Below are 57,671 nucleotides of genomic sequence, written 5' to 3'. Positions count from 1 at the left end.
TAGCTTGTTCTGCTTCTAAACGATCTATCACTTTATTTTTATTTTTCTTTTGACTTTCTAATGAATTTCGTAATGCTTTTAATTGATCGCGATTATTTTGTTGTTCAACAAGTTTTTGTTTGAGTTCTTTTTTTTGTTCTTCAAGTTTCTTTTTATCATTTTTTTGTTCATTTATAATATCACGATCAGCGGCTACTAATGTATTGACAGCTGATATTCTGTCTATAAAGTCAACAAAACTATCAGAACCTAGTAATACATCTACGTAACTAACAGAGCCACCATTTTCTTGAATAGAGCGAGCTCTATCCTTCAATAAAGCATCACGTTCTTTTATGTTTTTTTCTAATTTCGTAATTGATGCATTTAGTTTTTCTATGTAACTTGTTGTAGATTCAATTTCTGCGAGGACTTTATTGATTTTTTGGTCCATATTATTTATTTTTGAATTTAGCTTGTTAATCTGGTTCATGAATACATCAATTTTAGATTTCGTTTGATTTATTTTTGAAGATTTTCGTTTAATATTTGAAGATAAGTCCGATTTTTTTTGATTTAATTCTTGTTGTTGTGTTTTTAAATCATTCAACGATTCCGCGCTAGCGCTAACCGATGGAATTGCTACAGTTAATGCTAATGTTGCTGCAATGAATTTGTTTAAATTTTGTGATTGTGCTTTCAATTAGTAACCCACCTCTAGTTAAATTAAATAATATCTCTTTTAATAAATATCTATTTACCCACAGCAAAAATCCAAGATATAGTCTACTCTCGTTGGGTATTTCGAAATTTAACGCTTTATGTACAACGATCTCATCCTGTTATTCTTAAAATGTAATCCGTACTATCAATTTTCACCTCTATTTCTCTGATCCTCTTTTTTCAATAAATCCATTATATCTGTTATATTCCATTTCTTTCATTACAGTTTTTTTAAATATATGGTCAGATCACTCCTTAAATTGTATTATCTGTCATATAGGAAGTCGGAGTTAAATATGTTGTTCATCTATTTATGTTTTTATGTAGAAAGTGATAGAAGGTAAAGGAGAAATAAAGGAGCCTTAGTTTTGTTAAGAAACTGGGTAAACAAGTAAATCTAAAGGCTGAAAAAATTTTAGAAAGAGTAGAACTAAAGAGAGTACTTAAGAATCCTAAAGCAACAAATGTTTATATGGAGTATGTTGGAATCAGAGACGATTCATTCCGGTTATATGTATCAGACAATGGTTTTGTATGGATTGATGTGGATGGGAGATATTATAAATTTGTAAATATAAAAATTATTAACGATTTATTATGCGAAATAAAAAAGCAATGGCCTAACGAGCATTGTTTTTTAATTTACTTTAGTATGAATGAAAAAAAGACCAGCTTCTAAATGAAGCTGGTCTTTAGTATTTAGTTTTCTCTTTTTTGTTGTTGATTTGTATGGATTGCTAATAAACGCTGTTTTAAATCTTCTTCCATTCGGGCAATTTCAATTTCGGCCGTTTTCCGTTTTTGGCGTCCGTCCTGTTGGATTTGCAGCGTTTCTTCTATAGTGGAGATAAGATTTTCTTGTGTTTTCTTGAGTGTATCGATTTCAACTAATCCACGCTCGTTTTCTTTGGCTGTTTCGATAGTGTTTATTTTTAGCATTTCAGAATTTTTGAGAAGCAAATCGTTAGTTGTTTTCGTTACTTCTTTTTGTGCTTCCACAGCTTTGCGCTGGTTATTAAGCGTTAAAGCGATGGCTATTTGATTTTTCCAAAGCGGGATTGCTGTCATAATGGATGATTGTATTTTTTCAGCAAGCGTTTGGTTTGTTTGCTGAATCATTCTAATTTGAGGCGCAGTTTGAATAGTGATTTGGCGTGACAGTTGCAAATCATAAATTCTTTTTTCAAGACGATCTACAAATTGAGTGAGATCGTTGTATTCTTGTACATCCATTTGGTCTTGTGAATTTTCAGCTTTTTGTCTTAATTGTGGAAGAAGGTCAGTCATAATTTCTTCCTTTTTAAGTTCAGCAGCTGCAATATAAACATTCAGCGCTTTAAAATAGGTTTTGTTTTGCTCATATAATCCGTCAAGCATATGAACATCTTCCACTAAACCAGCCTTAGAATGTTCGAGTTGAATGCCTATGCGATCGATTTGAGTGCTCAGTTTTTGATATTTTGTCATGAGTTCTTGAATTGAGTGCGAAACGCGACTAAAGAATTTTCTAAGTCCTGTTTTCTTTTCTTGGTGCAAAGCTTCAGGCTCTAATTCATTTAGTTTATCCATTAAACTTTTCAAAACATCTCCGACAGGACCTATATCTTTTCCTTGGACATGATCAAGCATTTGATGAGAGAAACGTGACAATTCAGTTTGTGCGTTAGCCCCATAAGTTAAAATCGCTTCATAATTTCCAACTGGAATTTGTTCGGCTAGTTGCTTTGCTTTTTCTTGCTCTTCTTTTGGCAATGTATCGAGCATTGTCTTTTTAGTTTCATTTGAAATTGCCTTTGTTTGAGCGGGCTCCGGCTGCAAATCAAAGGGATTGCTAAGTAAATCATCTATTGAATGTGAAGTATTGGAAGGTGAATCCTTCATGCTAATTCTCCTCTCGATGCATCAATTTTTCTTTTGGCGTTGTGTTCAGTTTTGCAAAATCCAGCTCCATTTTGAGCTCTTCAATATCGGATGCCAGAACTGTCTGTAAATCCTCTTGCATCACGTTATTCAAGCTTTCTAATGTATCTCGTGTCTCTTGTAATGTTAAATGTACATCTGCACTTTTGATTGGCTGCGTGGAGAGAAGAGCATACTTTTCAGTTAATTCGCTTGCAGAGTGAATATGTGCATAAAAAAATTGTTCTGCCTGGTAAAACTTCCTTGGGTTTTTACGTACTATATTAATGATTCTTTTTGCCATCCGATTCATTTCTAACAATTGCTTAAATATAGAAATGGAACGAATCTTCGTATAACAGCGATTAATATTTCGAAGCTCAGTGTTCGCTTCACTCAATTGCATTTCGATATGTTTATATTCTGAATGGGTCAGACCCCATTTTTTTAAAAATCGAAACTGCTGTACATATTTTATTGCAATATTTGATATCCCATAACCAACGACACCTAACAACGTACTGATTCCAAAATTCACGTCAAACCATAAGCTAATTGACCATGTTGCAACCATCACGAGGATATTAAGTATATGTCGAATTGTTATTTGTTTAAGGTTAAGCATTATTTTATCTCCTCCTGCCATAATATTAAATACGAATGATTGATTAGAAAGTTTCATTATTCACCGAAGGATTTGTTTTATAATTTAGTTGTTTCTTTTATTTTAATCTATTCGTTGGATAAATGCGAAAGGGAATGCTTAGGCAAATATTTTGGCATCCAACGATTCACGTAATACAATGAAGTAAATTCCTAAGGAAGAGAATAAAGCTTTTAGACAACTGTTATGTATACGAATTGTTGAAAAGTAAAAATGAAGGATTGACAAGCATGTACAAGATAATTTATATGAAAGCAGACTATGAACCATGGTGGCAATTTGACGGTTGGGAGCAAACAATACAATCAGTAAAAGAGTTTGATGATTTAGCAGAGGCAAGGAAATATTTAGAAAATATATTAACAAATTTTGAGAACAAATTTCCATTTAAAGCGATGAAAAAAGAGCGTTTTTGGGCGTTTTGGTCTGAAGATGAAATTGAATTTTGCGAGGCCTGTGATGAAGATATCCAGACGTACCATGGGGTCGTGTGGGAAGAAATAGGGCAACACACTAAAAAGTTATAAACTTTTTGAAAAATCACCAAAATTGTTGACATTGGAAATTAACGTGTTATACTTAATTTAACAAATGAAATTGATTTACCGCAAACTTCCATTCACATATTACAAAAAGTGATCGGCTTGTCTCGGTACTTTCTGTAATATGTGAATTTTTGTTTTAGGTAATGATTTTTATTTGTTCACTTTATTTTTGGAGGTTTTCTCACATGAAACAAGGTACAGTAAAATGGTTTAACTCAGAAAAAGGCTTCGGTTTTATCGAAGTAGATGGCGAAAACGATGTTTTCGTACACTTCTCAGCTATCCAAGGTGATGGCTTCAAAACACTTGACGAAGGTCAAAAAGTAGAATTTGAAGTTGTTGAAGGTAACCGCGGACCACAAGCTGCAAACGTTGTAAAACTTTAATTCACAACTAACAGGGGTAACTTGTTTACCCCTTTCCTTTAAATAGATAGTTTTATATTTATATATTACAAAGAGTAGCTTATAAAAGATGCTTTTTGTAATATGTAAAATTTTAATTTCGATTGAAACTTGCGTATTAAATTTATTTTTGGAGGTTTTCTCACATGAAACAAGGTACAGTAAAATGGTTTAACTCAGAAAAAGGCTTTGGTTTCTTAGAAGTTCAAGGTGAAGATGACGTATTCGTACACTTCTCAGCAATTCAAGGCGAAGGCTTCAAAACTCTTGAAGAAGGCCAAAAAGTAGAATTCGAAGTTGTTGAAGGCAACCGCGGACCACAAGCTGCAAACGTTGTAAAACTTTAATTCTTTCAAAAGCATCCTTTATGGATGCTTTTTTTATTTAGTTTTTAATAGGAACAGAAGAGAGAGTAGGAAAGTGCAAAAACCACAATAAAAAGTGTGTTCATTTAAGAACACACTTTTTATTTAATCTAATTTATTTGTTTCTTTCCATTCAAGGAATTCATCATACGAAAGTTGTTTATCTAAAATAGAGCCATCTTGACGAATTTCAATAACACGATTTGCAATCGTTTGGATAAATTGATGGTCATGAGAAGTGAAAATCATAGCACCTTTAAAGTTGATTAATCCTTCATTTAGCGCTTGAATGGATTCAAGGTCCAAATGGTTAGTTGGTTCATCTAATAAAAGTACGTTGGAATGAGAAAGCATCATTTTAGACAGCATACAACGAACTTTCTCGCCACCTGAAAGAACAGCAGGGGATTTCTTTACTTCTTCTCCAGAGAAGAGCATGCGTCCTAAGAAGCCACGTAGAAATGTTTCTGTTTCGTCTTCTGGTGAAAATTGACGTAACCAATCAACCAATGTTTTTTCATTACCTTGGAAGAAATCTTCATTATCAAGCGGGAAGTAGCTTTGAGAAGTAGTTACACCCCATTTGAATGATCCTTCGTAGTTTTCGTCTTCTCCAGCAAGAATTTTAAGAAGTGCTGTTTTTGCAAGAGCATCGCCGATTAAGATAATTTTGTCTTCTTTATTCATTGAGAAACGTACATCTTTAAATTGTACTTCATCCTCAATTGATTTACCGAGGCCTTCAACAGTTAATACATCATTTCCAATTTCGCGTTCCACTTGGAAGTTGATATACGGATATTTTCGGCTAGATGGTTTGATATCATCCAGTTGAATTTTTTCAAGCATTTTCTTACGGGAAGTAGCTTGTTTTGATTTGGATGCATTCGCAGAGAAACGTGCAACGAATTCTTGCAGCTCTTTTATTTTTTCTTCTTTTTTCTTGTTTTGATCATTTAGCATTCTTTGAGCAAGTTGGCTTGATTCATACCAGAAATCATAGTTCCCAACATAAATTTGGATTTTGCTATAATCCAAATCAGCAATATGCGTACATACTTTATTCAAGAAATGACGGTCATGGGAAACAACGATTACTGTATTTTCAAAGTTGATAAGGAACTCCTCTAACCATTGAATAGCTTTTAAATCAAGATGGTTTGTCGGCTCATCCAATAGAAGAACATCGGGTTTACCAAATAGGGCTTGCGCTAACAAAACTTTTACTTTTTCGGATCCTGTTAAATCACGCATTGTCATATAATGCATCGATTCAGGAACACCTAATCCTTGTAAAAGAATAGCTGCATCAGATTCAGCTTCCCAGCCATTCATATCTGCAAATTCACCTTCTAATTCAGCGGCACGAATACCGTCTTCATCAGTAAAAGGATCTTTCATATAGATGGCATTCTTCTCTTGCATCACATCATATAATCGTTTGTGACCCATCATTACTGTTTCTAAAACTTGGTAGTCCTCATATTCAAAGTGGTTTTGTTTTAAAACAGCAAGACGTTCATCAGGATTCATGCTGACATGGCCATCTTGTGGTTCAATATCACCTGATAATATTTTTAAAAATGTTGATTTACCTGCACCATTGGCACCGATTAAACCGTAGCAATTTCCTGGTGTAAATTTAATATTTACATCCTCAAACAATTTACGGTCGCCATAGCGAAGTCCTACGTTACTTACTTGAATCATGTATGTAAGTACCTCCTTATTCACAATGTATCTATTATATCACGGAAAATAAGAAAGCCAAACCCTCAAGTAAAAACTGTGTTTCAGAATCTAATACATTCGGTTGAGATAGGGAAAAGCAGCTAAATATTAAAAACCAGCTTCTAAATTCGCTCCTTTATTAGTAATTCAAAAATATATTTCAAAAGAATAGAAAAATAATTAATTTGAAGAAGCTGCTAATTGTTACCTCTTTAATTTTCTCTTACGATCGCTTCTAAAACTACTCATCTTAAAATAAAAAAAGAAGAGAGTAGTCTACTCTCTTCAAAAAACTTATTTTTTCATTGAACCTGTTTTTTCTAGACGTTCATACATTTCAAATGCTCGACTTAAAATATGTGGTGTTTGTGCATTGCCAGTTGCTTCAACAGCTGCATTATAATATTCCCATAATTGTTCTTTAAAGTCAGGGTGTACGCAGTTATTAATGATTAGCGGCACACGTTCTTTTGGTGCTAATCCACGAAGATCCGCAACACCTTGTTCTGTAACAAGTACATCAACATCATGTTCTGTATGATCTACATGGGTAACCATTGGTACGATAGAAGAAATGCTTCCACCTTTAGCATAAGATTTTGTTATAAAGATACCTAGGCGCGCGTTACGAGCGAAATCGCCTGAACCGCCAATTCCGTTCATCATTTTGCTACCTGATACATGTGTAGAGTTAACGTTTCCATAAATATCAGCTTCCAGGGCAGTATTGATTGAAATAAGGCCTAAACGACGGATTAATTCAGGTTGGTTTGAAATTTCTTGTGGACGTAATACTAATTTATCTGCATATTTGTCAAGGTTACCGTACACTTCTTTTCCTTTTTCAGCGGAAAGAGTAATAGATGTTGCTGAAGCAAAATCTACTTTACCAGCATCAATCAGATTGAATACAGCATCTTGCAATACTTCTGAATAAACTTCTAAATGTTCAAATTCAGATTCTTTGAAGCCATCTAGAACAGCATTTGCGACAGATCCTATACCTGATTGGATTGGTGCTAAAGTGTTTGTTAAACGGCCAGCTTTAATCTCAGAACGTAAGAAATCTAAAATATGGTTAGCCATAATTTGAGTTTCTTCGTCTGGTGGAACAATTGTAGATGGTGCATCAAGGTTTTCAGAGATTACAATTGCTTTTACTTTAGAAGGATCGAGCTTAATGCCTTTTACACCTAGGCGGTCAGAAGTTTTTGTCAATGGGATTGGTTCACGGTTGCCTTGTTCTCCTGGTACATAAATATCATGCACACCAATTAAAGATTCGGGCTGTGCTACATTCAGTTCAATAATAATATTTTCAGCAACTTCCGCAAGAATAGGATTGTTACCGACAGAAGTAGTAGGGATTAAATAGCCATCTTCTGTGATTGCAGTAGCCTCAATAATAGCATATTTGAATGTACCAAAAATATTTTGACGATATTGCTCAGCGCCATGAGATAAGTGCATATCAGCAAAAAGAATTTCACCATTGTTGATTAAAGTTCGTATACCCTTATCCGCTTGGAATGGTCCGCGTTTGCGAATCCCACCAGCTATAGCTAAGTCGTGGTCAACTTCTGGTCCCAATGAAGCGCCAGTGTATACATCAATTTTGAATTTCTCATTTTTAGCGCGTTCAACTAAGGCAGCTGGCACTACTTTCGCATCGCCTGCACGAGTGAAACCGCTCATGCCTACTACATCGCCATCTGAAATGAGAGCAGCAGCTTCTTTTGCTGACATAAATTTGCCAGCTAATTCTTTCATTCCAATACGATTTTCAAATGTTGCTTCCATTTTTCATTACCTCCTAAGTGTATTGTTCTTCCAACTTGTTATGATAATATATTAATTCAAGTTGAGATTGAATGCTAATATGATATATATGAGTCTATGTAAATTGAAATGTAGGCTGAATCATTTATAACATTCTGAACAATAAATGAAATCGGTTTCTGTATATATTTTTACATATGCTAATCTTTTTATCCACTATTTTTTTCTAAAATTTTTTTAGACAATAAAAATTATTTATAAAATTCAGTTATTTAAATTCATTTAATCATCTTTTTTTCTTTTGAATTTGCATTTTAATTTCCAATTTTATAATCCCCAAAAAAGAATAAAACCTTTGTAAATAAAGAGATTAAACTAATAAATGATATTAGAATAATGGAATAATTTTATTTTTTATTTAAAAAAGGAATTTATTACAAAATGTGAATTTTAAAGTAATATATTTTATACTATATTAATTTGATTGAATTAGAAGATTAAAGTGCTTTTTAGAATTTTGTTGCAAAAAATAGAAAATCTATGGAAATTAGAAGCTTATATTTGTGTGTGTTATCGAAAGGCGTCTAAAATTAGCAAATGATAAGATTTGTATAAAATTATATTAAAATTATTTTTAAAAATATTTTCCTGGGTGACATGAAATTTTAGAAATAGATTATTTTGTTGAGTTTTTAATTTTTAAGTGCAAAAAAATTAAAGCCCTCCTTAAACATTCGAAATGCTAAAGAGGGCAGGATGATATAGGATTATTTATCGTTCTGAATTAGCTTTTAATACAGCTTGTAAAAAATCAATGCCTAATTCTGAAAGGTCACAGCCAGAGGCATTTGGATGACCACCGCCTTGATAAGCTTTGGCGATGTTTGAAAGATTGACTTTATTGCCGATTGAACGTAAAGATACCCGATTTTTAACAAGACTGATGATAAAAACAGCATCAATTTCTTCGCAATATTTTTCTGCCAAAAAGTTTCCTAATTCACTATAATAGGAATCCGTTTCCACAACCCCGATATTTAGTGTTCCTTCATGGCCTTTCAAATTATACTCTTTTACGATCACCATTTGTTTTGACTTTTTCTTCAAAACTTTTTGAAGCTCTTCCTTAGAAAATTCTAAATAAGCTGAGTCCTCAGGTGTAAACAATTCGCCGTGTATAATATAATCTAAACGGGCTTTAATAAATTCATGTCTCCGCCTTGCGTAAAAAATTGTATTTAAGTCTGCTGCTTCTTGTATTGATAAAATATGCCAGTCCCATGTATCATATAAACGGATTTTTTCAACTAATTGAACTAACCGGTTATAGTATGTTTCTTTTTCTTTAACGGTATATTCGTTAGTACTAATTGAACTTTCAAGAGATTCATCTTCTTCCATTTGAAGGAGAGGAGATACTTCATAATCAGCTTGGTGCAAAGCCTTGAAAATGAGAGTAGTAGCAGACATTTTTACATCATTTAATGTAGGAATTACCGAAGCCCATTCATAATCATTTAAAGCAATCGCTGATTGGTGATGATCAATTAACACAATATACCGTCCATCTGGATGTTTGTTTATTTGATCAATCATTTGCGCAGTTTCATCATTTACGCTGAGGTCTGTAATAATCAGTAATTCCTGATCATTCAGTTCATTTAATTTAACTTGTACAGTTTCATCAACTTTTCGGGTTTCTACATAATAAGGGGTATGTGGGATTCCATAGGCACGGAGGACAATGGATGGACCTACTCCATCTAAATCTGTATGAGTGATAAGATGAATATGTTCATAATTATGCAGTTTTTTAGGCAATTTTTTAAAATTCAATACTTTCCACGCCTTTCTTTCAAAACATAGCTCTCATTATAGCATTATTTGAAGCAGAAAAAAAAGTCGGTCATTCTCTAAAAGAATGACCGACCGTCTTTTACTTGAAAGCAGAAATTTCGGTGATTGTTTTTCCGTTTGCTACCTCTTTTATAAGACCAATATTAGGAGCATAGTAAGAATAATTCTTTCCTTTTCCGTTTTTCACCATCACGACGTGTTTGAAGCTGCCGTCTTTCGTTTTAACTGTTTGGTTGGTACCAAGAACTTTCATTACTTGGCCATCGGAACCTTGCCATGTTTGTTGTTTTTTTATAGGGTATTTAATAGCCAATGTTGCAATACCATCTTCTTTATAGCCTGTAAATAGCCCTTTTGTTGTTTCATATTCCATCATGCCATAGTTGTCCGGTTCAGCTTTATGTAGCCAAAAGTTTGTAACTGTACGATTGTCGGCATACACTTTTTGGAATGTTGATTTATGTGTTTCTTTGAATTCCGATCCTTTATTAAAAGGTGTTCTATATTCATATGTCTTGTTAATATTTCGTGCATAGTGCGTGTTTTTATGGGGAGCTAATGAATGGAGATCACTTGTTTTAACATAGCCTTTACCAAAATAAAGAGAAACCTTTGTCCATCCATTTTTGGTTCCTTGTAATACCGCAATACCTTGCCCTTTTTTTAATTTCTGAATGACAGAGCTTTTGGCTGAAGGCTTTTCGTAGATCTTTGTATTTGTTGTTGCTATTTTAAACGATTTGAGAGAAGCGGTTGTATATGGATCCTTAGTTGTTTTAGAGACCGCAGATGCTTTGGATTGTGCTGGCTGCGCTGCAATAGAATATGTCCCAAATGTAAATGTAGAGAATAGAGCCATCGATAATAGTATTTTTCTTTTCATGTTCATTCCTCCTCAATCATCTATATGTATTTATTCCACAAATCATGTCGTAAGATTTAGGTTAATACTTTTCTATAACCTATTGAGAAGTTTCTAAACGTAAAATTAAAGGATTTATCGGATTAAGAGAGAATAAATAGGGGAAGTCTTATAAAATGCTTACTATGTAACTAAAATAAAAAAGGCCTACATTAAAGTAGAACCTTTCCTTGTGTTTATTCGTTTATATAGGGGTATTACCAGTTGGATTTAATAAATTCATCTCGACCCGATTCTGCGCGATCTTGTTGATAATGATCTGGATTCTTTTTATAAAAATCTTGATGGTAATCTTCAGCAGGATAGAATGTCTCAGCTGCCCTTATTTCAGTAACAATCGGTTTTTGGAAGCGGCCGCTGTTTGCTAAATCCATTTTTGATTTTTCGGCTGATTGTTTATGTTCTGGCTTATGATAAAAGATTGCTGTACGGTAACTGCTTCCGCGATCTTGAAATTGGCCTCCATCGTCAGTGGGATCAATCTGTTGCCAATAAATTTCAAGTAATTTTTCATACGGGAAGATGCTTTCGTCAAATACAATTTGCACAACTTCTAGATGACCAGAAGTGCCTTTTTTTACGTCCTCGTATGTTGGATTTTCTAAATGGCCGCCCATATAGCCTGAAACAACACTTTCTATGCCATCCCATTCAACAAAAGGTTTTACCATACACCAGAAACAGCCCCCAGCAAAAGTTGCAGTGGAAAGTTTTGTAGTTGTCATAATTGTGGCCCCCTATAATTGATAGTATTCATACTTGATTGTTTTCTATCTTTAGTATGTAGTTAATATAATAACTTTTTGAAAAGTAAGTAGCAATGGAAGGAGAAGCATTATGAAAGAAACAAGACATAAGCACATACGCAAGAAACGGAAATTAAGAAAAGGTAGAGTCTTTTTCTTACTTATCGTTGTAGTACTCATAGCAATAGGAGCATTTGCGTTTACTCAATATAAAGCAGGATTGAATCTAGCGAAAACATCAGGGGATATACAGAAAATCGCTAAATTTAACGGAGATCCACAGACTAAAAAAAATGTAGAAAATATATTATTGCTTGGCGTCGACTCAAGAGGCGAGGCTAACTCAAGAACCGATTCAATGATATTGGTTTCAGTGAATAAAGATACAAACAAAATTAAAATGGTCTCATTTATGCGTGATATTTATGCAAACATTCCAGGATATCAATCGTACAAGTTAAATACAGCATACTATCTAGGAAAAGTAGATTTATTAAAAAAGACGATTCAAAATATGTTCGACGTAGAGATTAACCATTATGCATTAATTGACTTTAAGAGTTTTGAAAAGTTAGTGGATATCGTCGCTCCGAATGGTGTAAATGTATATGTTGATCATGATATGTCTGAAAACATTGGTGTTTCATTAAAGAAAGGTGAACAAACGCTAAATGGTAAGGAATTACTAGGGTTTTCTCGTTTCCGTCATGATAATAAAGGTGATTTCGGTCGTGTTGATCGCCAGCAAAAAGCATTAGAAGCACTAAAAAAAGAAGCTATGTCACCAAGAAACTTTAAAAATTACCCAAAATTACTAGGCGCTATTCAAGGATATGTGCAGTCAGATTTAACAGATCAGCAAGAACTTGCATTAATGCTTTCTATCATAAAAGGAGGCAATCCAGATATTACGCGATTAACTATTCCAGTACAGCATAGTTATGAGTATGGTTATTATCCTCAAGCAGGCTCAGTCCTCAATATTAATATTGAGCAAAACCAGCAAGCCTTAGATAAATTTCTTGATTCTTAGTAATTAGAAAGGGTTATAATGGTTGTAGACATTGTAAGCTCGCAAAGAGGGGGATCTTGATTGCAGACAGAGAAAAAATCATTTTTTACCACTCGCTTCATCCAATTTATGGGTGGTAAAAATTTGTTATTTGGTTTGATTACTTTATTATTAGCAGGTTGTATTATTTGGATTTATGATAGAATATCCTTCATCTTTTATCCGATCGTTGTTTTTCTAAGAACAGTCGTCCTGCCGGTTATATTAGCGGTGATTGCTTACTATTTATTGAGGCCGATTCTTAAAATTCTCGTAAAGTGGAAGGTTCCAAAAGTGGGCGGTATCTTCTTGATTTATATTGTAGGAATTGGATTAATCTCTCTCTTTGTAACACTCATCTTTCCATTTTTAAAAGAACAATTTATGAATTTGATTCAAGAATTCCCGAGCTACTTTATGCAGGTAGTACATTCTGTACAACACCTTTTGGAAGACTCAAGATTAAGTGAAACACTTGCAAAATATAATTTTGATTTAAATTCTGTGTTGAATAATATCTCGAATCAGCTCAATGAAATGGTAAAAGATGCGAGTAGCGAGATTGGGACAGGTCTAGCTAGCGGAGTCACCGGATTTATATCAACCTTAACAGGAATTATCTTGGCAATTGTTACTGTTCCATTTATTTTGTTCTATCTTTTAAAGGATGGCGAAAATTTACCGAATTATCTTTTGAAGCTTTTGCCTCCACGCATGAGAAAAGATACTGCTCATGTTTTGCATGAAGCTGACCATCAAATTAGTAGCTATATACAAGGACAAATCCTAGTGGCCATTTGCATCGGTATAATGGTGACTATTGGATTTCTAATCATTGGCTTACCGTATGCAGTTATATTAGGGGTATTAGCGATGATGACAAGCGTAGTGCCATATTTAGGTCCTGTTATTGCCATTACGCCTGCAGCAATCATTGCAGTCGTCAATGCTCCTATCATGTTACTGAAGTTGGCTGTTGTATGGACGATTGTCCAATTAGTGGAAGGGAAATTTATTTCACCACAAATAATGGGGAAATCCCTACATGTGCATCCAATAACAATTATCTTTGTATTACTGACATCTGGATCGCTATTTGGCGTTCCAGGAGTGGTTTTGGGAATCCCTGGGTATGCAGTCCTCAAGGTACTCGTATCGCATCTATTCTATCTATTCAAAAGACGTTACAATAAATATAACGATCAGCCTTCACTAAATTATGAACTGGATGATTGGGCAAAACATAGAGAAGAAGAGAAATGAAGTAAAAAATAAAAATATCCTGCTGATGAAAACGTATCATCTGCAGGATGTTTTTTTATGCGTGCACTTTATTGAGTGTTGCAAGCCGTCCAATTGCATCTTGAAGCAATGATTCATCTTGCACAAGTGCAATTCGAACATAATTCTTACCAGCTTCTCCAAAGACAGAGCCAGGTACTAGAACAACCCCAGTTTGCTCTATCGTATCAAATACAAAGTCAATATCATTTAGCTCTTGATTAGGATATTTAGCCCAAATAAACATCCCACCATTTGAAGGCGTAACATTCCATCCAAGCCCTTCTAGTCCTTCAACTAGGATTTGATGACGTTTTTTAAAGATACGGCGTAATCTTTCAGTAATCTCTTCAGCATGATCTAATGCTACACATGCTGCATCTTGTATTGGTTGGAAGGTGCCAAAATCGAGATTTGACTTTAACTCATGGAAAATAGAGATAATCTCAGCATTCCCTACGATATATGCAATTCGCGCACCTGCAAGGCTAAAGCTTTTGGATAGCGAGTTAATTTCAATACCTACTTCTTTTGCACCCTGCGTAGCCAAAAAGCTTATCGGACGATCTCCCTCAAAGTAAAACTCAGAGTAAGCAGCATCATGAATAACTATAATATTATACTTTTTGGCAAATTCAACCACTTCCAAGAAAAATTCTTTCGAAGGATTTGCTGGGACAGGATTACCTGGCAAGTTTAAAATAAGCAATTTGGCCTTAGATGCGATTTCCTCTGGTACTGCGGAGAAATCCGGCAGGAACTGATTTTCTTCTAAAAGAGGCATATAATAGGGGATTGCTCCAGCCAAATGTATACCTGCATCATATGCTACATATGCAGGGTTTGTTGTGAGTACATAATCTCCTGGGTTGCAAAATGCTATCGGTAGATGGATTAAGCCTTCTTGCGATCCCATTGTTTGAAGAATCTCCGTTTGAGGATTCAATTCCACATTTGATCTGCGTTTATAATAATCAGCAACAGATTGTGTAAACTTCGCTGTGCCGCTTAAAGTATAGCCATACGAATCAGATTTAGCTGCTTGTTTTGATAGCTCTTGGCGAATTCTTTCGTCAGGTGGCAGGTCAGGACTGCCGATGCTTAAATCGATTAAAGACGTTCCCATCGCTGCCTTTTTATTTGCGGCAGCTTTTAAATCTCCGAATATGGCTCTTTTAAACATAGCCATTTTTGATGAACGTTCGATTTTCATTGAATTCACTCCTAATCTTATTAACACTCTATGAGCTTACTATATTTACACTCATAAAGAGTATAGAACGAAGCTAAACTAGAGAGAAAAAATAGAACTCTCATTAGTTAAACTCCGTTTAATTTTTATATAATTTTATCACGATAAGCTGCTATAATACAGATGAAATTAGTATGATACAGATGAATGAAGTTTTATTATTTTTAGTAAATTTAATTTATTCGAAAAGTTTTAACAAATAACGAGATATATTTGCATAATTTTTGATATACTAATGGGGAAGTTAGTCTATGTGTCTAAATAACTATCATTTAGTTTTGTTAGTGAAGTTAAGGGTGTTTTTGATAGTGCAGCTTTTGTTTATTCGGCCCTATAAAAACTATATACTCTTAACGCATAGAGGTTAATTTCAAGCTTTATAAAAAGAAGCCTTTGCTCTAATTAATAAGTATGAAAGGAGTTAGTGTGATGGGAAAGACGATAAAGTGGAAAATTATTAGTGCAGTTATGGTATTGGTACTAATTAGTCTAGTGGTTTTAAATCTATTTAGTACATATATTGTTAATGAGAAAACTAACAACAATCTTATTTCACAAAGCAAAGCAATAGTAACAGAGATGTCGGCATCTATTGATTACTTTTTACAAGGATATGAAAAAGGTGTTGTTCAATTTTCAGCAAATCAAGAGCTTGAGGGAACTGCGAAACAAATCAACCTAAAACTTTCAGAATTTTTAGATAATTATGACGGAGCTACCTCTGTTTATTTCGCAAAACCTGATAAGCAACTTGAAATCCAGCCTTCTGTAGAATTAGGAGATGATTTTGATCCTACAACTAGAGAATGGTATACAAATGCTGTGAATGACCCCAAAAATGTTTTTTGGACAAAGCCTTATTTAGATGAAGCCACCAAAACATATACCATTACTGCAGCTAAAGCAATAGAGAAGAACGGTAAGTTAATTGGTGTTGTAGGTGCAGATATCCTACTCTCAGATTTATCGAAAGAATTGTCAAAAAGAAAACTTGGTTTTGACGGTTATCCAGTATTAATTGCAGAGGATGGGACAGCTATTGTTCACCCTTCAAAAGAAGGCAAAAGCTTAAGCCGATACAGCTATGTGAAAAAAATGATGGTAAACAAAGAAAAGGTTGGTGTGGTGGAAGCATCAAATCAAGGCAAAAAAATGATTACGGTGTATAACACATTACCTAACTTGAATTGGAAGGTAGCTGCTGTTTATGAAAAGAAAAAAGTAGAACAGGCAGCACACGATATAAGAAACTTCTTTCTTATTTTTTCTATTATATTATTAGCCCTTTTATTTATTGTCTTAATTCTTATTATTTCTTCTATTACTAGACCTATTGCTGTTTTAAGAAAGTTAATGGACAAGGCATCTGGCGGAGATTTAAATGTTGCCGCAACCTATAATGGTTCTAATGAAGTAGGACAGCTATCGAATGATTTTAACTCCATGATAAACAGCATGAAATCCATTGTTCAAGTGGTAAATGGAACATCGCAAGAAGTAGGCCACCACTCTCAGCAACTTAACAAGCTTGTCGAAGAAACAACAGCTTCGAGCGAAGAAGTGACGGCTGCAATCGGAGAGATTGCTAAAGGAGTGAGTAACTCAGCTGAAAAGTCAGATCTTGCGTTTGAACATGCTAATGCTTTAAGTAATCAAATTAACCAAATAAAGAATAAGACAATATCAATGCAAGACATTGCTGAACAAGCACAAGGAGTTAACAAAGAAGGTCAATCTCAAATGGAACAATTTCAGGCTGCCTTTTCTAGCTGGGAAAGTAATCTAATTAGTATGGCGGAAAAAATTGCATCTTTGGAAAAACAAATACTCTCTATTGATACAGTAATGGAAACCATACGAAATATTTCTAATCAAACGAATTTGTTGGCTTTAAATGCAAGCATCGAAGCAGCTCGAGCTGGTGATCAAGGGAAAGGGTTTGCAGTTGTAGCAGAAGAAGTAAGAAAATTAGCTGAGCAAACAGCTAAAGCCACAGAAGAAGTAAGAGAAACAGTACAGGCTCTGCAAAGAGAATCCAAAATAGTCACTGAACAAATGCATTCTACGAAAGACAAATTTCAAGATCAGTTGGTTGTGGTAGATTCTACTAGTGAATTGTTTAACAATATCTCTTCTTTAGTTTTACAGTTAGAAGAGGCCATTGATAATATTTCAAATGACACATTTAAGATCACAAGCTATAAAGATGAAGTAATAGACATGATTCAAGAGATGACAGCCACTTCTGAAGAATCAGCTGCAGCTTGTGAGGAAGTAAGTGCCTCTTCTTCCGAACAATTGGCAGCAATTGAAGCAGTTTTAAATTCGGCAGAGAAGCTTTCACACTTGAATAACAAACTTTCTGAATCAATCCAAAAGTTTAATTTATAGTTTTTAATTATTTGAATTTTTATAATAATCATGTTACGATCAATATAATTTTATATTTCTTATCAAGAGAAGCTGAGGGGAAGGCCCTATGACGCTTCAGCAACCTCTGTGTATGCAGAAAGGTGCTACATCCTGCAAGATTAAATCTTGGAAGATAAGAGTGCACGCATATCAATGCCCCTTTTCTTCTTGTAAGGAAAAGGGGTTTTTGTTTTATAAAGAAAAGGGGGTTATTTGATGCCAATTAATATTCCGAAAGATTTGCCGGCAACGGAATTATTAAAAAAAGAAAAGATTTTTGTCATGGATGAAAGTAGATCAAATCAACAGGATATCCGACCACTTAACATTGCTATTTTAAACCTAATGCCCGAGAAAGAAAAAACCGAACTGCAGCTTCTTCGACTTTTAGGCAATACACCATTACAGGTTACTGTTACATTTTTACATACCGCTACGCATATCTCTAAAAATGTTAGCAAATCTCATTTAGATACATTCTATAAAACATTTAATGAAGTAAAAGAGTTTCGTTTTGACGGATTAATTATTACAGGTGCTCCAGTTGAGACGTTGGCCTTTGAAGAGGTGGATTACTGGGAAGAGATGAAAGAAATTCTTGAGTGGTCCAAAACTAATGTCACGACAACACTTCATATATGCTGGGGAGCGCAAGCAGCGCTTTATTATCATTATGGAATTGATAAATACTCATTAGATCAAAAATGTTTTGGTGTTTTTCAGCATACTGTTCAGGAGTCAACAGCAAAACTAATACGAGGGTTTAATGATGTGTTTGTAGCACCACATTCACGCCATACTTCTGTTTCGGTACACGCAGTGGAGGAACATCCTAATTTATCTGTACTCTCTAAATCAGAAAAAGCAGGTTTGTTTATTGCTATATCAAACGACGAAAAAATGATTATGGTAACAGGTCATTTAGAATATGATGCTGAAACTTTAAGTGAAGAATTCAAACGCGATTTGGCTAGGGGTAATGACATAGCTATACCGAGTAATTACTATCCAGACGATAACCCTAATAATCAGCCGTTAAATACCTGGCGTTCGCATACACATCTTTTGTTCTCAAACTGGCTTAACTACTATGTTTATCAAGAAACACCTTATGAATGGGCATAGGTTAACTCTCATTCTCTATTGCTTATCTTTCTATTTGTTATAATAGACGAAAGAAGATACAAGAAAAGAGGATTATATGTGTTTGTGACTATTGGTATTTTAGCGCATGTGGATGCTGGAAAAACCACCTTATCCGAAAATTTATTATATCAATTTAATAGCATAAAAGAACGAGGTCGGGTGGACCACCAAAATGCTTTTCTAGACCATCATGCCATTGAAAGAGAACGGGGCATTACGATTTTTGCAGAACAAGGAAGGCTTGAAATGGGAGAAGATACATATACCATTATCGATACGCCAGGGCACGTCGATTTTTCTCCAGAAATGGAGAGAGCAATCGCTGTAATGGATTATGCCATACTTGTTGTTAGCGCTTTAGATGGTGTACAGGGACATACAGAAACAGTTTGGTCTTTACTTAGAAAACATGAAGTCCCCACCTTTATTTTTATTAATAAAATGGATGCAGATACAGCAAATGGTGAGGCAGTTTTACATGAGTTGCGGCAAAACTTGTCAAAGAACTTTGTTCCAATAACAAACGAATTTACAAATGGTAGAGTATCAGATCAACTGATTGAATGGGTAGCAGAGAGAGATGAAGAAATACTTGAAAAATATTTCAACCAATCTCTGCTTGAAGGGGATGTAAAGAAAGCTTTTCAAAAGATGATGATAGAAGGAAAGGCTTTTCCCTGTGCTTTTGGCTCTGCCTTAAAAGATGAAGGAATTACCGAATTCTTTGAGCAAATTATGCTTTTAGCGAGAACCAGCTATGATGAGGCACTGCCATTTTCAGCGAATGTGTTTAAAATCCGCCATGATGATAAAAAGCAAAGAATTACATTTATGAAAGCACAAGCAGGAAAGTTATCGGTTCGAGATGTACTTGAACTAGGTGGAACCCCTGAAAAAGTAACCGAAATTAGGCTTTACAATGGGAATGATTATAAGGTAGTTAAAGAAGTGCAAGCAGGAGAAATATTTGCAGTGACTGGCATTTCAAATGCAAATATTGGAGATGTCGTTGGAACAAAGAGCATTGCGCAAATGCCTTTTGAACTCATACCAACATTGCAATCTACTGTTGTGAATGATGGGACTGATCATATTAAGGACGTATTAGCATGCTTTAGATTATTAGAAGCAGAAGATCCTTCTTTAGAAGTCAGATGGATAGAGAGATTTCAAGAAATCCGTGTTCATGTCATGGGAGCTATTCAACTTGAAGTACTGAAAGAAGTAGCAAAACAGCGTTTTTCTCTCGATATCCATTTTGAAAGCCCCCAAGTTTTATACATGGAAACAATCAGTAATACTGTAACTGGGTACGGTCATTTTGAGCCGTTAAAACATTATGCAGAAGTACATCTTCTGATGGAGGCAGCCGAGAGAGGTGCAGGCATATTATTTGAAAATAGATGCCATGATGATGATTTATCTACCGGGCATCAGCGTTTAATCGAACACCATATTTTTGAGAGGCCGCATAATGGACTTTTAACAGGCTTCCCTCTAACAGATGTCAAATTTACATTACTGACGGGGCGTGCACATGAAAAACATACAGAGGGTGGGGATTTTCGTGAGGCCACTTTTCGTGCAATACGGCAAGGACTCGAAAAAGCGAGTATTCAATTATTAGAACCATACTATTTCTTTAAAATGAAGACAGACCAAGTTCATATCGGACGAATGATGACAGATGTTCAGCAGGCAAGCGGTACTTTTGAAGCGCCGATTATGAATGGTAATCAAGCTATTTTGGAAGGAAGGGTACCTGTCTCTACGTTTATGGATTATAGTACTGTATTTGCTGCATATACAAATGGCAAAGGTGCAATAACATTGAATTTTTACGGGTTTGATCAATGTCATAATCCTGAAGACACCATTGAAAGAATTAATTATCGAAAAGACGCTGATCCGGAATATTCATCATACAGCATATTTTGCGCGAGAGGCAAGGGGTATGCTGTTCCTTGGGAAGAAGCAGAGCAAAACATGCATTGCTTGAAAAAATGATCGATGAAATCGTCAAGCGTAGATTAAAGTAAAACACAAAGTTATAATTGAAAAGGAAACCTTAGCTAAGGTTTCCTTGTTTTTTCTCAAAATAGAAATACATAATACTTTTTATAATAGTATATGATAATATACAAATTATAATATTCAGTATATTTTAAAAACGTTTGTTGGAATTGTTTTTTGGAGGTGAAATATGACAACTACCTATGCAGAGTGGGGAGAAGCTAGAGTTAAATTAACTTGGAAAAAAAGACTGCTTACTTCCCTTAATTAATGAAATTACAAGTGTACATGGTTTTTGCTTTTACGATGATAATTTTTTGTTGGTTGATTTAAAACATAGAGGATGGGATATTCCTGGTGGACATATTGAAGCTGGTGAAACACCAGAGGAATGCTTTAAGCGGGAGGCGAGGGAAGAAGCTTATATTGATGGGGAGTGTACTTTGTTAGGATACATTATTGTTGACCATAGTGAAAATCCTGCATGGACAGATGACAGCCCATATCCCCAAATAGGATTTCAGGTATTTTACAAAATGGAAATAACAAGTCTACTTCCGTTTGAAGGAAAGTATGAATCTACACAACGAATATTTATAAATCCTGAGGAGGTTTCAGCGTATCATAGCGAATGGAATATTCTTTTTCAAGAAATATTAGATTATGCAACATCTATACAATAGAAGAATTTCTATAGGAAGCTAATAAGTAATAATTCATTCATAAAAAAGACTGCAGACAAACACAAACTAGTGTCTATCTACAGTTTAGATATCATGAAAATTTGTATGGGCGTAGTGGGAGTCGAACCCACAACCCCCTGATTAAGAGTCAGGTGCGCTGCCAATTGCGCCATACGCCCGTTTGCCTTAATGACATATATAGTGTAACGCCGAATCCCTATAAAGTCAAGAGGCAAACTTGGTTATATTGATACTGTACTAGTGATGCTCAATCTTATCTTTTTTAAATACCTCAACATCTACAAGGCGGGCACCAGCTTTATGCAATATCCCCTCAATTTCCTTGACTGTTTGATCTGTTGCTCCTTTGGCTAGTGTCACGATAACTCTCCTTAAGTACCAATCATCATCATCAATAGAGAACACGCAATGGACAGGCCATTTTTTGCGGATCACTGATAAGGTTTTTGCAAGGATACCTTCTTGATCTGGCAAAGCGATCGTTAACGCACAGCTTCCTGTCTTATACCCCCATGCTTCTTCTAATAGTTCAAAGACACGAGAATGTGTAAGAATACCAGCAAAATTATCGTTTTCATCTAGTACCGTTAAATATGGCAATCGCTTGATTGTAAAAAACACTTCATAAAATGAGCTTTCCATTCCGATAGTACCATCAGGATCTGCCGCTAAATCCCCGATAGGAATATCTTCATCATTACCATGTTCTAACTTATACTCTAAAATTGCGACCTTAAAGGCATTCCCAACAAACTTTTCTTCTTTATCATCTAAAATTGGAATGCAACGATAACCCGAGGAGTAAAGCTTTTTTAACACTGATGAAATTGAATCACTTTCCTTGCAAAAAATAACATCATGCTTATTTACATATTTTTGTTTGACAATCATTGTATGACCTCCAAATTCTGTTTAAACATTTTTATTTGCAAAAGAAGCATCACGGCTAATAAGCCGAGAGAGTATTTAACCCCTCTCAAAAGCATACTCGCTATCATATGCATGAGCTTTTTTAACTATTCCCTTATAATTGATTTTACAATCCTCATTATGATAATTAAATAGTTTTCTGTACAAAAATTCAGAATTGTGTAATATTATAGTAGAGTAAAATTGGATAAAGGAGGCTATTAAGTAAAATGTCGTATAAACATAATAGTGTAAAGGAACGCCTAAATTCTATGGAATTGCCTGTTATTGCTGCCCCTATGTTTTTAGTGTCTGGAATTGAGTTAGTTGTAGAAGGATGCAAATCGGGTATAGCGACCACTTTTCCTTTATTAAATGCAAGAACGAATGAAGAGCTAGAGAAGTGGATGAAAGAAATCACTTTACAGTTAGAGGATGCAACAAAGAAAGGAAGTACTGTTGCACCATGGGGAGTCAATTTGATTGTACATCATACAAATACACGTTATCACGAGGATGTGGAATTGGTAAAAAAATATCAGCCTCCTCTGGTTATAACATCTTTGGGAAAACCAACTGATATTGCAACCACCGTACATGAATATGGAGGACTTGTTTTTTCGGATGTCATCAGCATAGAACATGCGAAAAAGGCAATGGAAGCAGGGGTTGATGGACTTATATTAGTATGTGCTGGAGCAGGTGGTCACGGAGGTACCTTACATCCTATGGCCTTCGTGCATGAAGTGAAAAAATTCTTTAACGGGATTATTATTTTAGCGGGATCTATATCATGTGGGGAAGATATACTTGCTGCTCAAGTAATAGGTGCCGATTTTGCCTATATGGGGACAAGACTAATTGCTACTGCCGAATCGATGGCAAGCGGAAAATATAAAGAAATGACTGTTGAAGCAAGCGCCAGCGATATTATTTATACGGATAAAATTAGTGGGGTGAATGCAAACTTTATTGTACAGAGTATTGTCAATGCTGGGTTAGAGCCAACTGATTTACAAAAGCCTCAACAATTAGAAATTGTACACAAAGCTGATGAGGCAAAAGCCTGGAAGGATATTTGGAGCGCTGGTCAGGGAGTTGGCAGCATAAAAGAAATTTTGCCAGTTTCAGAGCTTGTTGCTCAATTATTAGATGAATATCAAACAAGTATAGAAAAAATAGTCAAAAAGCAACTGGTAAAGATAAACGAAGCTTAATAGTGAGGGAAGCTTTTATGTCAAAAAGACATAAAAAGCTTCTTTTTTTATTCTTTTTAAGAATTATTAGTTTACATAATTAAAGTTGTTTTAAAAAAACGAATTTACTATGTATTGAATATTTTTTATTATTTTTATAAACCTCGCTAGTCTATATAATAAAAACAAAACAAAGCACTAAAGAGCAAAATCCAACAAAACCGTATATAACCTAAAAAAATGATAAGAATAGACGTGGAAAAGTAAATGAAATTTTCACTAAACTTCCTATTTACATATAACATAAGAGTAAAAGGACACAGCTACTTCAATTTCAAAGGAGAGTCGATAAAATTGAAGGCATACCACTATGCACTTCTTATATTGCCTATTATGATTATTATTTGTTTGCTTATTTTAATTTTTTATCCCAAGCTTTTCACATCAATTCAACAGCGGGAAGAAAAATTATACACTTATTTAGGGAAGGATGCGCCCCCTCCAACGGAACTAAACCCAATTGTAGAAGAAAAGAAAAATACATTAATTAATCAGGCAGCAAAAAAGAAAATCGATATAGTTATCACAGAAGGAATTCGATCATTTGCAAAGCAAGATCAAATCTATCAACAAGGACGCTCTAGACCTGGGCGTATTGTTACTTATACGAAAGCTGGGGAGTCGTACCATAATTATGGACTTGCATTTGATTTTGCGTTGGTTGATCATTCTGGCAATATTATATGGAATACGCAATATGACGGTAACCAAAACAGCAAAGCAGATTGGTACGAGGTGGCTGATCTTGGCAAAAAATTAGGGTTGGAATGGGGCGGTGATTGGCCGAGCTTTAAAGATGATCCACATTTTCAGATGACATTTGGTTTAAGTATTGAACAGCTAAAAGAAGGGTACCGGGTAAAATCAGTAGAAAAATGAAAAAAACAAGCAACCTTTCTGGGGAAGAGGGCAATGAACATTTATAGCATATTTTTTATACATTCAACATATTGAATAGGAACAGTGCATAGGAATAATGTGTAGGCATTGGACAACCTCTGCTTAATATAATAAAAAAGGAGTCAGCATATGAAATTTATACTACTATTTCTAACCAGTATTGCTGCTTTTGTTTTCACTTTCATCGTTCCTACACTTGAAGCGAAATTTATATGTTTAATTGGTTCATTGTTATTATTTAGATTAGGAATTTATATGATAAATCAATCTGAAAAAAAAAGAACTGCCGAATTAGAACAGGAAGTAGATGATTTATTACAACATCTTCCTTTCACACATAAAACAATATCAGATGATTATCTTCAAGCATTATTTATAGATGAGGCTTCCCAAACCCTTTTCACTGCCATAAGAAAGGATACGGGGGAATCTTTTGATGTGAAAGAATATCTATTTCCTGAAGTGTATGAAGCGGCGATTGAAGAAGATGGGAACCAGCTTGCTTTTATAGCAAGAGGAGGAATACTTGGGGGTTCTTTATTGAAGAACGTAGACCATATCGAAGTTTTCGATACCCAGAAAGAAGACGATGATTTAAATGATGAAGATTTTAGTGAAGAAGAGCAAGATGACATAGAAGAGGGCATTTCGAAAGTAAGCCTAAAATTAGTATTGGACAACCTAGCACATCCTATTTTTGAATTTATCTTTTTTGAAAGTGAGGAACCTGTTGACCCTGATTCAGATGAATATAAAGATGCTTTTAAAGCATGTAATCAATGGTATCAAATGATAAGTATTCTAATAAAACGCCAAGATCATCAAAAGCAAGTACTTGTTACGAGATATGAAGAAGCCCAAAAGGTTATTTAATAATTTCAATAACCTTAATAATCCTATTTGAATAAATAATTTAATCAAAGATAAACTAAATTTTTTCGAAATAAAATTAAAAAAATGGTTTAAAAAAATGTACAGAAGGTATACTATTAATGATTTCACTTATAAATCCTTTTCTGGTAGGAGGGGTTAACCAATGGGTGAACCAAGTCCAGGTGAGTAGTAAAGCTCGACCGCAGATTAAAATGTACCATGCCAAAGAAAGGAAACGGAGTGAAGACCCGTGGAGTAGTCTTGGGCAACATAGCGATTCTTTAACCATTTAATCGTCATTTCGATGATGAGGAGGAAGAATTCCATGAGTATGCCGCCAAAAAAGCGCTAACAAACAAGAATTCAATGTCTCTAGACCAGATTAAATAGTAATGATCAAGTTGAAACGGAGTGAAGACTCGTGGTGTAGACTTGTCAGTTATTTTTAATCATCGTAAACCATATGATCTGGAGAGTGAAGTCCGATGAGCATGTAGAACGATTGTTCCACTGTTTGCGGAAGTTCAGCTACTGTGGGCTAGATTAAAAGGTCAAAAATGAAGCTTGCATAATTTAATCGCCGAAGAGGATAAGTGAAATCAAGCTCGGGGAATTTATTTCCCGGGCTTTTTTATGTGTTTTTTTTTGAATAAAATCATGAAAGTTATCAATACTATCTAGGATTCACAATTTTAAAACTACATGTCGGGAGGAAGAACATAATGAGTAAACAACAACAGCTTGATCCAAAATCTCAAAAAGTTCATCAGCTCTGGAGTAGGATTAAACATCAAAAATCTCAAGTTAACGGTCAGACAGAAGTAACCTTGTCTAATCGAATTTTGAGAAGCCTTGCAAAGGCAAGACATTTTTAATCCATGTAGATATTGTGCAATCACCACCAAAAAACATGATCAGTTTATACTGATCATGTTTTTTCTTTTTTAGGCTAGCGACACACTTTTTTAAATAGTGACATATCCTTTAAGTGAAGAGGTGGTGAAGGATGAGACCAGGAGAAAATATGAAAATTTCTCATAAAGCGGTTGAAGTTGAACAACAAGAATGGAAGAAGAGACGGTTAAAAGAACGCATGAAGCAGATGCTTACGATTGCTTCACCAATTATTCTCTTGTTGGTGTGGGAATGCCTTTCCCGAACCAATTTGATTGATGTTCGATTTTTTCCGCCTCCAACTAAGATTATTGGAACTCTTTTTTCTATGATTTATAGCGGTGAATTATTTCACCATATGTGGGTTTCTCTCTACAGGATATTCTGTGGATTCTTACTCGGGGCAATACCAGGTATTGTCATTGGCTTATTAATGGGCCTATACTCTCCCATTCGACATTTCATATCACCAATTGTCATGGCGTTGATGCCAATACCAACATTGGCGCTTTTGCCAATTATTATTATTCTTTTTGGAATTGGCGATTTCTCCAAAGTGGTGACGATTGCAGGTAGTGTATTCTTCCCAGTAGTAATCAACACGACTGCAGGAGTTATAAACATTGACTCCATTTACTTAGATGTTGCAAAAAATTATGGCGCGAGCTCTAAGGACTTCTTCTTTAAGATTGCGCTTCCTGGATCGCTCCCGGTTATGATGGAAGGTATTCAGATGGGGCAGGCAATTGCGTTATTAACAATCGTAGCAGCTGAAATGATGGGTGCCACATCTGGCATAGGCTATTTGATATGGACTTCTTACAAAGCATTTATGCTACAGGAAATGTTTGTAGGGCTTATTCTCATCTCATTTTTTGGCTATTTATTTTCTTTGCTGCTTCGTTTTATCCAAAAGAAAATATTACCTTGGAGGTGAGTAAGTGGACACCAAAATTTCAATCGAAAATTTGACTAAAGTATTTTATAAAAAAAATGCAAGTGTTACAGCTTTAGATGAGGTATCTATGGATATCGCAGAGGGAGAGTTTGTTTGTATTGTAGGGCCAAGCGGTTGTGGGAAAACAACTTTGCTTCGAATACTGGCAGATTTGGAAACATTAAGCGCAGGAAAAATTGAAATTAAACAAGATAAGAAAGATCGTCCTCTTCAATCAATGGTTTTTCAAGAAAGAGGTATTATCCCATGGCTGACAGTAGAAGAGAATGTTTCCTTTGGTTTAAAAATGCGGCATCTGCCCATACAGCAAGTTAGAGAAAGAACAGATTATTATTTACAAAAAGTGGGGCTGGATCAGTTTAAAAAGCTCTATCCAAAAGAACTGTCTGGTGGTATGAAGCAAAGAGTTAGTATTGCTCGAGCCTTTGCCAATGATCCGGAAATTTTACTAATGGATGAACCCTTCGCGGCTCTTGATGAACAGAATAAATTTATCTTACAGGAAGAGTTACTTTCGATTTGGGAAGAGACAAAGAAGACAGTTATTTTTATTACACATAGTATAGATGAAGCACTGCTGCTGAGTGACAGAATTCTATTAATGAGTGCACAACCCGGTAAGATTATAAAAGAAATAAAAAATGATAGCCCGAGACCGAGGAAGATGGAACAGATGCGCGCAAATCAAAAAACTGCAGAACATTTTATAGAGATATTAAACCATCTACATGAGGAAGTTCAAAAGTCTAGAAGCTAGGATGGAGGGAATATGATGAAGAAATGGCTTAAAAGAGGGCTGGTACTACCACTTCTACTTCTAGCAATATTGATTGCAGGTTGCACGGAAAAAGGAAGTGATACAAAAAAACCAGTGGATAATACTGTGAGTAAAGAAAATCCATCAGGCGATCTTGCACCTTTAAAGAAAAAGGTGAAAGTAAAAATAGCTGAAGATGGAGCGGCATCTGGTGCAGGTTTTTATATTGCCAATGAAAAAGGGTACTTCAAAGATTACAATATTGAGGTAGAATTTGCTCAATTTGCAAATAGTGATGATATGTTGCCAGCACTTGCTGCTGGAGAAGTTGAAATGGCAGGCGGCATTTCGACAGCATCATTCTTTAATGCTATTGCTCAAGGAATTGATGTAAAAATAGTAGGGGATAAGGGTCATAATATGCCAGGTAAATCCTATTTTACATTCGTTATAAGCGATAAAATGAAAAATGTAATTAAGGATTATACAGATATGAAAGGTAAAAAAATTGCCATTTCTTCTAGAAACTCAATTGATGGTTATATCTATGAATTAATGCTTCGCCATGCAGGACTTACCGAGAAAGATGTAGAAACAGTTGTTATGTCTGACTTTGGTAGTATGCTAGGAGCGTTACAAAACGGTTCTATTGATGCTGCGCTTAGCATAGAGCCCCTGATTGCACAAGGTGTTGAAAAAGGGATTATCCATCGTTTTAAGGATGCAACTGATTTTGCTCCAGATTCGCAAATTGCTTTAGTTTTGGCTTCACCGAAATTCGTGAGTAAAGACCGTGATGTGTCACTTCGCTTTATGCTTGCTTATCTAAAAGGTGTCCGAGATTATAATGATGCCTTTACGAAAGGAAAAGGAAAAGCGGAGATTGTCAGTATTATGACAAAATACACAGCTCTAAAAGATCCAGCCATATGGGATAAGGTAAATGTAACGGGATTAGATCCGAATGGTGAAATGCGTATGGAGGATATTCAGAATCAATATAATATGTATAAAGAAAATGGGGCAACAAAGGGAACATTTGAATTTGATAAGGCAATTGATACTTCACTAACAGAAGAAGCAGTAAAGATAATAGGGAGTTATAAGTAATAAAAAAAGGAGTAAGCAAATGCTTACTCCTTTTAAAATTTAGTTTCTTTTAAATCGGAAATTTTGAAGAAGCTGTTATTTTCATCGCCATCCACATAATCGTAATATACAGAATATGTTCTGTCATAGGCGTTAAGAGATTTATTTCCATTTTTCGTTTCGTTAATATATTCTTTGGTTTTCACAACAAAATCTGTATCACTTTTACGGTCAATTGAAACAATCTCTACTTTATTGACTTCTTCTAGATCGCCTTGCTTATGTTTTGTGGGAATTTGTTTTGATAAATTTTCATATAACTTTGTGTCATGCATGATTGCTTCGTTTGCAAGTGGTTCAAAGTTACCTGAGGTAATAGCTTCGGAACGCATAACAGGATAGTCAGAAATAAACTGAGTTAATTTTTCTTGTTCTGCTTTTGACATTTTTTGACCTGTTACTTTGGTTTCAATTATATCTTTAGTTTGGTGCTTATCAGCTTTCGATATAGCATCCTTCGATTTTTCTGTTAAGAAAGCATCTTCTTTTTGATCCTGATTTTTTTGATTTGCATCGTTACCACAAGCTGTAAGAACTGAAGCAGCTAAGAATAACGAACATAACACTGGCCATTTCTTCATTTTATTGGTCCTTCTTTCAACAATTATTTCTATTATCATACCCTATTTTATACTGCAATAACACTGTAGTATGAAATGGTCTAAAAGTGTTGAAGCTTTCATTTTTTCTTTCTTCCTTTATTAGGTACAATTCAGTCTAAATGATTAAAAAAGAATGAATAGGGGTACTATTGAAGGTCGTCCGACTATGCTTGCTAAATTGTTAATTCACTTTAATATATGCAAGGAGACGTGAGCAGGAAATTTGGTTTATGGTTAATTTAATATCTAACTTTTCCTATACATATTGCTTTGTACAACTAAAACATACAAATTATGAATTAAAAAAGAATCTTATTTATTACATTTAGATGTCAGTATAGCTAGATTTTTAAAATTCCTGTAATGCTAAATGCTTTTTTTTCTACGTAAGATGTATAGCAAACAAAAAAAGCATACTAGACTACAGATTTAGAAGTCTTCTTCATAGGTACATTATAAAAAAAGAAGGGTGATGTATGATGATTAGAAAATCTTTGAGTTACTTACGTTTAATGGGTATGTGTTTAGGGATTGCCATAGTAGGATCAATAGCAGCTGGATGTTCGAGCGCTAAATTGATAGAAGGGAAAAAAGTACAAGCGGGAGTTATGGTAGAAGAAAATGAGAACATCGTCGATAAAAATGTACAATCAATAAAGCATGTACTAAAAACAGAATTTACAAGCCCTAAGCAGGAGTATAATAAAATTCTTCATAATCCTGAAAACTTTACAATAATAGAAGGAAAGAAAATGCTGAAAGCTTCATACGGTAGTGAACTGCATAATTATGTTGAGGGATTATACAAGCCATACTTCACAAAAACTGGATTCTCTTCTTTTTTTGTTACATCAGCATTTAATTATACGCTGAAATCTAAAGATATAAAAATAAATGTGAAAGATATGGAGATAGAAAAAACGGATAAAAATCACAACTATCATTTTGTTGTGAGTGTTAACTATAAGAAGGGAGATCATGCAACAAAGAAGTATCAAATTAAAGGGATTGCTACTTTACCTGAAGAAGGTAAGATTGCTCAAATTACTTATAAGGATGATGGAGGATTGCTTAAAAATATAAAAAAGAATAGCTAAAAATTAGGGATTTGAATATAGAGGAAGTTTTTAACTTCCTCTATATTTTGATTTAAAATCATAAAGTAAATCGTCTAAGGTCTTTAGTCCCTAAACTAAGTAGGCGTAAGATTAAAATTTAGGTATAATAGCTATAGGGTTCATTAAAATATAGATATCTCTTGAGTAGATATAGAAAGTTTAGGTAAAATGTGGCTAGTATTAATTGGTTTTTTGACTTCTTTCTTCATATGAATGAAAAGATTTTAGAGGTTTAAATATTCTGATAAGTGCATTGGCAACATTAAGATTTTCTTATTATAATATATAAAGTACATATACATAGTACATATACAAAAAAGGGAAGAAGTGATTTTCATGTACATAGGCGGTCGGCAAGATTTAGCTGCGCTTGACCAATTTACAATAGAACAGGTCGGGCTTCCAGGTGCTGTATTAATGGAGAATGCAGGTTCTGCTATCGTGTCTGCAGTTTTGTCAACATACCATGATCTAGACGCGCGCATTCTTGTGTTAGCAGGTAACGGTAACAACGGCGGCGATGGATTTGTAGCTGCCAGAAAGTTATGTGATCATGGATATAATGTGGAATTGTGCCTTCTGCCTAAAGAGGAGACATTAAAGGGAGATGCACTTACCCACTTTTTAGTCTATAAAAATAGAGGTCTTCCCTATTTAACAATGGCAACAATGGATAAGGATAAGCTTCAGTCAAAAATAAACTGTGCTACTATTATTATAGATGCAATGATAGGTTCAGGGATGCAGGGCATAATTAAAGACCCATTTCGTTCAGTCATTGAAATGGTAAATGAGTCTACTGCTTATGTTTTAGCAGTAGATATTCCTTCAGGCTTGGAGGCTGATACCGGACTAGTTACAGAAATGGCCATCAAGGCTGATCGTACTGTTACTTTTGTGATGCCCAAAAAAGGATTCTTCTTGCAAGACGGACCAATGTATATTGGTGAATGGGAAATTGCAGATATCTCAGTACCTTATCAGCTTGCAGAAAAATCCACTCAATCTCTGCCAAGGCTAATTACAAACGGAGATGTCTATGCACAATTGCCAAAGAGACCATCAAACAGTCATAAAGGAACATTTGGCCATGGTATTGTTATAGGAGGCTCTAGTTCATATGTAGGAGCACCTATTTATTCCGCCAAAGCTGCATTTCACTCAGGAATTGGGCTTGTGACATTAGCTGTGCCGGAAGAAAATTATGCAATCTCAGCATCTCAGTTGCCAGAAGCATTATATATAAAGCTTTCAAATATAGAAGACCACATATCTCCAGCATCGCTTTCTGAAATTTCATTTTCTACATATAAGGCAATTGCCATAGGTCCTGGACTTAGTCGTTTTAAACATGGCGGAAAAATATTGGAGATCTTGTTTAGTAAATGCCACGATCAGCCTATTATTATAGACGCGGATGGCCTATTCTATCTTAAGGATTACCTCCATTTATTGAAGGAATACAAGGGCCCTGTTATTATTACACCCCATCCGGGTGAAATGGCAGCACTTTTAGATTGCAGTGTAGAAGAAATTGAAAGTAATCGATTAGAGGTAGCAAAGAAATTTGCAAAAGAGCATGGTGTATACGTATTATTGAAAGGTCATCGCTCTATTGTTGAAGTTCCAGATGGTAATACATGGGTAAATCCCCATGGACATGATGCGCTAGCACGGGGAGGTAGCGGTGATGTTTTAACCGGCCTTATTCTGTCCTTTATATGTCAACATGCAAGCCCTGAACAAGCGTTAGTATGCGCTACATTTTTACATGCTAGAGCTGCGGAAGTGAAAGCAGAGAAATTATCCCATTACAGTGTAACTCCAAATGCTATAATAGAAGGGATTCCTGAAATTCTAAATGAAATGCGATAAAAAATATAAAGAATAGAAAGGAAGATGGCAGTGCGCAATTTAGCCTGGTATATTTCACTGGCCATCTCGTTTTTTGGCTGTCTTGCCATCGAGTTTTTCTTCACAGGAAAGCCTACACAGTCAATCAACCATGCCAATACAGCAATCGTACCAATCGTATTATTAATTCCTTTTTTGTTTTTAAGTTTATTTATAACCTGGACAGTCGGAAGAAAGTACTTTGCTATTAGACCGTTGCGAAGACCAGGGATATTACTACTTGCTATAATCATTATTTTGGTTATTGCCATTACAGGTGAATATCAGACAATTCAAGAGACAATCAATGGATTTGAAAAAAAAGGGAAGACAATGATGTCTGTTTTGAAACATCAAAGCTATTTTAATTATTTTACTGTGAATTGGTATTTTAATGAAAATTCCTTTTTGCTAGTTCATCTTATCTCATTTTGTCTAGGTTTCGTTGGCCGCAATAGAGAATGGCAGCTAGAGCTAGAGGAAAAAGAATATAAAGTGAACAATGAGTAGCGTGGCAAACATAGCCACGCTATTTTTAATTCCTTATACGTCGTTTCAGAAGCTATCTGGTGAAATCGATAGAAATTCTATTAGGATATAGTCAAAAGTCCAGTTTAAAAATTATGCTATGATAGTGTATATAATCCTTGAAAGGAAGATGATTATGAAATCACCATTTACATTTATTTATTCTGCTCCAACAAATATTGTAGAAGGAAAGAAATATCCTGCAATATTTTTACTGCACGGAATGGGAAGCAATGAAGAAGACTTGCCACAGCTAGTGCAAGAATTAAAAGAAGATTACTTTATATTTAGCTTGCAGGGCCCCATCCTTCAAGAACCTGGATATGCTTTCTATCATGACAAAGAGTTCGGAAAACCGGATCGCCATGTATTTGATCAAGTTGTTATTCATATTGCAAAATTTATAGAAGAAGCAGCTACTGAGTTCCCGCTTAACTTAAAAGAGTTGTATATTTTGGGCTTTAGCCAAGGTGCCGTGCTGGCCAATTCTTTAGCATTTGTAATGGGAAATCAAAAACTAGCGGGAGTTGTAGCATTAAGCGGCTATATTCCAGACTTTGTTAAGACAGATTATAAAAAGAAATCCGTTGATAGCCTTCCTATTTATATTGCACATGGCACTATGGATTACGTTCTTCCTTATCAATGGGGGGAAGAAAGCAAAGGCTTCTTCTTAAGCTATGATGCAGAAGTAACTTTTAAGGGATTCGAAGATGGTCATGGAGTACCTCCATATATCCAAGAAGAAGTGATACAGTTTTTTAAAAAGAAATCTTCAAATCAATAACGTTTAAACACTATGATAATAGGGAATATTATTAAAATTTAAAACTTTTAAAAAAGAGGAAAAAAGAACCAAAGAAATTTTTTCTTCTTTTATAATGTCTATTTACCTTATGGTTAATAAAGGTTTTATATTCATAAGAACTATTAGAGGAAATGTAGTTCATACTTTTGATACAAATTAGTCGTAATAAAAATAACTTTTTACCTATGGAAGAAAATCAGAAAATACTTCTCAACGTCACCTCATGTTGATTTTTGTAATTTTTTAGGTTAAAGTTTGGTTAACGTTAAAAAACCAAAATGAGGTGAGGAATATGAAAAAGTTTAGATGCCCTGTATGTGGTTTTATGGGTTTAGCAAAGAAACCGTATGATAGTAACCTTAGTGGATCTGGTGAAATTTGCCAGTGCTGTGGATTTCAATTTGGTTATGATGATCAATCTAGCCAAGCAAGAAAAAGGATCCAGGAATTCCATGATAGTTATCGAATTAAATGGTTATTTGAAGGTGCAAAAGTATTTCATCCCTCAAGTTTTCCGGTTGAATATATCCAAAAAAACAGTACACGTATGACAGAGACGCAATTGATCAGACAGCTAAATACAATTGGCTTTAAACATAATGTACCGAATAAAAAGTTGATGAAGACCACCATGAATTGAAAAAGAAGGATTGTATAAATAAGATTTTTAATGATTTGCTTAAATTAAAATATTTCTAAGCGAGAGTATGAAGATCCGTTCAGTGAAAACACATTGGGCGGATGTTTTTTTTATTGGCTTTGGTTTTTAGGTCTAGCATATAGATAAATTAGGGGGTGTATTTTTATCAAAAAAGGATTGATATTGGTTTGTATTTTATTGAGCTGTATCCTTAGCAGCTGCACTACATCCAATAAGAAGGGATTACCAGGTGACCGTCCTCCGTCTGTTTTTGTAGAATTGAATGGGGAAAAGTATAGCACGACTCAAGGTTCATACTGCTGGACAAATATGTGTGTTGACAAGGTAGGACCTCCAGAATTATTACAAAATAAAAAGCCAATCAGGCTTACATCTAAGGCAATAGCCCAGATTAAGATGGATTATAAGCCACAGCCTACAGAAGTTCATTTATCTTTAATGGAAGGTAATGAGGAAAAGAAAATACAGTTAAAAGGTGACGGACAATTCAAAACCCCAACAAAAAAGGGTGTGTATTATTATGTATATAGTGTATGGTGGGATACCGATGAAAAAGGGAAACAATACCATGGAGATGCGGCTTATGTTTTTTCATTAGAGATAGAATAATGACTACGTAATAGAGAGAATAAAAAAGAGATCAGGAGAATCAACCCCCAATCTCTTTTTTATTAGCTAGCTATTTTTAAGTCCAGTATTCGCTTTCACAGTTACTTCTGCATACTTGCGAACATCTGATTTTTGACCTACTAGTGAACCAATCCAACCTGCTAAGAAACCACACGGAACTGAAATGATTGCTGGATTAGTAAGAGGGAACAATGCTGTCCCTTTTAGAATAGCCGTACCTTCTGGACTCCAAATATTAGGGCTTAATGCTACAAGAATCAATGCTACAACTAGTCCAGTTACCATTGCTGAAACAGCACCTGTTGTGTTAAATTTCTTATAATAGATAGTGTAAATAATAACTGGCAAGTTTGCACTTGCTGCAATACAAAATGCTAGCGATACTAAGAAAGCTACATTTAATGTTTGAGCACCTAATGCAAGAAGGATAGAAATTACCGCAACCCCTATAGAAGCATAACGTGCAGCTTTCATTTGTTCTTTTTCTGTTGCTTTGCCTTTACGAATAATTTGGCCATAAATATCATGAGCGAAAGCAGAAGCACCTGATAATACCAATCCGGCAACAACAGCTAAAATAGTCGCGAAAGCAACTGCACAAACAAATGACATTAACAAGTCTCCGCCTAATGCTTGAGCAAGAAGTGGTGCGGCCATATTTCCGGCTGCATTGGCTGAAACGATTTTTTCAGACCCTACAAATGCAGCGGCTCCAAAACCAAGGAAAATAGTGAGGACATAAAAGATACCAACAATCCATGTTGCGCTTACAACTGAGCTCCGGGCTGTTTTTGCATCTTTTACAGTAAAGAAGCGCATTAATATGTGAGGTAAACCCGCTGTACCTAAAACCAAAGCAATCATCACAGATAATGTATCAAAGCCGTTAGTATATTTTACGCCAGCATTGAGATAAGCTTCACCATGAGATGTTGATGTTTTAACAGTTTGGAACATTTCAAGAATATTAAAATTGAATTTTAAGAGTACAAGGAATGAGATAATAACAGTACCGATCATTAAAAGAACAGCTTTAATAATTTGTACCCAACTTGTAGCGGCCATCCCGCCCCATAGAACGTAAATTGTCATCATTACGCCCACTAACAATACAGCTATCCAATAGTCTATTCCTAGCAAAAGCTGTATTAGTGCACCAGCCCCAACTAATTGTGCAATCATGTAAAATAACACAATTACTATTGTACTTATAGCAGCAGTCCCACGAACTTTCTTTTGATTAAAACGTGCAGTAATCATATCTGCCAATGTGTAGCGTCCAAGATTTCGTAAAGGTTCAGCTACAATATACAAAACAACTAAATAGGCGACCAAATAGCCAATACTATAGAAGAAACCATCAAAACCAAATAAAGCAATAGCACCTGCTATTCCTAAAAATGAAGCAGCAGATAAATAGTCACCAGCAATCGCAATGCCGTTTTGCCAACCTGTTAGGCCACCGCCGGCAGTGTAGAACTCGCTAGCTGAATTTGTTCTTTTCGATGCAATATACGTAACAATCAAAGTGAGCACTACAATTGCCACGAAGAATAAGATCCCAATAGCTCCCATTAATAGCCACCATCCTTCGCTTTTTCAATAATTTTTTCGCTGTCTTGATCAAATACATTTGCTTTTTTGACATAAAGCATACAGAGTACCCACGTCATAATAAATAATCCTAAAGAATAAATCCATACCCAGGTAATATCACCAAAGGCTTTTCCATCCAATATTGTTGTGAAAGAGGTTAAGATAGGCAATAGAATGTAGAGACCTAAAAATAGAATTGAAATAGATCCAATAAAACTATTTTTCTTTTTTACAAGCGCTTTAAATTCAGAACTTTCTGAAATAGATACATACTTTTCTTCTGTCAGGCCATTCAAAACATTTGGTTCTTGCCCCAAATGATCGCTCACAACTTTTTTTTCTTCTAACGAGTGAGCTAAATTTTGACTCATACAAAATCCCCCTTTAAAAATATGAAGTTGGAAGTGCTTCCAATCCCTTGAAATAATCATATGCAAATTTGACAAAAATAGCAACATTTTTTAGAAAATTAATTATTTTTGGAAAATAAGTAAAAACCACTATTTCTAAAGAGGAAATAGTGGCTACCTATATAATAGAAGAAACTTATTCATGTACCGTTTAGCTTTGATTCTTTTTTAACTGATATAACAGTATACCAATAGCAGTCATTCCTTCTGCAATAGGAAAGGCTAACCAAAGTACTTTGCCCGAAAACGCTGCAGGCAATAAATAGAGCAATGGGAGGAATAGTACAAGGGAACGCATAAGAATGATAATCATCGATAAGCGTATTTTCTTAATCGATTGATAAAATTCTGCATATAGCAAGTTATAACTAAGAAACAAATAGCCAATAAAGAAAAGATGTATGCCTTGCTTTGTAAATTCAATGATAGCAGGGTCATGCACGCTAAATGCTTGGATCAACTGATCATCAAGGAGCCATCCCACAAGAATAATGAGTATACCTGCAATAATGCCAGCAAGAAGTCCCAATTTCAAGACAGCTTTGAGTCGCTCTGTTAATTTTGCTCCATAGCTAAAGCTTACAATTGGTTGTATGGCTGCACTAATACCAAAGAAAAGCATGATAAATACGGCATGTAAATAATTGATTACAGCATAAGAAGTAACGCCAATTTCACCGACGAAATGACTGAAGGCAATATTATAGCCTACGACAACAATAGCAGTAGAACCTTCTGTAATAAAGCTTGGTGAGCCAATTTTTAAAATTTCTTTCATATTACTTAAGTTAAAGTGGAATGTTTTCAAATTAAAACGTAAATGGCTATCGCTTCGTAAAAAATGCAAAAGAAGTACACATAAACCTACGACTGTTGAAAGGGCTGTTGCATATGCAGCTCCACTAACGCCCATATTCATCTGAAAGATAAAGATATAGTTCAGGATGATATTTAAGACTGATGTTGTGATTAAACCAATCATAGCTAGTTTCGGATTTCCATCGTTTCGTATAAAAATGCTTAAAACATTTTCTAATACATATATGAGACCGAAAAGAAGAATGACGTGAAGATAGTCTTCAACATAGGGAAGAACTTTAGTACTTGCGCCGAATAGCAGAGCTATCTCTTTTTGTTTCCAAAGACAAATGATAACGAGAACACCAACAATGCTCACGGTCATTAATAAGCTCTGCATAAAAATGGAGCGAGCTTGCTTTATGTTATCTTTGCCCATTTCGATAGAGTAAAGAGTTGCACCTCCCATTCCAATCCATAGAGAAATGGATAACAATATAGAGAAAATAGGCACTGCTATATTGACTCCCGCTAAGGCAAGCGGTCCGACTCCGTTGCTGACAAAAATGCCATCTACAAGAATATTGACAGACATTAAAATCATACCGAGTAGTGAGGGGAATAAATACGATAAAAATAGTTTGTGAATTGGGGTTTGCGTTAATTTGATTGATGTATCACTCATAGATGCCTCCGTAAAATGGAGCACTTCCTTTCTAGATAGAACGTTTCTTTTCCTTTTCTAATATGATTTTAAAGTATATAGTTACTATATAGTCAATACGTATGCACTTGATAGAGAGGCGGAATGTTATGTCAGAACAATCACACAAATATTTTACTACTGGGGAGTTTGCTAAACTTTGCCATATATCAAAACAAACCTTATTTTATTACGATGAAATCGGTTTACTTTCACCCTATATTAAAGAGAACAATGGATATCGTTATTATACCTATTCACAGTACGAAGTTTATATAGTAATTGAACTGTTGAAAGATTTAGGTATGCCTCTTAAAGAAATTCGAAATTTTTTAAATAACAAAACGCCGATTGAAGCTATTCAATTACTTACTAGCCAATTGGACGAAATTGACAATAAAATTAGTAAGCTTCAGCATATTAGAACAATAGCCGAAACGACTATCAAAATTATCAAAGAAGCATTAGAAGTGGATTGGAAAAGTATTACTGTTGAAGATCTTCCTGAGAGAACATTGCTCATAAGCCAGCATCTACGTCATGCAACAAATCGTCAATACTTGAATGCTGTGACTGATTTTATTGACTTGTGCAATAAGCATGAATTATATACGGGGCATCCAATCGGAGCCATTTTAGCAGAGGAAGAAATATTGGCTGAGAACTTCGGAAATTATAGTTATCTTTATACCGAAATGCCTTCGAGTATCGAAAAGGTCTCCACAATTGTTCGGCCAGCAGGACAGTATATTATTGCCTATCATAAAGGAAACGATAAGGAAATTGCTCCATCCTATCACCGAATATTTGAATTTGTAAAAGAGCATCAATTAGTGATTAAAAATTTTGCGTATGAAGAATATATTTTAGATGAGGTTGCTGTCAATGGTGCGGAGAATTATGTGACTAAGATTATGATTCCAATTAAATAGTCCATTTATTCTCGTTTACACTTATAATTTCTACTTAATCATTCATTTATTCTTAATTATTATAATTTCTCTTTCTAAGAGAAATTATTTTTTCTAAGTAGAATAGTTAACCATTACATTTCGACAAAGTCGAGTCTTCTAAGTAGAGGATTCGACTTTTTATTATCTTCTTTTATTAAAAAGGTTCCCAAATGTATATTTGGGAAAGTTATTTATGATAGAATAGAAGAAATTGAGGTGATGTGAGATGGATCAAAAAAAGCCAAAAATACTTAGAGATTTTTTAATTTATTTAACAGCTATTAAAGGAAAGTCAAAACGCACACGAGATGAGTATGAATACGATTTGACCTTATTTCTGCGATTTACGCTTAGCGTACAACAAGATAAATTAGAGCAAATTGATACAATTGATATACATTCAATTGATGCCTCGTTCTTAAAGGAAATAACACTCGAAGATATGTATCTTTTTTTAGAATACTGCGAGGAAAGACGAAAAAATAGCGCACACACCCGTGCAAGGAAGGTAGCGACATTGCGCTCATTTTTTAAATACTTGAAATCCAAGCGCCATATTATAGAAGAAAACCCGGCAGATGATTTGGAAACACCAAAAATAGGAAAAAAGCAGCCGATTTATCTCAGTTTAGATGAAGCGAAGACATTTATGGGCGGCATCCAGTACAGCGCACATTATGATAGAGATTATTGCATGATGACATTCTTTTTGAATTTGGGTATTCGTGTATCTGAATTATGTAATCTAAATATGGACTCTATCCATGAGCGTACACTGACTGTGAGAGGGAAAGGCGATAAAGAAAGGTCTGTTTATCTCAATGATGCATGCCTTAAAGCGCTGAAAACTTATTTAGAGCATGAAAGGAACAAAATGAAGAATGCTGATAAAAATGAGGCTTTATTTCTTTCTCAAAAAGGAACACGTTTAACAAGGCAACGAATTGCAAAGATTGTAAAAGCAATCAATTTATCATCAGGGTTAGAAAAAAAGAAGCTGTCGCCACATAAATTACGCCACACATCTGCTACGATGATGTATAAAAGTGGTGCAGATATTAGAAGCCTGCAACAAATTCTAGGCCACTCTAACGTATCAACGACTCAAATTTATACACATGTGGAGAATGAAGAGATCCAACGAGTAATTGAAAACAATCCTCTAAACATTTTATAAATAATAATATTATGTAAACAAATAAACAGGGACTTTATATAAAGTGTTGAGGTATGGCTACCGATGCAAAAGGGTATTAAAGGTAATACTAAATCAAAAATGTACTTAAACTAATGGGTCAGTATAGTTTAAGTACAAGTGAATTAGAATATTAATTCTTTTATAAGAAGTCCAATATATTTTATTTTAAAACAACGAGGAGGCGTCAATCCAAAAGTGTGATGGACGTCTTATTCGTGTGATTAGAATTGTATATTAAAAATCAAAGTAATCTACAATCATTTGTACGACTAAAAGAACTGTTACTAATCTAAGAAGTGGTTTTACATGTTCTGTTTTTAATTTGCGAGCTAATCTTACTCCTAACTGTGCACCAACAATGGATCCAAGCATTAATGCTATGGTAAGTGGCCATAAAATTTTACCTGTTGATATGTAAGTGATGGCTGAGCCAAAACAACTTGCAAAAACCCCAACTCTTGCTAAGCCAATTGCTCGGATATAAGAGATTTTTTGGCTTGCATATAAATATAATGCAAGTGTACTGCTTCCTGGCCCAAACATTCCGTCATACATTCCTATACCAATTAGTGCAGTTCCTGATTTTTTACTTGCATGAAATTGTTCAGTTCCATCAAAATTACCTGTATTAATGAAGGAAGTTACAAAAGCAAAGCTTAATAGAATGATTGCAATAAGCGTAAGGGCACTTCCGCTTAAAAAGGAAGCAATGAGTCCACCTAAAATACCTCCTCCAAGACAAAATAGTAGGACTATTAATGCTTCTTTTGTGGAAACTTCTTTTTTCTTTAATATGACAAGAAAGCTTGAGAGTGAACTGATAGTATTGGAAACCTTGTTTGCACCAATTGCTGAATGTACAGGTAACCCCATAAGTAACATAGTAGGTAAGCTAATAAGTCCCCCTCCTCCAACCAATGTACCGACTACATTACCTATAATTCCAATTAAAAAAAAGATAATAAATTCCATTAAATAACCTACTTTCAAAATTGCACCATAGATTCAGTTTACCACGTATAATCAACTTTAAAAACATGATGAATGGAACGATGAGGTAGAAGAATTTGAATTAATGATAAGTAAATGATATGAGCATAATTTTTGATATTGTTTTTTAAATCATCTAAAGTTTTTTTATTAAACCAAAATGAAAAATACTAAAAAAGCATCCATTTTGATTATCTTTTTTCAAAATGGAAGCTTCTTATTAATTTTAAACAAGTAAGGTTAAATGGTGTTTTTGTTTAACTTTTTTGCGGCTACACCATTATCTCAAAGATTGATTTAATGGATGTATTTTATCACTCAATTCCCTAAAAAGTTTTCGGTAAAAAAGGGCCTAGATGCTTGATCAAATGCAACTCCTACACCAAGCGCGTCAAATTTATCATTTAAAATGTTTTTACGATGCCCAAGTGAATTCATTAATCCTTCGTGAGCATATACACTGCTGATTTGCCCTTCAGCTATATTTTCTCCGGCTGTCATAAAAGCAATTCCATCATTCTTCATCCGATCAAAGGGTGATCCCCCGTTTAAATCTGTATGACTGAAATATTGATGAGAAGCCATATCATCACTATGTTTTTGAGCGGTCGCTTTGACCTGAACATTCCAAGAGAGCGGATGTAGGTCATTTTTTACGCGTGCTGCATTTGTAAGGTCAAATAATTGATATTCAAAGCCTTTTGTAAGGCGTTTACTGCTTTGAGGGTAAAAGTTTTTCTTGTTCGCCTCTAAATTTTTACTAATAATTTGTACTGCGGTTAACATATTATTATTATGCTTATCGAAAAATACTGTCACGTAGCTCCTGTCCATTTCGTATATGTCATATTCTCCGTTATTTTGCATTTGATAAAGGACAAAGCCTTTTTTAATACCTTTTAAGGGAGTGCCAAGTTTCTTTTCGACAGAGTGTTTAGAATTACCGATTTGTATCCCTTGTTTTGAAGATACCAAATTTTGATTTGTGTATAATCCAGCCACAAGTTGATTGGAATCATAGGTAACCATAAAAAAGTTGTGATAGTTTTTATGATACGTGTACCATTTAGCGCCATATTCATTATAGGTAGAACGCTGCGCTTTTCCCATCTGTTTTTCGACGCTTTCTTTTGTGTTCCCAATTTCTATATTGTGTACAGAGAGGGCTTGATGCTTAGGTATTTTTAGGTCAGGCTTTTTGACGTTCTCAAGCGTATCCTGCTTTTTTGAAGTTAATTTTAAGTCGTGTACCTTTGCTGTTATAAAATCAACACCTTCTCTGAAGGTATTTGAAACAGATGACAGATCCTTAGTATTAATTTGATCCTTTTGAATAATGAAATATACTCCGAGGAGAATCAAGCAAAAGAAGATTATCCTTAATAATTTCACACGGAACCACTCCTAATAATTTACTTTTTTTATGCCTAGCATGTTATTGATTTTATAATGCCTTAGGAATGATAGCAAAAAAGACAAGAATGATTTCTATGTACGATTTAGAATTTCATCAATCGTAATAGCGGTTTTTATACTTCTATTGAGGTAAATGATCAAATGAAAATTGTTCAAAACTAACAGGATTTATACCAATTGTTTGTCTCCTAGAAAAAAGGCATTATTCTTAGGGAAGATACAAAACGCTTCCATGACGAGTTTTGCATATCGGACGATAGTAAAGCGTCAGAATGGGTATTTAGTTTGAACATGTAGGGGTGAAACCACCCAATTTGTAAAACGCCCATACATAATGGCTATAGAACGCAAAATGAAAGAAATATGATAAAATAAATTACTAGGTGACATAATGAAAATGGGTAAATAACTCTTTATAAAGTTCAGGTGATAATATTGAAATTTAAACTTAAAAGAAACAGAAGCAAATCACCAAAAGTGAAAAATAAACAGTTTCTTTCCATTGCGCAAAGTGGACAAGAAATAGTATTTGAAGGTGTTTTTGCAAATAATGATTATAAAGTAAAAGAACTTTGGGCGAAAGCAAGGTACCACGAAGGTTTTATTATTAAATTGGCAGAAGTTGAACCTTCAGCCAATTTCAAATTGACGATTCAACTCGATCAAATTTTAGAACAAATCAAATTTGAAGACGATAACAATCAAGATGTATTAGATTTTTATTTAAAAGTTCGTAATTCAGCAGAAAATATCTCAGAAAAAAATCGAGAACGATTTCTCGAAAATAATGCAAAATTTATTACGATTAATGATCAAGAGTACATGGAATATTTTATCCGGTTTGGACGCTTTCAAAATACACAAATAAGTGGAATTGAAATGTACAAGTTGGATAATAATTTTGGTGTATTTGGGTTGACAACTAAGGGAAACATCTCGTTTTATTACAATAATCTTATTCAGCCAAATATTAAATTACAAACAGAAAAGATTGTGATGGATGAAGATATTATACGAATCGAAGGATTAATTTTCACAAAAAATGCTAAAATTAACAGCGGACTTGGTATTTTAAGAAACCGTACCACTAATGAAGAATTGCATACAACAATGTCATTTTCAGATATTCCAGAAGCAATTAACACGCATTTTGGTTTAAATAGATACCGTTTCCAAATGACCTTCAATACTGCTTCATTAATCAATAAAGAATTAAAAGATGGTATATTGGATGCTTATATGGATTTAGATTTAGACACCTATGGATACCAAGAGATGTACCGGGCAAGGGTTGGTCGACCAACGAAAAGGGTTAAGCTCTTTATGAAAGATCTCTATGCAAAACATGGGGACTATGCAATAGTCATACGTCCATATCTCACATTTAAAGCATCCAATTTATCGTTCGAAACATGGAATTTTCCAAATCGAGACTTTGACGTCCTAGTTAATTCTATGAAAAATGCAAGACAAATTTACAAAAAAAATCAAAACCGTGATATCTGGTTGGTAGGCGAAAGAATTTATAAGGCTCAAGATACTGGCTATCGATTCTTCGAATACATGAGGAAGGAACATCCTGAAAAAGAAGTCTACTATGTAATTGAAAAAGATTCGCCTGAAGCAGCGAATGTAGAGCCACTCGGCAATGTCCTCTATTATAAATCGGTAGAGCATATTGAAAAAACGATGATGGCAACTAGAATTATCTCATCTCATCATCCTGACTATTTGTATCCAATTCGTACGAAAAAGTACAAAAATCAGGTGCAAGGGGTAAAAGTTTTCCTTCAACATGGCGTAATGGGAACTAAGAATATGGTTGCAAACTATGGTAAAAATGGTGCAGCTGCCTTTGAAACAGATTTATTCTTAGTAAGCTCTGAATTTGAAAAAGACATGATTGTGGGAGATTTCGGTTGGGCTGAAGAACAAGTAGCGGTAACAGGCTTATCTCGATTTGATTCTTTATTTGCAAAAGATGTGGCCTTAAAACGACAACTGCTTATTATTCCAACTTGGCGCGATTGGATTACTTCAGATGAGGTATTTTTGGAAAGTGCTTATTTCGAACGTTATAAAGAACTTGTGAACCACCCAGCTTTACATATGCTGGCTGAAAAATATGATTTCGAAGTGGTGTTCTGCTTACATCCTAATATGCAACATTTTACGCCTTATTTTAAAGAATTTGCATCTGTCAAAGTGATAAGCCAAGGGGAAGTTGATGTCCAAAGGCTAATCAAAGAAAGTGCGATCATGATTACGGACTATTCAAGTGTAGCTTTTGACTTTAGCTTCTTACATAAGCCAATCATATATTATCAATTTGACCAAAAACGATTTTTAGGTAAACGTCCCTCCCATTTAAATATTGAAGAAGATCTACCAGGTACCATTGCCTATGAGGTAGAGAATGTGCTGGAGGAACTTGAAAGATATGCACAAACCAATTTTACGATGGAGGATAAGTACGTAAACCGGGCCTCTAAATTCATTCAATATCGTGATCAATTTTCTAATGAGCGGATTTATACGACTATTCAACAAGCGAAAAAGCATAAAGAGACTTCTGATGAGTGGAAGATGGCTCAAAAATATCTGCAAACACGTTTCAGAAAAAGTAAACCTTACTTCCCGACAATGAAAAAATTGTATAAATACTTAATAAAATTCACTAAAATAGATAAGAATTTAATCCTTTTTGAAAGCGGAGTTGGAAAACAGTATTCAGACAGTCCAAAATATATTTATGAGGAAATTATAAGACGTAAATTGCCTTATAAAAAGGTATGGGTGTATGACGATATCCTGCCTGTTAAAGACCGCAATACAATTCGAATAAAAAGATTAAGCCCGCAATATTATTATTATTTGGCGAAAGCGGGATACTGGGTGAACAATCAAAACTTCCCAAGCTATTTGAATAAACGGAAAGAGACCACCTATATTCAAACTTGGCATGGTACACCATTAAAAAAAATGCAATTTGATATTGAAAACGTTCAAGGTCGGGATGACGGCTATTTGGACCGAGTATATCATGCATCACGTCAATGGAGCACTCTATTATCGCCGAGCGCTTATGCAACAAAAGCATTCCAATCAGCTTTCCGTTATGATGGGGACATCATGGAAAGTGGTTATCCGCGTAATGATATTTTCTATCGTTCAGACGTAGGAGTAATTACCGAACGTATAAGACAAAAATTAGGTTTATCGAAAGATAAAAAATTCATTCTTTATGCACCGACATTTAGAGATAACCAAACAACTAAGAATAACAAGTTTACCTTTGAGTTGAACTTTGACTTAGAAAAAATGAAAGAAGCATTAGGGAATGAATACGTCCTGCTTCTACGCATGCATGTGGTGGTTAGTAATAATATTAATATTCCGGCAGAGTACCGTGACTTTGTAATGGACGTCTCTAAATACTCTGATATTCAGGAACTATACCTAGTCAGTGATATTCTGATGACGGATTATTCATCTGTTATGTTTGATTTTGCGAATACAGGCCGCCCCATTTTGTATTACACATATGATTTGGAAGATTACCGAGATAATCTTCGCGGCTTTTATCTAGACTTTGAAGAAGAAGCGCCCGGACCATTTATAAAAACAACGGAAGAGATTATAAATACGGTGACCAATATCGATCAAGTGATGGATCAATATAAAGTGAAATATGATAAATTCTACAAAAAATTCTGCGGCTTAGAAGATGGATATGCATCTGCAAGAGTAGTCGACCGATTTTTTGATAAGTAAATAATAGGTTATACAGAAATTATCCTTTTTGTTTTCAGCAAAGAGGGTAATTTTTTCTCCATAAATAGATGTTTACTTATAGAGGTGTGTTAATAATTACTTAGAGATTTAGTGTTGGATTAATAAACCCCATATTTATACAATAATTTTATTATGTAAACTAATAAATCACTTCACATTCTATATCGTTTATTTTACTTAAAAAAGGGAATAGATAAGCTGTACAGCAAACATAACCAGAAGTGGAGTGAAAGAAATGGCTTCTGAAAAACAGAACAATCAACAAGAAGATGAGTCATTAGTAGATGAAGGAGTTACAATTGGCCAACCGGAATCTGAAACAGGCCCTAATCCGCCGGAAAGACAACCAAAAGCAATACGGACAATCGGATTCGTTGTTTTAGGAATTGTCTTAATTGTCCTTGGATATACGCTAATCTACCATTTAATGTATTAACATGACGAAGTTATTAGAAAAGATTGAACCTCTGTATAGGGGTTCAATCTTTTTGTTTTTGTTGAAGCAAAAAAATTAATATTTCCATCTGGACAAGCCTCCTTTTTAAAGGAGTTTTATGGCAGTGTAAACGTCTTGGTTCCGAATGGCGGAAAATTTTGATCAAAGCAATAGGCAAGAAAGCTATTCTTGCAGGAGGAGCAGAATTATCATTCACCGGTAAAACTGATTTAGAGTATTGTTCTATGTTAAGGCAATCTTATGTGATGATGTTGCCTTTTAGTTTGGTAAGAAACATATACTTTTAGAAGGCTACCTTCCATCAGATAAATGTGCATCTTTTCATGTTAGCACAACCTATGATAAACTATTTTAACAGAATCTTCTAAATGAGAGGGCACTTATTGCTCTGTGAATTAATAGCTAAGAAGGAAATGGAAGAAGCAGGACCAGCGAAGCATAGAAGACTGTATTCGATTTACTAACGACGAAAATTATCAGTTGTATTGGATATTGCTTATTAAATTTAATTAATTACGTAGAATAGGAGGTTATTATGAAAAAAGAAGATATAAAAAACAAAGTTCATTTTGAAAAAACAAAGAAAGAAAGCAATGATGTATTTAATCGATCTTTTATAGGTACTCCTGCCATTGGCGGAATGATAATTATGGGAATATTAATTCTCTATGTTATATATAATATGTATTTCAGTGACTAATGTTATAGTTGCATACTTGGTTTAATACCGTTAGGGTAGAATTATAAAGTGCGTAACTAGTAATGCGCAATCTCCTACTTGGTACTAGGAAAAACATATATGAAAAGTGTCCTAAAGATAATTCTTTCCTAATTACAATTGATTTTTTGCAGGTGATATCATAGCAGAACTACGATATTATTTGGAAAATATATAAATAAGAAAAGAAGAATGCCTGTCTAAAAGGAAATGCGTATGTTTCACTAATTCTAAGTAAATAATGAAACGTGAAAGAGATGTCCGTTTTTAGAACATCTCCTTCTAGCTATAGATAGAGAAAGAGGTAGAAGTGATGTTAGAACAACTTATAAACGAAGCCAAATTACATACTAAAGAAGGAAAACCGGCATCTTATATTCCAGCCCTAGCGCACCAATCTGTAGATCAATTTGGTATATCTTTAATAGACGAATATGGAAATTATTTTGAAAGCGGAGGAACAGATACTCTTTTTACATTGCAAAGTATTTCAAAAGTAATCAATTTTATGGTTGCTTGTGAGTATCATGGTTTAGATTTTGTTCTGGATAAAGTTGATGTAGAGCCAACTGGTGACCCTTTTAATTCGATAATGCGATTAGAGAGCTCTATTCCTGGAAAGCCTTTCAATTCGATGATTAATGCAGGTGCTATTACAATCGCTTCCATGTTACCCGGGAAAAAGCCTGAGGAACGTGTTGCACATGTTGCAGACTTTTTAGGCCGGACTACTGGCAGTATTCATAAAGTAAATGAAGAAATATATAGTTCCGAAATTGAAACAAGCCACCGAAATCGTGCAATTGCTTACTATCTAAAGGCAAATAATTATTTACTTGATGATGTAGAAAAAGCGCTAGAGACCTATATCTACTTATGCTCATTGGAAGTGACAACTAGAGATCTAGCAAAAATAGGATTAATGCTAGCAGGAAACGGTATTTATCCAATAACAAAAGAAGAAATAATCACTCGCCAAACTGCTAAAGTCACTAAAGCATTAATGACAACTTGTGGACTGTATAATGCTTCAGGCAAGTATGCTGCTTCTATTGGAATTCCAATGAAAAGCGGTGTATCTGGCGGAGTCTTATGTTCAGTACCCGATGGAAAAGTGGAGCAACTTAAAGGGAAAATAGGGATTGGTGTTTTTAGTCCTGGAATTGATGAGATAGGGAATAGTGTAGCAGGGATGAAATGTATTGAAAAACTTTCAAAGACATATGATTTGAGTATTTTTTAATAATCCCATGAGGAAAATCATGTAGCAGGTCGATATCCATTGACCGTTATGAGGCGTTGAATTATAACAGTTTCAGTGGTATTGGAGTCATGGAATAGCAATTCTCATGGTATACATACTATGTCTTTCTAGTATTTACTGTACTGCTAAATTGCTTGATCTTTAAGTTTTAATAAAATAATTACTGAATTTTTAAAATATTATGTTATAATTGAACTCTATTAATAGAAAGGTGTGATAGATATGAAATGTGCTAACTTCTATAAACAAATTTGTATGGATAAGGTGAACTGCGAGTAATTCAACATTCAATTAGAATGCTCGCAAATTTTTAAATTACTGGAGGAGCATTCATGTTAAATAAAAAAGGTTTTGATCTGTGGGCAGACCATTATGATGGAACAGTACAAGTAAGTGAGGAAAATAACTTGTATCCGTTTGCAGGATACAAAGAGATTCTAAATGGCATTTATAATGAAGTGATGCAAAAAGAGAATTCAAAAGTGCTAGATATCGGCTTTGGAACAGGCACTCTAACGAATAAATTGTATGTGAATGGTCATCAAATAAATGGCATTGATTTTTCAACCGAAATGCTTTCCATTGCCCAAGATAAGATGCCTAAAGCAAACCTTATGGAATGGAATATATCGAAAGGCTTGCCCGCTGAAATCTTAACAAACCAGTATGATTATATTATTAGTACGTATACGCTGCACCATTTGACAGATGAAGAAAAGGTAACATTCATCAATAGTTTGCTACCTCTTTTAAAAAAAGGTGGTAAAGTTTTAATTGGTGATATTGCCTTTGAAACGAGAGAGCAATTGGAGAAATGTCGTCAAGAAAGCTTAGCTTATTGGGATCCTGATGAATATTATTTTGTATATGAGGAATTAAAACATTCCTTCAAAAATCTCTTTGAATTTTACCCGATTTCACATTGTGGAGGCATTTTTATCCTTTCAAACTAAACGGGTTCAAAGATAAATGTTATAAAGATCCGATTTATTTTCCTTTTCGCTTTGTTTCAGCTATAATATAGGCATAGATGCATATATTAAAAATACCGTTAGTGCGGGTACACTAACGGTATAACAATAGCAGGCTCCATCAAAGGGGTCAGCTAGTAGAGGAAATAATCCACCGAGCTGCTAACTCAAGGGTGGATTATTTTTTTTGGTTAAATGACAGCATTGCAACAATTAAGCTAGAAAAAGCTACAGCAAACATAAGCGCTTCGAAAACTGTCATACGGCACCACCCCCTTTCTAACGGGGAGTGAGCCGACCACCCTTGAGAAATCCTATACTATTGTCTCTCTATTATAACATTATTTGTCCTCTAAACTTTCATTTTTCACTTTAAAAAAGTAAAATAGTAAGGAATTCTATTGATATAAAAGGGGAGTTTCTATGAATGATCCGCGTTTTAAGATTGCTCACCGAGAAGCAGTAATTGGGGTCTTGCTCGTGCTCATCAATTTTGCAATATGGTTTGGCTTTGCCTATGGGCTTGGATCAGCGGACCCGAAAGAATATACATATGTTTTCGGTTTTCCGGCTTGGTTTTTCTATAGTTGCATTGCAGGAACAATCTTTATGATTTTACTAATTATTTTTGTCATCAAGGTATTTTTCAGAGATATGCTTTTTGACGATGAAGGCGGTGATAAGTCATGATGCACTGGCAGGTAATTTTCCCGCTCTTTATTTTTCTGGTTATCATCTTTTTAATAGGTATATTGGCAAATAAACATGTAATGAATTCGAATTCTTTCTTGCAGGAATATTTCTTAGGCGGGAGAGATATGGGTGGTTTCTTACTGGCGATGACCATGATGGCTACTTACGGTAGTGCTTCTAGTTTTATAGGTGGTCCAGGTGTCGCTTATAATACCGGTCTTGGATGGGTATTACTTTCAATGGCTCAACTGCCTGCAGGCTACTTTGTATTGATGATTTTAGGGAAAAAGTTTGCTATTATCGCAAGGAAATACAAAGCGATTACGCTGATTGACTTTTTGCGTGAACGCTACCAAAGCAATTTTGTTGTAGTGGTATCTGCATTAAGTATTATTATCTTTTTATTTTCTTCTATGGCGGCCCAATGGGTGGGTGGTGCACGGCTTATTGAATCGTTGACTGGCTTGCATTATACAACTGCACTCTTTATTTTTGCCGCTGTGGTTCTCGTATACGTCATTATCGGAGGTTTCCGTGCTGTGGCATTGACAGATGCTGTCCAAGGGTCTGTCATGCTGGTTGGTAGTATCATTTTACTTGTAGGAACGATTATAGCAGGCGGTGGTGTTTCTAATATCATGCATGATTTAGTTGCTGAAAATCCGAAATTGGTATCACCATTCGGTGCAGATAACAGTCTTACCCCCCTATATGTTTCAACATTTTGGATTTTAATTGGGATTGGTGTTATCGGTTTACCACAGATTGCTGTTCGGGCTATGTCATATCGTGATACAAAAAGCATGCATGCGGCAATCATCATTGGAACTATTGCTCTTGGTACTGTTATGTTCGGTATGCACTTAACAGGCGTTTTAGCTCGTCCAGTCCTACCTGGCATTGAAATAGGTGATAAAGTAATGCCTCTTTTAACATTAAAAGTTCTTCCGCCATATTTAGCAGGTATCGTGCTGGCTGCGCCAATGGCAGCGATCATGTCGACGGTCAATGCATTGCTTATGCTTGTGAGCTCAACAATTGTAAAAGATATATATCTGAATTTTATTAAACCAAAGGCGACTGATCCTGAAATTAAAAGAATCAGTTTCCTAGTAACAGCTGTCATCGGGGTTGCTGTTATATTTGTTGCGTTAAAGCCTCCAAGTTTACTGGTATGGCTAAACTTATTCTCATTCGGTGGTTTAGAAGCTGTCTTTGTATGGCCAGTTGTATTCGGACTATATTGGAAGACGGGAAATAAATACGGTGCGATAGCCTCTATGATTGTCGGTTTAATAAGTTACATTACGCTTTACGATATTACACTGAAGAAAAATATTCCAGACATATTGGGCATGCATCCTGTTACATTGCCAATTTTGTTTGCGTTGATTACCTATGTCGTCATTAGTATATTCACACGTCATAAAGTGAATCAAAAACAGCATATCATTTAATATTTTGCCAAGCTTCTTCTTAGAAGCTTGGTTTTTTTGTGGAAATAGGTTCTAAATTCTCTTGAAACGGGCATAGTATAATATACTTTTAATTTTTTTAGTATAATTACAGCATCCGAATGGAGAGGATACATATGAAATTTAAACAAAAATTGTTATCAGCTGCTTGTGCCACTGGCTGCTGTTTCTTAATACAAACAGCTACTACCCAAGCAAAAGAAACGTCAACACATCTACAGGATGTACTTATTTCTTATAAAGATTACCAAGGTAAACAGTATGCGGAACAACATGTAGAGCATGTAGAGAAACGGTTAGGCGACATGAAAATGGTTAGAGCTAATATAAATGCAAAACAATATCGTCTATTAAAAAATAATCCCCATATAGAATGGGTCAAAACCAGTACAGATAAGGTGCACATTGCTTCCACTTCAACCATTAAATCAGTAGCGCCGAATTACAAACCAAAATGGAATATGAATTATGTCAAAGCACCTACCTATTGGAAAAATGGATATCTCGGAAAAGGTGTTAAAGTGGCCATTATTGATACTGGAGTAAATGAAGTAGAGGGATTAGGAAATGTGGTTAAGCGCATATCCTTTGCGAAAGATAACCCAGCAACAAAAGATATAGATGAATCAGACCCATATGACCGTGGAAATTATGGGGATGGACATGGAACAAGCGTAGCAGCTATTCTTGGTTCACAGCTCGATAAAAAAACACAAAGTTCTAGTCATCTGAATGTAGCAGGAGTTGCTCCTAATATACGAATCTATTCATTAAAATATGCAGACGGAACATCCAATGGACAAATCGGCGATATGATCGAAGCTATTCAATGGTCCATAAAGCATCATATGCAGATTATTAATATTTCATCTAGTATCTATACAGATCATCCAGGCCTAAAAAAGGCAATTAACCAAGCTGCTAAAAAAGGAATTATAATAGTAGCATCCGCCGGTAATGATGGCCCGCATGATGCGCCTACCTATCCGGCTCGTTATGAAAATGTGATAGGGGTTGCATCCATTGGTAAAGATAAAAAAAGTAGTGCCTTCTCAAATAGAGGTGCTTCAGTGGACTTCGCGGCACCAGGCGATGATGTTGCAACGTTGAACGTGGTTGGAGAAAAAATTGTCACATCAGGCACCTCATTTGCTGCCCCTCATGTGACTGGACTCGTGGCACTTTTAATCGAAAGATATCCTAATAGCTCACCAACGACTATTATCAACAAATTGAAAAAAAGCGCATTGGATTTAGGAGCAAAAGGGAAAGACAGCACATATGGTTATGGACTGGCACAATTGCCGAAAATTCCAACAAAAAAGTAAGTCCTCGCAAGCCTTAAATATTACCACTATTTAGAAAAATATTGGTATAATATTGTTAAAGGCCCAAAAGGAGGTTCCTTTATGAAAGAAAAGAATTTTCAACAAACAGTGGGCTTTAGTGTGAAGGACACATTGGCACTTTATTGGCTCTATGCCACACAATCTAAAGCAAAATATTCAGTTGAAATCCATCAAGAATTTGAAAATGAGTTCCCTGGTCGTAAAGTAGGGTATGAATATGTAGCTCGTATTGCTAAAAGGCTCGAAGCAGAAGGGGCATTGTCATCAAGGCAAGAACATAAAAAAATTCTTTATAGTATTACTGAGCTTGGTCGAAAACGTTTAACACGTTATAACGAATTATATTACGGTCGTTTCCATGAAATTGTTTTAGTCCTAGATCGCTTTTATTACGAATTAACCCGAAATGGCGAAAAGCCTCCAAGGCCAGCTCATCCATTACCCGAAGAATTTCGAAGCTACTTTTCAAAGCTGATTTCGGTGAAAGACGCTGTACGTTATTTAGCCTTAAAGTTAAGCCAAACACGTTCGAGTTTTTATATGGCGGAGGTAGGTCAGCAACTAGAAGATCTCTTTGGCTGGTGTCCTTCCAATGGATATCTCTACCAAATTGCCTGGGAACTAGAAGAAAAAGGATACTTGGTTGGTTCTTGGCCGGATGAGAAGCGAACAGTACGTAACCTGAGGAGTACAGATGAAGGGGCATCATTTTACAAAACGATCGCTATGAATTTGCAAGAACGTATTACAACTATTAGAAGATATCTGCATTATATGCTGAAATTCTTCACTGACCTGAAAGTAGAGCAGCTTTAAAAGAGACCTCTTTAGAGAAATCTAGAGGGGTTTTTATTTTGTTTCAAATAATTATATTATGTAAACTAATATAAAAAAATGAAGCTATCATTTTATAGACAGCCACATTTATTCCTAACTAAAAATATAAATGTCCCACATCAAGACTGCCAAGTCGATCCCACTTAATCCATGCAAGAGCTAATTCCTTACCAATCTGAATATAAAAAGTAGATTCTTGCTCAGTATAATCACTTTCTGTCCGATTATAAATAGATAAAATTTCATGCAAATCTTGCCCTTTTAAATGAGCTGTGTAGATTTCTTTATAAGCCAATAGCTCAGGTTCCTGACTTAGTGCTGCTTCATCGAAATCTGCTATGGCATGTGCTAAGTGGCGGAGTGTATTTGTATCGTAATAGAGTATAAATGCTCCTTTTACCGGTAAATCTTTTACCAATGATTCTGGGAGGGATTCGTACATTTTTTCCGTTTCCTCATTAAGGCCAAAATGCTCAATCTTTGCTATTTCAATATGTAATGCAGATAAATACGCTGCAACAGCTAACTTATTCTGCTCCATTAAATAGGCAACTTTTCCAATGCCTCGGTATAAGTCGCTGTTTGAAGGTTGTTCTTTGATGGCTGCTGTATACATATTCAATGCCTGATCGTATTGACCCTCGTTTCGCAACTTCAACGCATGCTCTACCATCTTTTCAACATTGCCCAATTTCATCAACCTTTCCTTATGTAGATAGCTTCATTATAAAGGTTGGAGTAAGAATAGGGAATGGCAAAGAAGTTCAATTACTAATAGAGGTTAATTTAGAGGAGATATTTACTAATATGTTGAATTAGATCTAGTATTAATACTCCTAAAGAGAGGTTTAAACATGTATAAAATAATTCAAGTTGACAAAATAGAATCTCAGTATTTAAATCAAAGAATCATTGAAGGCCTAAAAAAGATGAATGGGCGAATTAACTCTAATAATTACGAAGAACTCTTTGTAGCGTTAAAAGATTCAAGTATTGAAGGTTTTGGTATTAGTTGGACTAACTCAAACCATCCCACTGCAAAATATATAGATTTCTGTTCTGCTATTCCTATACCTCAGCTTATGGAAAGATTATTGAAATATTCAGCACCGCATAATAAAGTTATACTTTCTTGTTGGGAAGATGAGATAGATAAAATTGAAATCGCAAAGGAATCTGGTTTTTCAGTTTTTAGGAAAACTTATATTGAAAGATATTCAATCAAGTATATTATAAATAGACTACAAGCCACTCCAATACCGCATACAGGTTATTCATTACGAGAAGTATTGAAAGACGTCCGATTAACTGAAGATTTATTTCGTTTATTGAAATATAATTACGAACAAACACATTTGGCTAATAAGGCAAAGGATGTTTCATGGGAGCTGTGGCGAGAAAAACTTTTAAACGATAATCCAGATCTTGATTTAAGTTATATTATTGTGAACGATAATCTAATATCAGCTTATATATTCTTACATAAAACGGAAGATTGTCATTATGAAGTTGGATGGATGGGAAAACGAAGGCATGTTGATATTTTGCCTGGATTATTGAAGAAACAATTAATAGATCTAGAAGCAGAAGGGATTCAAACTGTAGAATTTGAAATTGATACCACTGATTATTTCGCCTATGAATTTTGTGAAATACTCAATTTAAAAAACAAGAAAAGTTGGGATTCTTTTTTATGGAAAACTAATAGATGAAGCTACGAAGGGAACGCTTGTTCTACATGCTATAAAAGAGCATTTTTATTAAAAAAATGCTCTTTTACTATTTTAAATAACAATAATATTATCATTTTAAACTATTTATCCAATGTCCACCTTGGCAAATATAATCACCAAAGAACAAATGTTCTCGTTTGGTTGGTGGCAATATATTAAGTTTTTTGTAACATCTCAATAAAATTCTCTGCTGCCTGTGATAAGCTATGATCCTTGAGCCATATTAATCCAACTGATCCTGTTAACTCTGGTGTATGTGATATTCGGTAAGCATTAATCGGATATCCGTGATATCTTTCGAGAAGGGTTTCTGGAACAATAGATGCTGCAAAATCAGATGCGATGAGATCCATCAACAAACTAATATCTGAACATTCACCAACAATATGTGGCTGTAGCTTCGCGCGAGAAAAAGCTTCTACAATTAAGTAGTGTACACCTAATCCCTCTGTACTTGGAAAAAGAAGAGGATATTGTTCTATTTCAACAAGTGATACTTCTTGATCTGTTAAAATTTGCTTTTCGGATGTAATGAAATAAAATGGCTCATTACATAAATGAAGTACAGAAAAATCGTCCAGATTTAGGGGCAACCTGATAATAGCTAATTCCACCACCCTGTCTCTGACTAACTGACAAAGGTGGGACGATTCATTCTGTTGAATTTTATACGTAATCTTAGGGAACTGGTTTTGAAATTGTTCCAGTATTTGAGGCAATCCACTAACTGAAAATGTGTTAACACCCATTGTAAGCCTTCCATTTACACCCTCACCAACCTCTTTTACCTCGGTTTTGGTTTCCTCCATTAATTGAGTTATTTGCAAAGCGTTTTTATATAGTGCTTTTCCTGCCTCAGTCAATTCTAAAAATTTCCCGCTTCTCTCGAATAATTTTGAGCCCAGT

The 57,671-nt window shown here is 34.9% G+C and carries 51 protein-coding genes, 1 tRNA gene, 1 pseudogene and 1 riboswitch (2 of these 54 only partly in view); of the genes and pseudogenes, 34 read left to right on the top strand and 19 right to left on the bottom strand.

Annotation, left to right across the window (positions count from 1 at the left end):
- The 3 genes from M2M59_RS08555 to M2M59_RS08545 all read right to left on the bottom strand — a co-directional run.
- Positions 1–682: the beginning of a murein hydrolase activator EnvC family protein gene (locus M2M59_RS08555; protein WP_249774319.1), read on the bottom strand. Its footprint begins 698 nt before the window's first position; only the first 682 of its 1,380 coding nucleotides appear in the window; the start codon lies at positions 680–682; its stop codon lies beyond the left edge, outside the window.
- A gap of 719 nt (positions 683–1,401) precedes the next feature.
- Entirely contained in the window at positions 1,402–2,583 is a 1,182-nt protein-coding gene (locus tag M2M59_RS08550; protein WP_249774318.1) for a toxic anion resistance protein, read from the bottom strand.
- A 1-nt stretch (position 2,584) separates the two neighbouring features.
- Positions 2,585–3,226, bottom strand: a complete 642-nt coding sequence (locus M2M59_RS08545; protein ID WP_184117476.1) for a 5-bromo-4-chloroindolyl phosphate hydrolysis family protein — start codon at positions 3,224–3,226, stop codon at positions 2,585–2,587.
- A 269-nt stretch (positions 3,227–3,495) separates the two neighbouring features.
- On the opposite strand from M2M59_RS08545, the gene M2M59_RS08540 reads away from it, so the two are divergent.
- The 3 genes from M2M59_RS08540 (at position 3,496) to M2M59_RS08530 (ending at position 4,561) form a co-directional block, all read left to right on the top strand.
- A complete protein-coding gene (locus tag M2M59_RS08540) occupies positions 3,496–3,792 on the top strand; it encodes a DUF1033 family protein (RefSeq protein WP_249774317.1) in 297 nt (98 codons plus the stop codon).
- A 203-nt stretch (positions 3,793–3,995) separates the two neighbouring features.
- Entirely contained in the window at positions 3,996–4,196 is a 201-nt protein-coding gene (locus M2M59_RS08535; protein WP_066787385.1) for a cold-shock protein, read from the top strand.
- Between the two features lie 164 nt (positions 4,197–4,360).
- A complete protein-coding gene (locus M2M59_RS08530) occupies positions 4,361–4,561 on the top strand; it encodes a cold-shock protein (RefSeq protein WP_066787382.1) in 201 nt (66 codons plus the stop codon).
- Positions 4,562–4,684: 123 nt separating this feature from the next.
- On the opposite strand, the gene M2M59_RS08525 is transcribed toward M2M59_RS08530, so the two are convergent.
- From M2M59_RS08525 to msrA, 5 genes are all read right to left on the bottom strand, one after another.
- On the bottom strand, positions 4,685–6,289 hold the full coding sequence (locus M2M59_RS08525; protein ID WP_249774316.1) for an ABC-F family ATP-binding cassette domain-containing protein: 1,605 nt from the start codon (positions 6,287–6,289) through the stop codon (positions 4,685–4,687).
- Positions 6,290–6,604: 315 nt separating this feature from the next.
- Positions 6,605–8,110, bottom strand: a complete 1,506-nt coding sequence (locus M2M59_RS08520) for a succinyl-CoA:acetate CoA-transferase ScpC (protein WP_249774315.1) — start codon at positions 8,108–8,110, stop codon at positions 6,605–6,607.
- 750 nt (positions 8,111–8,860) lie between these two features.
- Entirely contained in the window at positions 8,861–9,925 is a 1,065-nt protein-coding gene (locus M2M59_RS08515) for a DHH family phosphoesterase (RefSeq protein ID WP_147193387.1), read from the bottom strand.
- Positions 9,926–10,025: 100 nt separating this feature from the next.
- Positions 10,026–10,829, bottom strand: coding sequence for an SH3 domain-containing protein (locus tag M2M59_RS08510; RefSeq protein ID WP_249774314.1), 804 nt, complete (start codon positions 10,827–10,829; stop codon positions 10,026–10,028).
- Positions 10,830–11,065: 236 nt separating this feature from the next.
- Positions 11,066–11,593: a peptide-methionine (S)-S-oxide reductase MsrA gene (gene msrA / locus M2M59_RS08505; RefSeq protein WP_147193389.1), complete on the bottom strand. Its 528-nt coding sequence runs from the start codon at positions 11,591–11,593 to the stop codon at positions 11,066–11,068.
- 112 nt (positions 11,594–11,705) lie between these two features.
- On the opposite strand from msrA, the gene M2M59_RS08500 reads away from it, so the two are divergent.
- Positions 11,706–12,647 carry an LCP family protein gene (locus M2M59_RS08500; protein WP_147193390.1) on the top strand — a complete coding sequence of 314 codons (942 nt, stop codon included), beginning with the start codon at positions 11,706–11,708 and terminating at the stop codon, positions 12,645–12,647.
- Between the two features lie 60 nt (positions 12,648–12,707).
- Positions 12,708–13,928 carry an AI-2E family transporter gene (locus M2M59_RS08495; protein ID WP_244946626.1) on the top strand — a complete coding sequence of 407 codons (1,221 nt, stop codon included), beginning with the start codon at positions 12,708–12,710 and terminating at the stop codon, positions 13,926–13,928.
- A 55-nt stretch (positions 13,929–13,983) separates the two neighbouring features.
- On the opposite strand, the gene M2M59_RS08490 is transcribed toward M2M59_RS08495, so the two are convergent.
- Positions 13,984–15,159, bottom strand: a complete 1,176-nt coding sequence (locus M2M59_RS08490; RefSeq protein WP_147193391.1) for an aminotransferase class I/II-fold pyridoxal phosphate-dependent enzyme — start codon at positions 15,157–15,159, stop codon at positions 13,984–13,986.
- A gap of 468 nt (positions 15,160–15,627) precedes the next feature.
- Here M2M59_RS08490 and M2M59_RS08485 point away from each other — a divergent pair, with 468 nt between their 5' ends.
- From M2M59_RS08485 to M2M59_RS08470, 4 genes and pseudogenes are all read left to right on the top strand, one after another.
- Entirely contained in the window at positions 15,628–17,589 is a 1,962-nt protein-coding gene (locus tag M2M59_RS08485; protein WP_249774313.1) for a methyl-accepting chemotaxis protein, read from the top strand.
- A 56-nt stretch (positions 17,590–17,645) separates the two neighbouring features.
- A riboswitch (SAM riboswitch) is annotated at positions 17,646–17,750 on the top strand.
- A gap of 76 nt (positions 17,751–17,826) precedes the next feature.
- On the top strand, positions 17,827–18,735 hold the full coding sequence (gene metA, locus M2M59_RS08480; protein ID WP_147193393.1) for a homoserine O-acetyltransferase MetA: 909 nt from the start codon (positions 17,827–17,829) through the stop codon (positions 18,733–18,735).
- Positions 18,736–18,813: 78 nt separating this feature from the next.
- Positions 18,814–20,763 (top strand): GTP-binding protein, encoded by a 1,950-nt coding sequence (locus M2M59_RS08475; RefSeq protein WP_249774312.1) that lies wholly within the window; start codon positions 18,814–18,816, stop codon positions 20,761–20,763.
- A 196-nt stretch (positions 20,764–20,959) separates the two neighbouring features.
- Positions 20,960–21,452: pseudogene (locus M2M59_RS08470) on the top strand (NUDIX hydrolase).
- A 106-nt stretch (positions 21,453–21,558) separates the two neighbouring features.
- Here the strand turns inward: M2M59_RS08470 and M2M59_RS08465 are convergent.
- Together M2M59_RS08465 and cbpA are read right to left on the bottom strand one after the other, a co-directional pair.
- Positions 21,559–21,631 (bottom strand) — tRNA-Lys (locus M2M59_RS08465).
- A 79-nt stretch (positions 21,632–21,710) separates the two neighbouring features.
- A complete protein-coding gene (gene cbpA / locus M2M59_RS08460) occupies positions 21,711–22,364 on the bottom strand; it encodes a cyclic di-AMP binding protein CbpA (RefSeq protein ID WP_249774311.1) in 654 nt (217 codons plus the stop codon).
- A 248-nt stretch (positions 22,365–22,612) separates the two neighbouring features.
- Between cbpA and M2M59_RS08455 the strand changes: the two genes are divergently transcribed.
- From M2M59_RS08455 to M2M59_RS08425, 7 genes are all read left to right on the top strand, one after another.
- A complete protein-coding gene (locus M2M59_RS08455; RefSeq protein ID WP_249774310.1) occupies positions 22,613–23,599 on the top strand; it encodes an NAD(P)H-dependent flavin oxidoreductase in 987 nt (328 codons plus the stop codon).
- 333 nt (positions 23,600–23,932) lie between these two features.
- Complete coding sequence (locus M2M59_RS08450; RefSeq protein ID WP_249774309.1) at positions 23,933–24,517, top strand: M15 family metallopeptidase; 585 nt, start codon at positions 23,933–23,935, stop codon at positions 24,515–24,517.
- Positions 24,518–24,667: 150 nt separating this feature from the next.
- Positions 24,668–25,411, top strand: coding sequence for a hypothetical protein (locus M2M59_RS08445; protein WP_147193398.1), 744 nt, complete (start codon positions 24,668–24,670; stop codon positions 25,409–25,411).
- 722 nt (positions 25,412–26,133) lie between these two features.
- Positions 26,134–26,286, top strand: coding sequence for a YpzG family protein (locus M2M59_RS08440; protein WP_147193399.1), 153 nt, complete (start codon positions 26,134–26,136; stop codon positions 26,284–26,286).
- 149 nt (positions 26,287–26,435) lie between these two features.
- Complete coding sequence (locus M2M59_RS08435; protein WP_066791871.1) at positions 26,436–27,242, top strand: ABC transporter permease; 807 nt, start codon at positions 26,436–26,438, stop codon at positions 27,240–27,242.
- 4 nt (positions 27,243–27,246) lie between these two features.
- A complete protein-coding gene (locus M2M59_RS08430; RefSeq protein WP_249774308.1) occupies positions 27,247–28,020 on the top strand; it encodes an ABC transporter ATP-binding protein in 774 nt (257 codons plus the stop codon).
- A 15-nt stretch (positions 28,021–28,035) separates the two neighbouring features.
- The gene (locus M2M59_RS08425) at positions 28,036–29,130 is read left to right on the top strand and encodes an ABC transporter substrate-binding protein (protein ID WP_249774307.1); all 1,095 of its coding nucleotides are present in this window, start codon (positions 28,036–28,038) and stop codon (positions 29,128–29,130) included.
- A gap of 32 nt (positions 29,131–29,162) precedes the next feature.
- On the opposite strand, the gene M2M59_RS08420 is transcribed toward M2M59_RS08425, so the two are convergent.
- Complete coding sequence (locus M2M59_RS08420) at positions 29,163–29,750, bottom strand: TcaA NTF2-like domain-containing protein (RefSeq protein ID WP_249774306.1); 588 nt, start codon at positions 29,748–29,750, stop codon at positions 29,163–29,165.
- A 497-nt stretch (positions 29,751–30,247) separates the two neighbouring features.
- Here M2M59_RS08420 and M2M59_RS08415 point away from each other — a divergent pair, with 497 nt between their 5' ends.
- The 6 genes from M2M59_RS08415 to M2M59_RS08390 all read left to right on the top strand — a co-directional run bounded on the left by M2M59_RS08415 (position 30,248) and on the right by M2M59_RS08390 (position 35,388).
- Positions 30,248–30,868: a hypothetical protein gene (locus tag M2M59_RS08415; protein ID WP_147193402.1), complete on the top strand. Its 621-nt coding sequence runs from the start codon at positions 30,248–30,250 to the stop codon at positions 30,866–30,868.
- Positions 30,869–31,225: 357 nt separating this feature from the next.
- Positions 31,226–32,764 (top strand): NAD(P)H-hydrate dehydratase, encoded by a 1,539-nt coding sequence (locus M2M59_RS08410; RefSeq protein WP_249774305.1) that lies wholly within the window; start codon positions 31,226–31,228, stop codon positions 32,762–32,764.
- Positions 32,765–32,794: 30 nt separating this feature from the next.
- Complete coding sequence (locus M2M59_RS08405; RefSeq protein WP_249774304.1) at positions 32,795–33,292, top strand: hypothetical protein; 498 nt, start codon at positions 32,795–32,797, stop codon at positions 33,290–33,292.
- Between the two features lie 154 nt (positions 33,293–33,446).
- Positions 33,447–34,097, top strand: a complete 651-nt coding sequence (locus M2M59_RS08400) for an alpha/beta hydrolase (protein WP_147193405.1) — start codon at positions 33,447–33,449, stop codon at positions 34,095–34,097.
- A gap of 313 nt (positions 34,098–34,410) precedes the next feature.
- Complete coding sequence (locus tag M2M59_RS08395) at positions 34,411–34,758, top strand: hypothetical protein (RefSeq protein WP_066787322.1); 348 nt, start codon at positions 34,411–34,413, stop codon at positions 34,756–34,758.
- Between the two features lie 183 nt (positions 34,759–34,941).
- Positions 34,942–35,388 carry a hypothetical protein gene (locus tag M2M59_RS08390; RefSeq protein WP_249774303.1) on the top strand — a complete coding sequence of 149 codons (447 nt, stop codon included), beginning with the start codon at positions 34,942–34,944 and terminating at the stop codon, positions 35,386–35,388.
- Between the two features lie 66 nt (positions 35,389–35,454).
- On the opposite strand, the gene M2M59_RS08385 is transcribed toward M2M59_RS08390, so the two are convergent.
- From M2M59_RS08385 to M2M59_RS08375, 3 genes are all read right to left on the bottom strand, one after another.
- Complete coding sequence (locus tag M2M59_RS08385) at positions 35,455–36,984, bottom strand: solute symporter family protein (RefSeq protein WP_147193407.1); 1,530 nt, start codon at positions 36,982–36,984, stop codon at positions 35,455–35,457.
- Positions 36,984–37,376 carry a DUF485 domain-containing protein gene (locus M2M59_RS08380; RefSeq protein ID WP_249774302.1) on the bottom strand — a complete coding sequence of 131 codons (393 nt, stop codon included), beginning with the start codon at positions 37,374–37,376 and terminating at the stop codon, positions 36,984–36,986. Before M2M59_RS08380 ends, M2M59_RS08385 begins: the two co-directional genes overlap by 1 nt.
- Before the next feature lie 190 nt (positions 37,377–37,566).
- A complete protein-coding gene (locus M2M59_RS08375) occupies positions 37,567–38,898 on the bottom strand; it encodes an MATE family efflux transporter (RefSeq protein WP_249774301.1) in 1,332 nt (443 codons plus the stop codon).
- A gap of 128 nt (positions 38,899–39,026) precedes the next feature.
- Between M2M59_RS08375 and M2M59_RS08370 the strand changes: the two genes are divergently transcribed.
- Both M2M59_RS08370 and M2M59_RS08365 read left to right on the top strand, forming a co-directional pair.
- Complete coding sequence (locus M2M59_RS08370) at positions 39,027–39,848, top strand: MerR family transcriptional regulator (protein WP_249774300.1); 822 nt, start codon at positions 39,027–39,029, stop codon at positions 39,846–39,848.
- A gap of 247 nt (positions 39,849–40,095) precedes the next feature.
- Complete coding sequence (locus M2M59_RS08365) at positions 40,096–41,046, top strand: tyrosine recombinase XerC (RefSeq protein ID WP_249774299.1); 951 nt, start codon at positions 40,096–40,098, stop codon at positions 41,044–41,046.
- A gap of 255 nt (positions 41,047–41,301) precedes the next feature.
- On the opposite strand, the gene M2M59_RS08360 is transcribed toward M2M59_RS08365, so the two are convergent.
- Positions 41,302–42,039: a sulfite exporter TauE/SafE family protein gene (locus tag M2M59_RS08360; protein ID WP_249774298.1), complete on the bottom strand. Its 738-nt coding sequence runs from the start codon at positions 42,037–42,039 to the stop codon at positions 41,302–41,304.
- A 336-nt stretch (positions 42,040–42,375) separates the two neighbouring features.
- Positions 42,376–43,449: a CAP domain-containing protein gene (locus M2M59_RS08355; RefSeq protein WP_249774297.1), complete on the bottom strand. Its 1,074-nt coding sequence runs from the start codon at positions 43,447–43,449 to the stop codon at positions 42,376–42,378.
- Positions 43,450–43,908: 459 nt separating this feature from the next.
- On the opposite strand from M2M59_RS08355, the gene M2M59_RS08350 reads away from it, so the two are divergent.
- The 9 genes from M2M59_RS08350 to M2M59_RS08310 all read left to right on the top strand — a co-directional run bounded on the left by M2M59_RS08350 (position 43,909) and on the right by M2M59_RS08310 (position 55,011).
- Positions 43,909–47,247, top strand: a complete 3,339-nt coding sequence (locus tag M2M59_RS08350) for a CDP-glycerol glycerophosphotransferase family protein (protein WP_249774296.1) — start codon at positions 43,909–43,911, stop codon at positions 47,245–47,247.
- Positions 47,248–47,503: 256 nt separating this feature from the next.
- Positions 47,504–47,704: a hypothetical protein gene (locus M2M59_RS08345; protein ID WP_066787299.1), complete on the top strand. Its 201-nt coding sequence runs from the start codon at positions 47,504–47,506 to the stop codon at positions 47,702–47,704.
- A 556-nt stretch (positions 47,705–48,260) separates the two neighbouring features.
- The gene (locus M2M59_RS08340) at positions 48,261–48,425 is read left to right on the top strand and encodes a hypothetical protein (protein WP_249774295.1); all 165 of its coding nucleotides are present in this window, start codon (positions 48,261–48,263) and stop codon (positions 48,423–48,425) included.
- Between the two features lie 331 nt (positions 48,426–48,756).
- The gene (glsA, locus tag M2M59_RS08335) at positions 48,757–49,686 is read left to right on the top strand and encodes a glutaminase A (RefSeq protein ID WP_249774294.1); all 930 of its coding nucleotides are present in this window, start codon (positions 48,757–48,759) and stop codon (positions 49,684–49,686) included.
- Between the two features lie 353 nt (positions 49,687–50,039).
- Entirely contained in the window at positions 50,040–50,660 is a 621-nt protein-coding gene (locus M2M59_RS08330) for a class I SAM-dependent methyltransferase (protein WP_249774293.1), read from the top strand.
- 441 nt (positions 50,661–51,101) lie between these two features.
- Positions 51,102–51,368: a YhdT family protein gene (locus tag M2M59_RS08325; protein WP_147193416.1), complete on the top strand. Its 267-nt coding sequence runs from the start codon at positions 51,102–51,104 to the stop codon at positions 51,366–51,368.
- On the top strand, positions 51,368–52,828 hold the full coding sequence (panF, locus tag M2M59_RS08320) for a sodium/pantothenate symporter (RefSeq protein ID WP_249775994.1): 1,461 nt from the start codon (positions 51,368–51,370) through the stop codon (positions 52,826–52,828). The genes M2M59_RS08325 and panF overlap by 1 nt, the downstream gene beginning before the upstream one ends.
- A gap of 134 nt (positions 52,829–52,962) precedes the next feature.
- Positions 52,963–54,174 (top strand): S8 family peptidase, encoded by a 1,212-nt coding sequence (locus tag M2M59_RS08315; protein ID WP_249774292.1) that lies wholly within the window; start codon positions 52,963–52,965, stop codon positions 54,172–54,174.
- Positions 54,175–54,255: 81 nt separating this feature from the next.
- Complete coding sequence (locus M2M59_RS08310) at positions 54,256–55,011, top strand: helix-turn-helix transcriptional regulator (RefSeq protein ID WP_150284456.1); 756 nt, start codon at positions 54,256–54,258, stop codon at positions 55,009–55,011.
- Positions 55,012–55,129: 118 nt separating this feature from the next.
- Here the strand turns inward: M2M59_RS08310 and M2M59_RS08305 are convergent, their stop codons facing one another.
- On the bottom strand, positions 55,130–55,729 hold the full coding sequence (locus M2M59_RS08305) for a tetratricopeptide repeat protein (protein WP_249774291.1): 600 nt from the start codon (positions 55,727–55,729) through the stop codon (positions 55,130–55,132).
- A 157-nt stretch (positions 55,730–55,886) separates the two neighbouring features.
- Here M2M59_RS08305 and M2M59_RS08300 point away from each other — a divergent pair, with 157 nt between their 5' ends.
- Positions 55,887–56,744 carry a hypothetical protein gene (locus M2M59_RS08300; RefSeq protein ID WP_249774290.1) on the top strand — a complete coding sequence of 286 codons (858 nt, stop codon included), beginning with the start codon at positions 55,887–55,889 and terminating at the stop codon, positions 56,742–56,744.
- A 176-nt stretch (positions 56,745–56,920) separates the two neighbouring features.
- On the opposite strand, the gene M2M59_RS08295 is transcribed toward M2M59_RS08300, so the two are convergent.
- On the bottom strand, positions 56,921–57,671 hold the 3' portion of the coding sequence (locus M2M59_RS08295; RefSeq protein ID WP_249775993.1) for a LysR family transcriptional regulator. The gene runs 125 nt beyond the window's last position; the window shows 751 of its 876 coding nt (coding positions 126–876); its start codon lies off the right edge, out of view; its stop codon occupies positions 56,921–56,923.

The sequence above is a fragment of the Rummeliibacillus sp. G93 genome (assembly GCF_023515935.1).
In the GTDB taxonomy this organism is placed as follows: domain Bacteria; phylum Bacillota; class Bacilli; order Bacillales_A; family Planococcaceae; genus Rummeliibacillus; species Rummeliibacillus stabekisii.
The sequence above is the reverse complement of the archived record's forward strand: the minus strand, read 5'-3'. Positions and strand labels throughout refer to the sequence as shown.

Bases quoted from the DNA above. Each gene is read 5' to 3' on its own strand.
- M2M59_RS08550 (WP_249774318.1), bottom strand. From the start codon at position 2,583: ATGAAGGATTCACCTTCCAATACTTCACATTCAATAGATGATTTACTT.
- M2M59_RS08545 (WP_184117476.1), bottom strand. From the start codon at position 3,226: ATGCTTAACCTTAAACAAATAACAATTCGACATATACTTAATATCCTC.
- M2M59_RS08540 (WP_249774317.1), top strand. From the start codon at position 3,496: ATGTACAAGATAATTTATATGAAAGCAGACTATGAACCATGGTGGCAA.
- M2M59_RS08535 (WP_066787385.1), top strand. From the start codon at position 3,996: ATGAAACAAGGTACAGTAAAATGGTTTAACTCAGAAAAAGGCTTCGGT.
- M2M59_RS08530 (WP_066787382.1), top strand. From the start codon at position 4,361: ATGAAACAAGGTACAGTAAAATGGTTTAACTCAGAAAAAGGCTTTGGT.
- M2M59_RS08525 (WP_249774316.1), bottom strand. From the start codon at position 6,289: ATGATTCAAGTAAGTAACGTAGGACTTCGCTATGGCGACCGTAAATTG.
- M2M59_RS08520 (WP_249774315.1), bottom strand. From the start codon at position 8,110: ATGGAAGCAACATTTGAAAATCGTATTGGAATGAAAGAATTAGCTGGC.
- M2M59_RS08510 (WP_249774314.1), bottom strand. From the start codon at position 10,829: ATGAAAAGAAAAATACTATTATCGATGGCTCTATTCTCTACATTTACA.
- msrA (WP_147193389.1), bottom strand. From the start codon at position 11,593: ATGACAACTACAAAACTTTCCACTGCAACTTTTGCTGGGGGCTGTTTC.
- M2M59_RS08500 (WP_147193390.1), top strand. From the start codon at position 11,706: ATGAAAGAAACAAGACATAAGCACATACGCAAGAAACGGAAATTAAGA.
- M2M59_RS08490 (WP_147193391.1), bottom strand. From the start codon at position 15,159: ATGAAAATCGAACGTTCATCAAAAATGGCTATGTTTAAAAGAGCCATA.
- M2M59_RS08485 (WP_249774313.1), top strand. From the start codon at position 15,628: ATGGGAAAGACGATAAAGTGGAAAATTATTAGTGCAGTTATGGTATTG.
- metA (WP_147193393.1), top strand. From the start codon at position 17,827: ATGCCAATTAATATTCCGAAAGATTTGCCGGCAACGGAATTATTAAAA.
- cbpA (WP_249774311.1), bottom strand. From the start codon at position 22,364: ATGATTGTCAAACAAAAATATGTAAATAAGCATGATGTTATTTTTTGC.
- M2M59_RS08455 (WP_249774310.1), top strand. From the start codon at position 22,613: ATGTCGTATAAACATAATAGTGTAAAGGAACGCCTAAATTCTATGGAA.
- M2M59_RS08445 (WP_147193398.1), top strand. From the start codon at position 24,668: ATGAAATTTATACTACTATTTCTAACCAGTATTGCTGCTTTTGTTTTC.
- M2M59_RS08440 (WP_147193399.1), top strand. From the start codon at position 26,134: ATGAGTAAACAACAACAGCTTGATCCAAAATCTCAAAAAGTTCATCAG.
- M2M59_RS08435 (WP_066791871.1), top strand. From the start codon at position 26,436: ATGAAAATTTCTCATAAAGCGGTTGAAGTTGAACAACAAGAATGGAAG.
- M2M59_RS08425 (WP_249774307.1), top strand. From the start codon at position 28,036: ATGAAGAAATGGCTTAAAAGAGGGCTGGTACTACCACTTCTACTTCTA.
- M2M59_RS08420 (WP_249774306.1), bottom strand. From the start codon at position 29,750: ATGAAGAAATGGCCAGTGTTATGTTCGTTATTCTTAGCTGCTTCAGTT.
- M2M59_RS08415 (WP_147193402.1), top strand. From the start codon at position 30,248: ATGATGATTAGAAAATCTTTGAGTTACTTACGTTTAATGGGTATGTGT.
- M2M59_RS08410 (WP_249774305.1), top strand. From the start codon at position 31,226: ATGTACATAGGCGGTCGGCAAGATTTAGCTGCGCTTGACCAATTTACA.
- M2M59_RS08400 (WP_147193405.1), top strand. From the start codon at position 33,447: ATGAAATCACCATTTACATTTATTTATTCTGCTCCAACAAATATTGTA.
- M2M59_RS08395 (WP_066787322.1), top strand. From the start codon at position 34,411: ATGAAAAAGTTTAGATGCCCTGTATGTGGTTTTATGGGTTTAGCAAAG.
- M2M59_RS08385 (WP_147193407.1), bottom strand. From the start codon at position 36,984: ATGGGAGCTATTGGGATCTTATTCTTCGTGGCAATTGTAGTGCTCACT.
- M2M59_RS08380 (WP_249774302.1), bottom strand. From the start codon at position 37,376: ATGAGTCAAAATTTAGCTCACTCGTTAGAAGAAAAAAAAGTTGTGAGC.
- M2M59_RS08375 (WP_249774301.1), bottom strand. From the start codon at position 38,898: ATGAGTGATACATCAATCAAATTAACGCAAACCCCAATTCACAAACTA.
- M2M59_RS08370 (WP_249774300.1), top strand. From the start codon at position 39,027: ATGTCAGAACAATCACACAAATATTTTACTACTGGGGAGTTTGCTAAA.
- M2M59_RS08365 (WP_249774299.1), top strand. From the start codon at position 40,096: ATGGATCAAAAAAAGCCAAAAATACTTAGAGATTTTTTAATTTATTTA.
- M2M59_RS08360 (WP_249774298.1), bottom strand. From the start codon at position 42,039: ATGGAATTTATTATCTTTTTTTTAATTGGAATTATAGGTAATGTAGTC.
- M2M59_RS08345 (WP_066787299.1), top strand. From the start codon at position 47,504: ATGGCTTCTGAAAAACAGAACAATCAACAAGAAGATGAGTCATTAGTA.
- M2M59_RS08340 (WP_249774295.1), top strand. From the start codon at position 48,261: ATGAAAAAAGAAGATATAAAAAACAAAGTTCATTTTGAAAAAACAAAG.
- glsA (WP_249774294.1), top strand. From the start codon at position 48,757: ATGTTAGAACAACTTATAAACGAAGCCAAATTACATACTAAAGAAGGA.
- M2M59_RS08330 (WP_249774293.1), top strand. From the start codon at position 50,040: ATGTTAAATAAAAAAGGTTTTGATCTGTGGGCAGACCATTATGATGGA.
- M2M59_RS08325 (WP_147193416.1), top strand. From the start codon at position 51,102: ATGAATGATCCGCGTTTTAAGATTGCTCACCGAGAAGCAGTAATTGGG.
- panF (WP_249775994.1), top strand. From the start codon at position 51,368: ATGCACTGGCAGGTAATTTTCCCGCTCTTTATTTTTCTGGTTATCATC.
- M2M59_RS08315 (WP_249774292.1), top strand. From the start codon at position 52,963: ATGAAATTTAAACAAAAATTGTTATCAGCTGCTTGTGCCACTGGCTGC.
- M2M59_RS08310 (WP_150284456.1), top strand. From the start codon at position 54,256: ATGAAAGAAAAGAATTTTCAACAAACAGTGGGCTTTAGTGTGAAGGAC.
- M2M59_RS08305 (WP_249774291.1), bottom strand. From the start codon at position 55,729: ATGAAATTGGGCAATGTTGAAAAGATGGTAGAGCATGCGTTGAAGTTG.
- M2M59_RS08300 (WP_249774290.1), top strand. From the start codon at position 55,887: ATGTATAAAATAATTCAAGTTGACAAAATAGAATCTCAGTATTTAAAT.